Origin of the sequence: Flavobacterium sp., assembly GCF_036405015.1 — a bacterium.
Classification (GTDB): domain Bacteria; phylum Bacteroidota; class Bacteroidia; order Flavobacteriales; family Flavobacteriaceae; genus Flavobacterium.
In genome coordinates this window covers 1-48334 of record NZ_DASWYK010000180.1, presented here as the reverse complement: position 1 = coordinate 48334, position 48334 = coordinate 1, and the positions used below count along the sequence as shown (strand labels likewise).

Sequence of the window (48334 nt, the reverse complement as noted above, 5' to 3'; positions counted from 1 at the left end):
CGAATGGCACAGTAAACGAAGAATATTTTGACATTACAGATAGTGAATATGAAAGTGAAGTCAATCTTTCAGAAAAAATGTTCAAAGCGCTTAAAACGTTAGCGGAATATAATTGTCCTCTGTAAAAAATATTTAACAACTAAAAAATGAAAAAGTTCAAATCCTTTGCCCGTTTAAAAGATGCATGAAAAACAATTAGTAAAAACACAAAACAGGGCAAGTCTTTAAATTAAATTTGGAACATCAAACTTCTTCCCTTAAATATTTCTTATAATAATTCAAAAGGTACGAAGGAAAAAATGCTCCTGCAACAGGCAGATAAATACCAACAAAAGCCTCACTGTAATTAGAGAATTGTTTTTCCAGAATAACTAATAAAAAACAAGCCATCACAGGAAATATGTAATAGGTCTTTTTCTCGTTTTCGCTGTCAAAATAAATGAATATGGACGAAATAAATAATGGAATATAAAGAAATAGATTCATCATAAAAAGCATCGCTATAACTTTACCATCATTTCCTTCTAAATGAAGGCCTGTAAAGCAGAACAACAAAATAAATCCGCATATAAAATCTGAAACCAGAAAAGATCCCCATTTAAAGCTCGAATACAAAAAAAGTCCTAAAAAAACGAAGAAAATAATATATGCTGTCATAATGATTTCAATTTCATTCAAAAAAGCTAATTCAACAAAAAGCCCATTCGAATAGAACCATAAAAATATCCAGCGTTGGTATCAATTCCTGGATCGTTTAATTCTCTTCCGCGGTAAATGAAAGAATATGAAATATTGAAGTTATTGTGTCGGTATTTTAAACCTGCTTCGCCATTAAAACGAAGCGGCTCCAAATCAAAAGTAATCGGACTTGTATCGTTAAACATACTGCCTTCTATTGTGGCATCATAAAACTGATAATTGACACTTGGTGCTATGTAGAAATAAAATTCTCGAATATCTGGCTGCGCATTAACATGTACTGATGCATCGTGCATATTGGAATCGTAAATTGGAAGCAATTTCTTAAATCCGATTCTTGCCATAAATCCAGTTGAAACTCCTGTAAAAATGGTTCCTAAATTGGCTTCCGACTGAAAATGAAGATCTACAAAATCATTGTGTTTTGAAGGAAACATTTTTTTAGAATACATTACATGAGCCTGCACTCCAAAAGCATTATGTAGTTGATTTTCCCAACCGTATACTTTTTTGTATCCAATAATTTTATGAAAACCTACCTGTGTTTCTTCTCCCAAAGCATTTGGTCCCATAAAACCCAACTGAAAATCGGTTTTTAAAACAGATTCACTTTGGTAAAAAAAACTGCGTCCAGCCTCGGCAAAAAGATAAGCAGTAAAAGGGCGGTCATTTACATCGACCGAAGTTTCGTTAATAAATCTCGGATTATAAATATATTGCCCGACACGGAATTCTGTAATTTTCTTATTGATTTTTGGGTTATCATTTTTTGATAAAAACCGATAAAAAATTTCCAATCCGTTGGTATAATACATATCGTTTTTAGACGAAGTGTATAAATCATTATCGGATATAAAACCTATTTCTGAAGTTTTCCCTTGTCCAAAAGTCAACGTTGTGGTTAAAATCAGAAAAGCAAAAAGCGTTTTGTTACTTTTTTTCTTCTTTACCATTGTAATTGATTTTTCCAACATAACGCATCTCGCGAACAATTCGTTCTTTTCTTCTGTTGATATAACTTGACGAACCTGTCGCCTTAAATTTTCTTGGATTTGGTAAAATTGCTGCAATTCCAGCCGCCTGCATTGGCGTTAAACTCGAAGCATCTCTGCGGTACCAGTGTTCTGTGGCTGCATAAGCGCCATAAACTCCGTCGCCCATTTCGATACTATTCAGATAGACTTCCATGATGCGTTCTTTACCCCAGATTAATTCGATTAAAACAGTAAAATAGGCTTCAAGACCTTTACGAAAATAACTTTTTCCTTGCCATAAAAAGACGTTTTTAGCTGTTTGCTGCGAAATGGTACTTCCGCCACGAATTCGGCGTCCGCGCTCATTGCTTTTATAGGCTTTTTGAAGTGCTTTAAAATCAAAACCATTATGCGTAAGAAACGTTCCGTCTTCACTTGCGATTACTGCTTTTTGCAGATTCATGGAAATTTTTTCAATTGGTTCCCAATCGTGATCAAAATAAACTTCTTTTCCTGCCCATTTATTTTCAATAGCACGAATAATCATCAAAGGTGTAAAAGGTACCGGAACATATTTAAAGAATATAACCGACCCGATCGATAATCCGAAAAACCATAAAGCAGCTTTGATAAAAAACCATTTAATTTTTTCTCCTAAAGAACGATTTCCTTTTTTAGAAGCCGTTTTAGGTTTCGGTTTAGTTGCGGTTGGTTTTTTCGGTGCCGGTTTTTTGGGTGCTGCCATTATATTAAATCTGCTAATTCTGTTCCTATTAAACTGCCTATTGCGACTCCCATTCCTCCTAAACGCACTCCACAAAACACGTTTTCAGACAGTTGAGAAACAACAGGATTTTTACTATTTCCGATTCCCATAATGCCACTCCAACGGTGTGCAATCTGAAAATCCTGATTTGGTAAAATTACATTTTTCAGTAAATCTTCCAATTTATTTTGAATAATTTTCGTCTGACCAAATTCAGTTGTCGTTTCACCTTCAAAATCCAGATTTCGTCCTCCACCTAATAAAATTCGATTATTAATATTTCTAAAATAATAATACCCTTTATCTAAATGAAACGTTCCTTTTATATCTAAATTATGAATGGGCTCTGTAATTAATACTTGCGCTCTGGCAGGTTTAACTGCTCCGTTAGTCAAAGTTCCCGCAAAACCGTTGGTTGCAAAAAGCAGTTTTTGGGTTTTAAAACTAAAATCATTCAATACAACTTCAACATGATTTCCTGCATCGGCATAAGAAGTCACGGTTTGCTGGTTTAGAATTAAAATATTTTCTGAAACCGCTTGTCTTAACAATTCCTGCATCATATTTCCAGTATCAATTTGCGCCTCAAACGGATTAAAAATGAGAGAATCCTGAATATTTCCGAATCCAAATCGGTCGGTTTCTTTAGCAAAAACTTCGGTTTTAAAAAGAGGTTTTAAAATTTCATTGATGAAAGGCATTTTCGAAATACATTCATTAAAACCAAACTCGTCTTCCTTCAAAAACAATTCGTATCCGCCGTGAGGTTTAAAATCAATTGCCGAATCTCCGAGTTTTTTTCGCAGCAACTGTAAACCTTTCCAACGTTTTTCAATCAAATTCACTACATCGTCTTCAGAATGTGTTTTTAAATCTTCCATAATTTCAGAAAGACTTCCAAAACAAGCAAAACCAGCGTTTTTGGTACTTGCGCCTTGAGGCAGCATACCGCGTTCTAAAACCAAAATTTTAGCAACTGGAAATCTTTCGCGTAAGCGTAATGCGGCATGAAGTCCAACAATTCCGCTACCTACAACAGTGTAATCAATATTTGAAAACCAGTTTTTTATTTCCCAATAGCTAAGTTCCATTTTCAAAAGTTTTTATAAAAATAAAGAGTTTTTATGAACCATATAAGTAATATAAGTTCATTTAAATTGTTTTTTTAATAACAATTGAAAAGTTAAAATCATGAAGCAATGCTTAATTTCTTAATTGGAAATATTTTTGATGCTTTAATGAACTTATATTACTTATATGGTTTAAGCTTTTTTAACAATTTATTGGAATTTAATTGTTGTATTTTTAGCGCCACAAAAAATAGAATTTTTATTATGAAAAAAGTAGTATTAACAACCTTAATAATGATGAGTTTAAACGCTATCGGACAGAATGTAATGTCGCCGGAATTGTTATGGAAATTAGGAAGAGTAACACCTCTTGGCATTTCTAAAGATGCAAAAAATGTTGTTTTTAAAGTTTCTACACCTTCTGTAGAAGAAAATAAATCGTCTTCAAAATTGTATACGATTCCTGTAACTGGAGGAAATGCAACTGAAATTAAAGACACGAAAGAAATCTTAGCTGATAAAAATATTTCTCCTGACGGAAAATTTATCGTTTATAATGAAGAAGTAAAACTCGACAAAGTTTTAGGAAAAGATTACTATCCAAACCTTGGAAAATCTGATGCACAAATTTATGACGGATTAGATTATCGTCATTGGGATACTTGGAACGAAGGAAAATTCAATCATGTTTTTTATAAAGAAAACAAAAATGGTGCAAAAGGAATTGACATCTTAAAAGGGGAAACTTTCGATTCTCCGCAAAAACCTTTTGGAGGTGATGAAGATTATATTTGGTCACCAGACAGCAAAAGCATTTTTTACGTTTGCAAGAAAAAAGCGGGAACTGCTTATGCAATTTCTACTAACACCGATATTTATGAGTACAATTTAGAAACTCAAAAAACGATCAATAGAACTGAAGGTAATTTAGGTTACGATACGGCTCCACAATTTTCTCCAACAGGAAATTTATCTTGGCTACAAATGAAACGTGACGGTTACGAGTCTGATAAAAATGATATTATTGTTGAGTTTAAAGGAATCAAAACGAACTTAACTGCAAACTGGGACGGAACTGTAGATAATTTTATCTGGAGCAAAGACGGAAAAACCGTTTTCTTTGTGGCTCCAATTGATGGAACAAAACAAATTTTCTCTGTTAATTTTCCTGGTTTAACTAAAATCGCCATCAATGTTCGTCAATTGACAAATGGAGATTTTGACGTAAATGATTTGGTTGGATTTGCTGGTGATGATATTATTGTGACTAGAACTGACATGAACCATGCTGGTGAAATTTTTTCTTTCAACTTGAAGAAAAACACTTGGAAACAACTTTCAAATGTAAATACAGAAACGTACAAATCTTTAACATTAAGCAAAACAGAAAGACGCTACGTTACTACAACTGACGGAAAAAAAATGTTGGTTTGGGTAATTTTACCTCCAAATTTTGATGCTTCTAAAAAGTATCCAACACTTTTATATTGTCAAGGTGGACCACAAAGTGCTTTAACACAATCATACTCTTTCCGTTGGAATTTTTCTTTAATGGCTGCTAAAGGTTACGTAGTGGTTGCTCCAAACCGTCGCGGTATGCCAGGACACGGTGTAGAATGGAACGAAAAAATTAGTAAAGATTGGGGCGGACAAGTAATGGACGATTACCTTTCTGCAATTGATGATGTTGCCAAAGAAAATTATGTTGATAAAACTCGTTTAGGATGTGTTGGTGCTAGTTATGGAGGATATTCTGTATTTTATTTAGCAGGAATTCACAAAAACCGTTTCAAGACTTTTATCGCTCATGATGGCGTTTTCAATACCGTTTCAATGTTAGGAACAACTGAGGAAGTTTTCTTTAACAACTGGGATTTTGGTGGTGCTTACTGGGAAAAAGACAATGCTGTAGCTCAAAAAGCATACACAACTTTTAATCCTGCAACTTTGGTTCAGAACTGGAACAGACCAATTTTGATTTTCCAAGGCGGAAAAGATTTCCGTGTGCCGATTGGACAAGGACAAGAAGCTTTTCAGGCTGCTCAGTTAAGAGGAATCAAAAGTAGATTTGTGTATTTCCCAGAAGAAAATCACTGGGTTTTAAAACCACAAAATGCTCAGGTATGGCAAGGTGAATTTTTCAAATGGTTGAGTGAAACACTTTAATCATAAAAAGCAATAAAACAGCCGTAGATTTTACATAATCTACGGCTGTTTTCGTTTACGAACCTTACAATTATATAACATATTCGGTACTTTTAAATATTCGGAAAACAGTTTTTTTTAGATAAATTGCAGGAGTTTATAGAATACCAAAATTTCCCAAATCCTTTCAGCAAAATATGGAGAGCAAAAAAAGTTACACCGCAATTAAAGTTTTATTTAGCTATGTTGCATTATTAGCTTTGGTTGTTACAGTTGGGTGGTTTTTGTACTCCGAAAATGTGGTCTACAATAAATTGGAAGACAAAATTGCTTTAGAAAAAAATAAAATTCTTAGAGTAAGCAGATTGTATTCTAACGTTTATAAAACAGAAAGTTTAGCCAGACAAACCATCCAAAATAACTCTGAAAAAGATTTTAGAAATTATCTTTCCGAAACCGATTCGCTGAAATGTCGTATCGATACTTTAAAACAAATCGTTACAACCGACTACCAAAAGACGCTTTTGGATAGTGTTACTTATTTCTTGGATGAAAAAACATTAAATATCAAGCAGTTACGAGAAATCAAAAACAAAGCAGATGATGAAACTTCGGTAAATAATGCGATTGATGAAATCACAAAAATGGAGTTCAACCTGAGAAAACTTGAACTTCAGGATTTTACCAAAAACCCAAATCAGCTGGGAAGTTATCAGCGAAGTGTTTTACAGCAATACGTAGATTATTTAAATTCGAATATTCCGGACGACAGTACCAATACGTTGAGTAAAAAAGCATCAGATTCTATTTTAGCTAGTTCTAAAAAACTGTTAAGTTCTGTAAAATTAAAAGCCGAAAAGAAAAAAGAATCTCTAAATTTTGAAGAAAATAAACTGCTTCAAAATGAAATTGCAATTTCGGATCAGCTTCGAAAAATACTTCGAATTATTGAAAGAGAAATCATTAATAATTCCATTAAAAGCAATTCATTAAAAGAAAAATCTTTAAAAAGAGTAAACGAGATCGTAACTGCTTCTGCCGTTATTGGTTTATTGCTGACTGTTTTCTTTTCTATTCTAATTGTTAGCGATTATTCTAAATCGCAAGTCTATAAAAAACAGCTGGAAATTGCCAATTTCAAAACCAAAAATCTACTCAAAAGTCGTGAACAATTGATTTCGACTGTAAGCCACGATTTAAAAACACCTTTGAGTACAATTGTCGGCTATTCTGAACTTTTAGGCAATTCAGATGTTAATACGAAGCAGTCTTATTTTATAAAAAACATTAAAAATTCGTCTGAATATATCACTCAGCTTGTTCAGGATTTATTGGATTTTTCTCAGATTGAAGCAGGAAAAATTACCATTGAAAAAGTGCCGTTTTTATTACCTGAAATTATTGATGATGTTGCCCGAAATATTCAAACCGTTTACAAACAAAAAGACATTGATTTAATTATTAATGTAGATGAAAAGTTTCAAAAACGTATTGTTGGAGATCCTTTCAGATTAAAGCAGATTTTGACCAATATTATCGGAAATGCTTATAAATTTACAGAAGAAGGTTATATCCGAGTGGCTGCCTACGCAAATGATGAAGACTCTTTTATCATCTCTATACAAGACACTGGAATCGGAATTGAAAAAGATAATCAGAAGCTTGTTTTTGAAGAATTCGCCCAAGCAAATGAAAACATAGAAAAAAAATACGGCGGTACAGGTTTGGGATTATCTATCTGTCAAAAGATTATTTCTATTTTGGGAGGAAACTTAAAACTTGAAAGTATTTTTGGAAAAGGAAGTACTTTTACTATTCAGTTGCCACTACTTTTTGATACTAGTCAGCCCACTTTAAATGAAACAAAAAAGACATTCAAAAACACCAAAAAACAAACTTTTATAGTGGTTGATGATGATATCAATCTTTTAAATTTAACAAGTGGCGTTTTAAAACAGGAACAACATCAGGTTTTTTCATTTAATAATCCGACTAAAGCTCTGGAAACAATTCAAAATACTCATTTTGATTTCGTAATTACGGATATTCAAATGCCAGAAATTGATGGTTTTATGTTCTTAGAAAAATTAAAAGAACTTCCGGAAACTATTTTCAAAAATCAACCTGTTATCGCCCTCACCGGACGAACTGATCTGGATCTTTCGGTTTACAAAAATGCAGGATTTACTACGGTTGTTAAGAAACCTTATTCCCCAAAAATATTGCTGGAAACGATTCAGCATATTTTAGATCACGAAGAAATTCCTGTTGTAGAAGCATTAGAAAACACCGATGATAATTCGTCTGAAATTTATTCTTTAGAAACTTTAAAAGATTTTCTGGGACAAGATGATTCTGCTTTAAAAGAAGTTTTAAAATCTTTTGTAGAAACTACTGTCGAGAATTTAGAGATGTTGAAAACTGCTGTAAGCGAGAACAACCACGATGAAATAAAATCTATTTCTCATCGAATTGCTCCTATGTTCAGACAAATTCAAGCCAAAGAAATTGGTGAAATTTTAAAGAAACTAGAAAAAGAAGATTTAAATACTCTTGATATAGAAAGCATTTATAGCGATTTAGAACAAAAAATTATTGTTCTTTTTGAAGCATTAAAACAGGAGATATAATTGTATTGGATTGCTTTCTTTAAAATTAAATCAATATTTCGTCTCGCTGGGACTAAAAAAAAAAGCACTTATAAAAAGTGCTTTATTCTAATTCTATATTGTATTGCTTCAATTTATTATAAAGCGTTTTTCTTGTAATTTTAAGCAGTTTTGCCGCTTCAGATTTATTGTTCTGTGCTTTTGATAAAGCGTGAATAATAGCTTCTTTTTCATTTTCAGATAATGAAAAACTACTGCTTGAAGTTGGTTGTTTCTGAATTTGAAAGAATTCTGCAGGAAGCACATCACTTTCTATAAAATCACCACGAGATAAAAGCGTCGAACGTTTTACACAATTCTGCAATTCACGTAAATTTCCTGGCCAGTTGTAATTTTGAAAAATAGATACTACTTCTGGAGAAAATCCGATAATGTCTTTATTCAGTTGTTCGTTGGCTTTTTCCAGAAAATAATCGGCAAAAACCATCAAATCTTCGTCGCGATCTTTTAAAGATGGAGACTGAATAGAGAATTCATTAATTCTATGGTATAAATCTTCTCTAAAATCGCCGTTTTTTACTGCCTCGCGCAAATCTTCATTTGTAGCTGTAATAATGCGTATATCGACGTTTATTTCTTTATTGCTTCCAACAGGTTTAATTTTTCTTTCCTGAAGCGCTCTCAATAACTGAATTTGGTTTTCGTATGAAAGATTTCCGATTTCATCCAAAAATAAAGTTCCTCCGTTGGCCGCTTCAAAATATCCCATTTTATCGCTAATAGCTCCCGTGAAAGATCCTTTTAAGTGACCAAAGAATTCACTTGCGGCCAATTCTTTTGGAATAGCCCCACAATCGACTGCAATAAAATTATTGTTTTTTCTCTGGCTTTGCTGATGAATGCTCTTAGCAATGATTTCTTTTCCTGTACCACTTTCACCAATAATCAGAACTGACATATCTGTCGGACTTACCAACTGAATATGATCCCATAGTTTTTTTGATGCGACAGAAATTCCTCTTACGAATTCATTTTCTGCAGAATCTGATTTTTTAGCTACTTTTTTCTTTTTTGCAGGAGCTTCTACTTCTTCTGCCTCTTCTATCTTTGGAGCTTGCAATGCATTTGTAATAACCAGCAACACTTCATCAGGATTGAATGGTTTCGAAATATAGTCAGCTGCGCCATTTTTAATCGCTTTTACAGCAGTATTTACATCGGAGTAACCTGTCATTAGGATAACAGGAATCTGAGGGCAAGAATCTTTAAATTCAGACATCAATCCAATACCATCAGAATCAGGCAGACGAAGATCGGTCAAAATCAAATCGAAAGATTCGTTTTTAACAGCCATACGTGCTTCTGCAGCAGAGAAAGCAATCGTTACATCAAACGCTTTTTTCATTAGAAATTTTTCTAATAGTTTACAAAACGCGATGTCATCTTCTATCAATAATATCTTGGGCATTTGTTTTTAGGGAGTTTTTTGCTAAAATAAGACTATTAAAATTGGATTTTCACAAAATTATGTAAAAAAAAAAAGAGATTGCACGTCGCAATCTCTTTTTCACCAAAAACATAAATCTAAATTCACCTAATTATATCTTCAACCAGTTACCATTGACATCTGAGTAAACAGTAGCCTTCTGGTCTCCAACTGATATTTCTAGTTTGTACTCTTTTTTATCGTTTACAAATGCTTTATCCAGTTTTGCTCCCGGATAAGCTGTCTGCAAAGCTGTTTTTACAGCAGCAGGCACAGCATCTACAGTAACTTCTGTATATTCTGACTGAATATTTACAGTAGTTTTAACATCTTCAGAAACAGGCAATACATTGGCATGAATCGACATTGTTCCTAAAAGAATCACTGCTGATAAGATTAATTTTTTCATGATGCTGATTTTTTTTAATTATTTTTTGATGATGTTACCAGAAGCATCCGTAAAAATTGTATACTTCTTGTCTCCACTTGAAATTTCAAGTTTGTACTCATTCTTATCGTTTTTATAAGCTTTTTCAAGCTTAGTATTCGGGAATGATTTTTCAACTGTAGACTTCACTGCTGCCGGAACGGCGTCTGCAGCTACTTCAGTAAACCCATCTTGAATTAGTACTGATTGAGTGATCGAAATCGCCGGAAGAGCTGTAGCATTTACAGATAAACTTCCTAACACAATCGCTGCTGATAAAACTAACTTTTTCATAATATTATGGTTTTAAATTATTTTTTAAGAATGTTACCAGAAGCATCTGTATAAACGATCGATTTTTCACCACGAACGGTTATCTCAATTTTGTACTCCTTTTTTTCATTTACCCATGCTTTTTCAAGCACTACACCAGGATAAGCGTTGTCTAAGCCTTTTTTTACAGCTGCTGGAACTCCGTCTACTTCTTTATATCCATCCTGATCATTAACTGTTTGTACCATTGGATTGGTTACAACAGTGGTTTCTGCGTGCATCGACAAACTGCCTAAAACAATTGCTGCCGATAGAATCAACTTTTTCATAGTAATAGTTTTAAGGGTTATATTTTAAATTATTTTTTAATCCAAGTTCCGTCTGCGTTAGCAAAAAGATTTCCTGTTTTATCTCCAACAGTTACTTCTAACTTGTACTCAGATTTTGTGTTTTTAAATGCTTTAGAAAGCACAGCATCTGGATATGCTTTTTTAAGAGCATCTGTTACTGCTGCTGGAACTTCTTCCAGTTTAATTTCTGTATAATCATCTTGGATAGAGATTGTTTTTACAATAGTGGTTGAAATTGGCGAAGTTGAAGCAAATGATGTTAAACCTCCCAAAACGATTGCGGCTGATAAAAATAAATTTTTCATGATAGTCGTATTTTAATATAGTTAATTTGATCTTAGTATTCTTGATCCGGATTTTCACAAATCTTAGATTAGATTATTTTTGAATCCAGGTTCCATCTGCATTTGCGAAAAGATTTCCAACTTTTTCGCCCACTGTTACATCAAGTTTATACTCTGATTTTTCGTTTTTATATGCTTTTGTAATTACAGCATCTGGATAAGCTTTTTTCAAAGCATCAGTAATTGCTGCTGGTAATTCTTCTAATTTGATTTCAGTATATTCATCTTCAATTGAGATCACTTTTACAATTGTATTTGCAACTGGTGAAGTTGAAGCGAATGAAGTTAAACTTCCTAAAACTAATGCGGCTGATAAAAATAGATTTTTCATAGTGTGTATATTTTAATTGTAATTAATAAATGTTGAAACGGTTAAAGATTATTGTTTAATCCAAGTTCCGTCTGCATTTGCGAAAAGGTTTCCAACTTTGTCACCTACAGTAACGTCAAGTTTGTACTGTGACTTTTCGTTTTTATATGCTTTTGTAATTACTGCCTCAGGATATGCTTTTTTTAAAGCGTCTGTAATTGCGGCTGGCAATTCTTCTAATTTGATTTCAGTGTAATCATCTTCAATTGAAATCACTTTTACAATTGTATTTGTAACTGGTGAAGTTGAAGCGAATGAAGTTAAACTTCCTAAAACTATTGCGGCTGATAAAAATAGATTTTTCATAACGTGTATATTTAAATTAATAGTTGTTTACGCTTTAAGTAATGAAATTATTATGCCGTAAAAGAAAAGAACTGTGCCAAACGCTCTAAAAGCCTATTTTTAAAGGGCTTGTTTAAATATGCCAAAAAATGAAGAATTCAAATAAGTGTGTAAAAGGCAAAAAAGGTGTGTAATAAGTAAACACAAAAAGTGTAACCTTGATGATAAATTTCAAATTGGAAATTCCAATTTTTTGAAATTCCAAATTCCAAACTTCATGTTTAACATCTCACGTTCCAGATTTAAGATTTGGAATTTGGGACTTTTGAATTGGAATTTTAATAATAGGCTTATAAAAAAAAAAAGGCTGTCAAAAAAATTGACAGCCTTTTATAATTATTCCGGAGTATTCATTTTAAATGTATCCATAAATGCAGTTGTATAATCTCCTGCAATATATTTTGGATCATCCATTAATTGTCTGTGGAAAGGTATTGTAGTTTTCACACCTTCGATTACGAACTCATCCAAAGCTCTACGCATTTTGCTGATAGCTTCTTCACGAGATTGCGCAGTTGTAATTAACTTAGCAATCATAGAATCGTAATTTGGCGGAATGCTATATCCTGAGTATACGTGAGTATCTAAACGTACTCCGTGTCCTCCTGGCATATGAAGTGTAGTAATTTTTCCTGGTGAAGGACGAAAATCGTTATAAGGATCTTCAGCATTAATACGAACCTCAATAGCGTGTAATTCAGGAAGGTAGTTTTTACCAGAAATTGGAATTCCAGCAGCTACCATAATTTGCTCACGGATCAAGTCATAATCAATAACTTGTTCTGTAATTGGGTGCTCCACCTGAATACGAGTATTCATTTCCATGAAATAGAAGTTTCTGTGTTTGTCAACCAAAAACTCTACAGTTCCAGCTCCTTCATATTTAATGAACTCAGCAGCTTTTACAGCAGCTTCTCCCATTCTTGCACGAAGTTCGTCTGTCATGAAAGGTGAAGGTGTTTCTTCAGTTAATTTTTGGTGACGACGTTGTACTGAACAATCTCTTTCAGAAAGGTGACATGCTTTTCCGTAAGCATCTCCAACAACCTGAATTTCGATATGACGTGGTTCTTCAATAAGTTTCTCCATGTACATTCCGTCATTTCCAAACGCTGCAGCAGCTTCTTGACGTGCGCTTTCCCAAGCTTTTAAAAGCTCTTCTTCTTTCCAGATAGCACGCATTCCTTTTCCACCACCACCAGCAGTAGCTTTCATCATAACTGGGTAACCAATTTCTTTAGCTACTTTTTGTGCATGTTCGAAAGATTCTAACAATCCATCTGAACCTGGTACACAAGGTACTCCTGCCGCTTTCATTGTAGCTTTTGCAGAAGCTTTATCTCCCATACGGTCGATCATTTCTGGAGCAGCACCGATAAATTTAATTCCGTGCTCTTGACAGATTTTAGAGAATTTAGCATTCTCAGAAAGAAATCCATAACCTGGATGTATTGCATCTGCATTTGTAATTTCTGCAGCGGCAATAATATTTGACATTTTCAAATACGATAAGTTACTCGGAGGAGGACCAATACAAACCGCTTCGTCAGCAAATTTAACATGTAAACTTTCTGCATCGGCTGTAGAGTAAACTGCAACAGTTTTGATTCCCATTTCCTTACATGTACGAATTACACGTAGTGCAATTTCTCCTCTATTCGCAATTAATATTTTTTTAAACATCTTATTTAAATTAAAAATTACAAATTCCAATCTCCAAATTCCAACTCATTGGATTTTGTGATTTCTCTATTGGAATTTTTAAAAATTATGATGGATCAACTAAGAATAAAGGTTGGTCAAATTCTACAGGAGACATATCGTCAACTAGAATTTTTACAATTTTACCAGAAACTTCAGATTCGATTTCGTTGAATAATTTCATAGCTTCAATTACACAAAGAACATCACCTTTAGATACAGTGCTTCCCACTTCAGTGAAAACTGGTTTATCTGGAGATGGTTTTCTATAGAATGTACCAATGATTGGAGATTTTATAGTAATATATTTTGAATCGTTAGCAGCTGGTGCTTCTGGAGTTACATTTACAACTGTTGGAGCTGTAACTTGTGGAACTGTTGCTTGTGGTAAAGCTGCCTGAGCTGGTAATTGCTGTACGTAAGTTGCCTCAGTTACATTTGTTTCTAAAGTTGTTCTGATCGTGATTTTCACATCATCCATTTCTAACTTCACTTCTGCAACGCCCGAATTTGCAACAAATTTGATTAGGTTTTGAATTTCTTTTAAATCCATAATGATTCGTTTTTAGTTTTAATTTATTTCTTATCGTAAGCCCATTTTAAATAGATAGATCCCCAAGTGAATCCACCACCAAAAGCAGCAAAGATAATATTATCTCCTTTTTTAAGCTTATCTTCAAAATCAGCTAATACTAATGGTAAAGTTCCAGAAGTAGTATTACCGTATCTTTCGATGTTTACCAAAACTTTAGAATCGTCCAATTCTAATCTTCCGGCAGTAGCATCAATAATACGTTTATTAGCTTGGTGTGGCACCAACCAGTCAACGTCTTGATTTGTCAAATTATTTCTTTTTAAAATCAATTCGCTGGCATCTGCCATATTGGTAACAGCATATTTGAAAACCGTTTTACCGTCTTGCATAATATTGTGCTGTCTGTTTTTTACAGTGTCTTCTGAAGGCGGAATCAAAGAACCTCCAGCAGGAATTTTAAGAAAGTCGCGTCCTACACCATCACTTCTTAAGTATTCATCCTGCAAACCTAAACCTTCATAATTTGGTTCGAAAAGAACTGCTCCAGCTCCATCTCCAAAAATAATACAAGTTGCTCTGTCTGTATAATCTACAATTGATGACATTTTATCGGCACCAATTAAAAGTACTTTTTTGTAACGTCCTGACTGTACATAAGCAGCAGCTGTTGACATTCCGTATAAGAAACTTGAACATGCAGCCTGCAAATCATATGAGAATGCATTTGTTGCTCCAATTTCTGTTGCAACATAAACTCCTGTAGAAGCCACCATCATATCTGGTGTTGCAGTTGCCATGATAATCATATCAATCTCAAGCGGATCAATATTTGCTTTTGCAATCAAATCCTTTGCTGCTTGTATAGCAAGATACGATGTACCTTTATCAGCATCTTTAAGAATTCTTCTTTCTTTAATTCCTGTTCGAGCGGTAATCCACTCATCATTGGTATCAACCATTGTTTCTAGCACTTGGTTCGAAAGAACGAAGTCAGGAACATAAGCTCCAACAGCGGTAATTGCGGCTGTGATTGTATTCATTATATTCTATTATTTTCCTTTCAAATTAATGATAATTTGAAAAATTTTTAAAAGACTTGAAAATTACAAAAAAAAACGTAACGAATTTGTCTATATTTTCCTAAAAACCGAAAATTATAACCAACAAAAAAAACTCTCACTATGTGAGAGTTCTAGTATAATTTACAAAAACGTATTAAGCAACCGCTTCAGATTTATCGATAACAACTTGCCCTCTGTAGTACATTTTACCTTCATGCCAGTAAGCTCTGTGGTATAAATGCGCCTCACCTGTAATAGGACATGTAGCGATTTGAGCTACAGTAGCTTTATAATGTGTTCTTCTCTTATCTCTTCTTGTTTTCGAGGTCTTTCTCTTAGGATGTGCCATTTTACTATATTATTTATCCGTTAATAGTTTCTTTAATTTTTCCCAACGCGGGTCAATATCTTCTTCTTTGTTACTCTCTTCCTTTTGTTCTTTCACACTTAACTCATTCAGTTTTGTTAAAGCTTCTGTCTGTAGACTTCCATCTTTAACTCCTGGATGAATTCTTTTTTGAGGTACAGAAAGCGCGATCATTTCATAAATATACTGCGCCACATCTATCTCATGTTCCCCATGTGGTAAAATCAATAATTCTTCATTATCATCGTTAAATTCATCTCCAAAGCGAACAATTAACTTCATTTTCCCTTTTATAGGTAAATCGAAATCTTCGCCTGTTAGATCACAAGGCACGTTTACCGTTCCTTTGTGTTTGAATTCTAACTCTAACATCGTACTTTTCTTTTCAAAAAGTAAATTGACTTTAATATCTGAACTTTGAAACTCATCGTACTCAAAATTCTTAAAGAACTCGTTATTTATCTGATACTCAAAATGGTGTTTTCCTAGTTTTAATCCTACGAAAGGAATTAAAAATTCTTTTGTTTTGCTCATTTCAACATCAATTTGAACAATTCAGTTCTAAAACTAGATACCTGAATTGGGGTGCAAAGATATAAAATTATTATAAATCTAATAATCTTATTCACCTTTTTTTGTTTATAACTGTTTTTCTTTTATTTTAAGAGGTTTTTGGCTAATCTCCTCATACTGATTACGCGAGCGAAAAATATCAATCGCAAGATAGACTGCTTCTTTAAACGAATTGTAATCTGCCATGTCTTTTCCAGCAATATCATAAGCTGTACCGTGATCTGGAGAGGTTCTCACCTTATTTAAACCTGCCGAATAATTCACTCCTTTTCCAAAAGACAAGGTTTTAAACGGAATCAATCCTTGATCGTGATACATCGCTACAATAGCATCATATTTTTCATATTGACCGCTTCCAAAAAAACCATCTGCTGGAAATGGACCAAAAACCATGGTTCCAGAATCAAATATTTTTTTCAATGTTGGTTTTAAAACCAAATCGTCTTCCTTTCCAATTACTCCACCATCACCAGCGTGCGGATTTAATCCTAAAACTGCGATTTTTGGTTTTACAATACTAAAATCCTGAACTAACGATTTTCTGATCGTTTCAATTTTTTTAGTAATTAATTCTTCTGTTAAATGTGATGCAACTTCATTTAAAGGCACGTGATCTGTAATCAACCCCACTCTCAAATTATCTTGAACCATCATCATAAGAGCATTTCCTTCTAATTGCTGATCCAAATAGTCTGTATGTCCTGGAAATTTAAAATCTTCAGATTGTATGTTGTATTTATTAATAGGCGCTGTTACCAAAACATCTATTTCACCATCTTTCAATGCTTTTGTTGCTGCTGTAAACGACTTAATCGCGTACTCTCCTATTTTTGGGTCATTTACTCCAAAGTTGATATCAACACCTTCTCTCCAAAGATTTAGAACATTTACTTTTCCTGGAATAATTTGTTCCAATTTATCTACTCCATGAAACTGAACCGTCGAAGTAAAACTTTTTCTAACAAAGGAAAGAATTTTAGCATTTGCAAAAATAACCGGCGTACACAATTCTAACATACGAGAATCTTCGAATGTTTTCAATATAACTTCGCTTCCAATACCGTTTAAATCTCCAACTGAAATTCCAACAATTATATTTTCTGCTTTTTTATTCATGAGCTCAGTTTATTTATTACTAATTTTGATGTGCAAATTTAGTAAAATAAAACCACAATGTTCACAGGAATTATAGAAACACTCGGCAGGATTCACGAAATTCAGAAAGACCAAAACAATCTTCACATAACAGTTGACTCTTCAATAACAAACGAATTAAAAATAGACCAAAGCGTTTCACATAACGGAATCTGCCTTACAGTAGTGGCTATCAAAGATTCTCTTTACACCGTAACCGCAATTGACGAGACCATTTTAAAAACCAATATCGGCGATTGGAAAACTGGCGATATTGTTAATTTAGAAAGAGGAATGAAGCTTGGAGATCGCCTAGACGGACATATTGTTCAGGGCCACGTAGACCAAACCGGAACCTGCATTAAAATTGAAGAAGCAAACGGAAGCTGGAATTATACTTTCGAATATGACAAAAACCTAAACAATATCACAATCGAAAAAGGCTCTATTACAGTAAACGGAGTAAGCCTTACAGTTGTAAATTCTAAAACAAATGAATTTAGCGTTTCGATTATACCTTACACTTTCGAGCACACTAACTTTAAGGATTTCAAAGTTGGAACAAAAATCAACCTTGAATTTGATGTAGTTGGAAAATACATTTCGAGACTTTATTCAATAAACAAATAAAAACTCTCCTATTCGCATAAAAAAAGCTTCAAATTAATTTGAAGCTTTTTTTATTTGTTTCCTATATATTACGACCGCTCCTAAAGCTAAGCCACTTACTAACAACATTATCTTATTTTGATCTATTGGCATATCAGGAGCTCCACCAAAATCAGGACCATCATCAGGATCACCTTCATCAGGATCACCGTCTGCATTAACACTTGCAGCACGAGCATACACATTAGGAGGTGGCGGATTATTATAAGCAGACACAATCGACATGCTAAATAGTATTAATGCAAATGCTAAAAATGGGGCTTTTAGATTTTTCATAAATTCAAACTGTTAACAACAGCAGGCTTATATTTATTTAACAATTTTACTCAATAGAAATTTCGCACAAATACAATTTGACTTGCAAAATCCTGGACAAAAGTATAAGTTTTTTAAAGAAAACCAACTTTTAAAACAAAAAACATACAACAAATTTTAACAGTTTCCTTGCGGAATCCCGTAATCCCTTTTTAGAAAACGTTTTAGAGCGTAAAAACCTCATTTTCATCACTATTGATGAATTTCAAAACATTATAAGAATTTCCTGATTTTAGCAAATTTAAAACTTATTTAAACTCAAATCTCTCTTTGTGAGTTAAATAATTCCTACTAATCAAAATTATTCTTTCATTACAAAAACTGAAACATGACTTTTCAGCGAAACAAAAAAGCCTTTACATTTCTGCAAAGGCTTCTGTTCTAAAAGAAGTGGTCCCACCTGGGCTCGAACCAGGGACCACCTGATTATGAGTCAGGTGCTCTAACCAGCTGAGCTATAGGACCGGTTTAGAGGATGCAATATTACTACTATTTTTCATTCACTCCAAATATTTTAAGACATGATTTGTAATTAATTTCAAAACTTTTTCTGAATTTCAAAAACGAAATTGATTTTCAACATCTTATTCAAAAATAAAAAGGATCTTTTTTTATTTAATTTCCTGACAAAGCTCTACCAAAACACCATTTGTGTTCTTTGGATGTAGAAAAACCACCAATTTATTGTCGGCACCTTTCTTCGGAACTTCATTTATCAAGACAAAACCTTCGTTTTTTAAACGAGTAATTTCCGCTTCAATATCATCCACATCAAATGCAATGTGATGAATTCCTTCTCCTTTTTTTTCTAAAAATTTAGCAATCGGACTTTCTGGATTGGTGGCAACCAAAAGTTCTATTTTATTATTTCCTGTTTGAAAAAAAGAAGTCAAAACACCTTCACTTTCTACCGCTTCCATTTTATAAGACGGAACCCCCAACATTTTCTCGAACAAAATGTTGGCGTCGTCCATATTTTTAACTGCAATTCCGATATGTTCTATTTTATTTACCATTGTTTCATTTTTTTATTGATTCACATAAGTATTAAAATAACCGCATTCTGCAATTACATCCTGATAATATTTGGTATCAGAATAATCTTTTCGCAAGGTTTTAAATGAATTCCAAGCAATAAAATTAACCTTATCATCCTGAATTTCCCAATAGCTGTTTATACCATTGTATTTTTTATTGTAATAATCATTTCGTTCGCATTTCGAGATCAAATACAAACATTTAGCCTTTTGTTCTTTGTTTGAAGCTGCCTCAAATGCTTTCTGATAATACATTTTTGAAAGCGAATTATCTGTAATCATATTTTTCATTGCATTTCTAAACGAATACGGACTAGATCCAAAACCTACAATATTGATTTCATAGAAAGTTCTTCCGTTTCCAAAATGAGAAATATTGTAAAATGCATTTCCTAATAATAGACTATTAGTATACACATCTTCTTTTTGCGCTACTTTATCCTGCATTTCTTTTATAGTAGTCAAGAAATCCATGAAAGTATATTTTCTTTTCTGATAAGCTGCATGTTCACAGTCATGACAGTCTTTTATGTTTCCGTTAAACGGATTCCCTAAAAACTTATAATACTGAACTGAATCTGCCTGCTTCATAAATTCAATTGCTTCCGGAATTTTATTTTTAAACGTAGCCTGAACAGCCTGGAAGTTATTGATGTCTTTTAGTTTTACACTATAAATTCCAGCACCGATTTTCTCAAGATCAGATTTATTCTGTTTTGCCAAAAATGATTTTATATCCAAGAGATTTTTTTCATTATCATAAAAGGCGTTTCCATCATTCCAATAACTGTAACGTGATTCTCCAAATATTTCAGTCATTACCAAATCACCTTTTTCCTTATAAAGTGAAGACAAATAACTTCTGCTCCACGAAGAAGCATTTTGATAACGAAACTCCTGTCCTTTGTAAGTTTTTGGAAGTTCAGTATACAGCCAATTCAAATCTGCAATGATCGTTTTTTCATTTTTATCTGTCAGTTTATCAATTTTACTCAGATTATTTACAAAACGAAGCAGTCTCAATTGAAATCCTGCCAATTCTGTTTTTGGGAGCGTTTTCGCTGCTTTATCAAAACTTTTATCAGCATTTGCGTAATCTCCTTTTAAAGTCTGCAGATACCCCAAAGACAAATCCCATAAATAGGGTCTTTCTGTATTTCCGGCTGCCGAAATTTTCGCAATCAAATCAAATGCACTGTTATCTATTTTCGATTTATTTTCTACTTTATTTTGTGCAACAGTTTGCGATTTCGGTTTCTGATTTTCTCCTGAATTCTCCTGCTGAAAAGAATTATTTATTTTTTGCTCCAATGAATTAACCAATCTTGTTGCCAAATAATTCAAATGCTCGCTTTTAGGGTCTAATTCGTAGATTTTTTCAATAGCCTGTTTTTCGTCTTTAAAATAACCATGAAGCGCCCAAAGTGCCGCTTTTTCATTATTGTTTTTTGCCATTGCTAAAGCTTTCGTCCAGTCTGATTGATTTTTTGGTTGAAAACTATAAGCTGTTACCACACGTAATTCTGGACATTTATCAAAAACCTGAGCATATAGATAATTCGAAACCGCATATTTATGTTGCTTAAAATTAATTCCCGCCACATAAGCCAAAGCACGATAATACAAAGTATTTTTGGCAACCGAACTTTCTGTTTTATTAAAAAGGTCAATTGCTTTTTGTTTGTCATTGCTATAAAAACGAGCTTTCATAGTCAAAAACCAATATCTGTTTTTCAGAAAAGGGTCAGATAATGTGTTGTAAACATTTTCTATAGACTGAATCATTTTGGCATCATTAAAAGTTTTCGCCGCAACAGGCTCATAACTCCAAAAATCTTCTCTAATTGAAACGGTTTCAATTTTTTGTGCCAGATATAAAAACTCAACAAAGTTTTTAATCTTTTCCTCTTTTAAATTGATCTTTTTCCCCCATTTCTGCGAACTTTTATTCTCTTTTTTTGTTTTATAATAAACATGCAGATCGGTGATTTCTTGTTTATTTTTGATCGCATTTTTATCGTCATAATATCTTGCAGCTATATCTCCAATCAAGAAATAATTTACAGTCGTTGTATCAGCTTTTCCTTTAAGATAATCTGCCCAGTCCGATTTTATATTTTCATTGAAACGGGAATTGTGTTGTGTATCAAACCCAATTCCGTAAAAAATTGCTCCCGAAAGAAAAAGAGGCGAATACGATTTGTCTGCAAAAGTTTCTGGTGTAAAATTAGAATTGTAACCAAAAAAGTCCCAATCGTCTCCTCCGGCGCAGGCATAAATAATTCCGTATATCGAAAGTAAAGCAAGGCTAAAACTTAGAAATAACTTGTTCAAAAATATTCTTTTCATAATTGTTTAAATTGAATTCGTCTAAATCGTAAAATATAATTTGATTTGGTTTCTCAGGCAGATTTTCATCCAAATCTTCTGCCATTTCTTTTAAATCTTCTTTTGTAATTTCTTCTATTTTCAACAGATCATTCGCTTCATAAAAAACTCCATTTTTGTAATTGGATTGTTTTGCTCGGAAAAAAATCTCACTTGTTTTTTCAAAATTGGGATCATTCTGTAAATCCTTTCTATTTATTTTAGATCGGAGTCCGATTACTTTATTGTTTCTAATGTGAACTCCCCACGAATAAATCGGCAAAGCAAAATCCAGATGAAGCGGATATTTTTTTAAACTACTCAAATATTTTGCTGCGACTTTTTGATCATAAATAGAATTCAGGGAATCTGGCGCAATAGATCCCATATTGTAATACATTAAAACTCCAGAATCGACATTTGGAATTTTTGTCTTTTTGAAATACTTCACCTGATGCAGTCGAATTGTTGCCGAAAGTTTTTTCTTCGAAAGCTTTTTAAAAACCTCTATAAACTTCAAATAATTCTCTTTACTTTTCAAAGTCCAGTCGCAGTCAATTTGAATCTCCTGACAAGGAATACTATTTTTTGAATTGATTTGTTCTATAAAATCAAAGGTTTTTTGAGCCAATTCATTTACATCAAGATTAGGTAAAAGCATGACTTTGTTTTGAATAAAAACCACAGGAACAATCGAATATTCTTTTGGATTGACTTCAAAACGAACAGGACTTATGGGAATTGGAAACTTATTTTCAGGATGTAATCCGATATCAAAATATCGCACATAAAGTTTCTGAACATGATTTGCGATCAAAGTTTCTTTTTCTTTTTCGGAAAATCTGAATATTGTTTTCCAATAATAAAAGGAGATCGCTGGTTTTTCACTTTTGCTGCAGGAAAGCAATAAAAAGAGAAAAAAAATTGGGAAAAATCGCTTCAACAAAACTTAGAAAATTAAATCTGAACTCAAAAGTAAGAAATTATAGCTTTTTAAAATATCGAAATGATAAAAAATACAGAAGAAATGCAAAAGTTTTAAATCCTAATAAATAGATAAAAAATTTCAATTAAAGTAAATATAATCGTTATTTTGTGCAATCAAATTGAAAAACCGTTATGTTGAAAAACACTTTAAAATACCTTTCATTCATTATTCTAATATCAGTGATCAGCTGCGCCAAAAGAGGTAGTATTACCGGCGGTTTAAAAGATACATTGGCTCCTGTTTTGATTTCTAGTTATCCTGAAAATTATAGTACTAATTTTAAAGGAAATACTATTACGCTAAATTTTGATGAATATATCAAACTGAAAAACACGAATAAACAGTTAATTATTTCGCCTCCGTTTAAAAACGAACCCAATATTACTCCAACTACAGTTAGTAAATTTATAAAGATCGAAATTCGTGATACTTTACAGCCTAACACAACTTACAGCTTAAATTTTGGACAAGCCATTACCGATAATAACGAAGGAAATGCTTTAAATCAGTTTAAATATGTTTTTTCTACTGGCTCATATATTGATTCGCTTAAGCTGAGTGGAAGAATCAAAGATTCATACGAAAAATATGTAGACAACTTTGTCTCCGTGATGCTTTATGAAGTAAATGATAAATTCAAAGATTCTACTATTTACAAGGAGTTTCCTCGTTATATAACGAACACTCTGGACAGTATGAGAACGTTCCAATTTGAAAATTTAAAAGAAGGAAAATATCTTTTGGTAGCCCTGAAAGACAAAGGAAGCAACAATAAATTCAACCCAAAAGATGACAAAATCGGATTTCTAAAACATTATATTACTATTCCGACTGATACTGTTTATGAATTAGAATTGTTTAAAGAAGTTCTGCCTTTCAAAGCTTTTAAACCTATTCAGGCTTCTGGAAACAGATTATTATTACCTTATGAAGGGAAACAAAATTACAAAAATGCCAAACCAAAAATTGTTCTTAAAAACGGGAATGATGTTTTGGAAACAATTGTAACGCAATTTCCTAAAAAAGATTCGCTTCAGGTTTGGTTTAAACCTCTAAAAGCCGATTCATTATCCATGCAAATATCAAAAGACAACTTTGACAAGAAGTTTTCTTTTAAAATTAAAGCCTTAAAAAAAGACACTTTAAATATCAAAGCAGTACAAAATGGTCAGATTAATTTTAGAGAGCGTTTTACCTTAGAAACCGAAACACCATTAGTCAAATTTGATAAATCTAAAATTACATTAATCAACAAAGATTCTACTGCTGTTGAGTATACGACAGAATATGATGAATTTGACCAAAAGTTATACATTGATTTCAAAAAAGAGCCTTCAAACAAATACAGCTTTACTTTCTTACCAGGCGCGTTGACCGATTTTTACGAAAAGACAAACGATACTTTATCTTATAAATTAGTAACCAAAGAACTGGAAGACTATGGAAATCTAGTATTGAATTTACGCAATGTAAAACGTTTTCCAATCATTGTAGAAATTACAAACAAAAAAGGAGACAATGTATTGGCAAGCGAATATTCTGAAGGTGAAACCAAAATTGTATTTAATTTACTGGTTCCCGAAGAATTTACTGTTCGTATCATTTATGATGACAACAAAAACAAAGTTTATGACACTGGAAATTTCTTAAACAAAACCTATTCTGAGGAAGTTTATTATTTCCAAAAAGGCATAGATGTCCGGTCCAACTGGGATGTCGATGAAACTCTTGATTTGAGTATACCGTTTAATCCCGAGGTCGAGAAAAAACAAGACGACAAGAAGAAAAAAGAAGCCGAAAAGAAACGGAAAGCTTTCTAGATTTTAATTTCGAAAGTATCGCGATCACCTAAGAAATTTAATTTTCGTCGTGTTTCTAACATTATATTTTTATCCAATTCAGCCACAAAGACACCTGCTGTTTCTTGTGGCTTTATTATATAATTTCCCCAAAAATCAATTAATTGGGTATGTCCGTTATGCTCAAAATTATTATCGTCAAAACCAATTCTGTTTACTCCCGCAACGTAACTCAAATTTTCTATCGCGCGGGCGTTAAGCAAAGTGTCCCAAGCATTTGTTCGTACTTTTGGCCAATTGGCAACATATAAAAGAAGATCGTAATTTTCGACATTTCGTGCAAAAACAGGAAATCGTAAATCATAGCAAATCTGAAGGCAAATTTTCCAATCTAAATATTCTACAATCACTTTTTGAGTTCCCGGAGTGTAAAATTCATTTTCTCCCGCCAGCGAAAACAAATGCCTTTTGTCATAGTATTGAAAATCTCCTGACGGAAAAACAAAAAACATTCTGTTATAAAATTCCCCATTTTCGGTAATAACAACACTCCCTGTTAGGGCCGCATTTTTTTGTTTTGCTTTTGATTTCATCCATTCAATGGTTTCCCCTTGCATGGTTTCTGCAACATCTGAAGCATTCATGGTAAATCCCGTAGAAAACATTTCTGGAAGAACAATCAAATCGATTTCTGAATCAATTTCGTTGATTTTCGAATCGAAATTTTGACGATTTGCAGAAGCATTTTCCCAAACAAGATCAGACTGGATTAAAGCAATTTTCATTTTATGAATTTTTATATAAAGACAGAAAACAATTTATTGAAGTTAAATCACAACCAAACTTGGAACGGCACTTTTGTACGGTTGCAGTTTTTCATGATTTGGTTCTTCTTCGGTAATTACATAATTCACTTCAGACAAACTGGCAATTTTCATTTTCAAAACGGTATTTAGTTTCTCCGTAATTGTCAAAACCGCTGTTTTTTTCGAAGCCTGAATCATCGCTTTTTTAACCTGAACTGTTTCCCAATCGGAATCAGAATAACCGCCATCAACGTCTAAAGCATTTGTTCCTAAAACCAAAAGATCGGCTTTTATATTGGCCAATTGATGAAAAGCTTCTCCGCTCACACACATCTGACTGTAAGAAGAAATACTTCCGCCAATCATAATCGTTTTGATATTAGGTTTATCTAAAAGCTGAACTGCTGTTAAAGCCGTAATGGTAAAAACAGTTAAATTAAGATCATTTGGAATTAATCGGATGAACTCACGAATTGTAGTTCCGCCATCAACAATTAAAACCATTCCATCATGAAGAAGCCCAACAGCTTTTTGTGCAATAACTTGTTTAGCTTCGACCGCATAAGTCTGGTTTGATGAAGAATAGTGATATCCTTTTGTCATGGCGCCACCTTTCACTTTAATTAAAAGCGAATCAGCGTCCAATTCATTAATATCACGGCGAACAGTATCTTCAGAAACACCAAGTTTAGCCGAAAGAGTTTCAAAACTCACACGTGTGTGCAGGTTGATCTCTTTTAGAATATGATTTTTACGTTCTTCTTTACTGTAATTTAAAACTTCATTTTCAGTACTCATGCCGATTGATTTTTTCTATTTACAAAAATAAACATTTCATTACAAAATTCATCGAAACCAAAAACCGTATTGGCAATAAAAATTTTCAAAAAGTTAGTTTCAAAAACATTTCAATATCTTTAAAACTGTTTTCAATAAAAATCTAAAGTTTTTCTCCCATGAAAAGATTCCTTTTTTTGTTTTTTGTTCTTTCTTTTTTAAATGTAAAAGCACAAAACTCACAGCAAAACAATTCTATTATTCCTGCTCCAAACTGGTATAAATTGACTGGAGACAGCATTCGAATAAATGGAAAAGTTCAGGTTGTTTTTAAAAACAAAAATTATAGTGAAAAGGAATTAAAATCGGCTAAAATTTTAGAATCGGCTTTGAATGTTTCTGCTTCTTCAAAAAAATCAAATCTTAAAATTGAATTTGATTCAAGTAAAAATCTTTCTTCCAAAGAAGGTTATAAAATTGAAATCACTTCAAATAAAATTACAATTATTGGTCAAGAAGAAGGACTTTTTTATGCTGTTCAATCTTTGTTGCAATTGCTGCCAAACAAAATTACTACAGAAATAAAACTTCCTTGTGTAATTATTGAAGATTCACCTCGATATTCTTACCGAGGCTTGCATTTAGACGTCTGCCGTCATTTTTTCTCTGTTGCTGTTATAAAAGATTTTATTGCACAAATGGCTAGTTATAAATTAAACAACTTTCATTGGCATTTAACCGACGATCAAGGCTGGCGAATTGAGATTAAAAAATACCCAAAACTAACCGAAATTGGTTCTAAAAGAAATCAGACTTTAGTCGGAAATAAATTCGAAAGAACACCATTCTTTTTTGACGGAAATCCATACGACGGATTTTATACTCAGGAAGAAATTAAGGAAGTGGTCAAATTTGCAGAAGATCATTATGTGAATGTAATTCCCGAAATCGAAATGCCGGGACATGCTTCGGCGGCGGTTACAGCTTATCCAAATTTGGCTTGTTTTCCAGATAGAAGTTATAAAGTAGTAGAATCTTGGGGCGTTTTTGAAGATGTTTTTTGTGCTGGAAAAGACGAAACTTTTACTTTTTTAGAAGATGTTTTGACGGAAGTTATCGCTTTGTTTCCAAGTAAAAACATTCATGTTGGCGGAGACGAATGTCCAAAAACTAGATGGAAAGTTTGTCCGAATTGTCAAAAACGAATTAAGGATTTAGGCTTAAAAGATGAACATGAATTACAGAGTTATTTCATTAAAAGAATTGAAAAATTCCTAAATACCAACGGAAGACAAATTTTTGGTTGGGATGAAATCCTAGAAGGCGGATTGGCGCCAAACGCAGCGGTTATGTCTTGGAGAGGAGAATCGGGCGGAATTCATGCAGCAAAACTGAAACATACTGTAGTGATGACGCCAGAAGAAACCGTTTATTTTGATTACAACCAAGGTTATTCGCCAAACGAACCGCTCACCGTTGGAAGATTGAGTACTTTAGAAAAAGTCTATCATTATAATCCAACTCCTGTTGACAGTTTATCGGTTGATGAACAAAAATATATTATTGGTGTTCAAGCCAATCTTTGGTCAGAATATTTGACGAATCCTTCGAAATTGAATTATATGCTTTACCCGCGTGTTTTGGCTTTGGCAGAAATTGCTTGGACGGAACCTCAAAACAAAAATTACAATCATTTTATTCAAAATCAATTACCGTATCATTTAGAAAAATTAGAAACTCAAAAGAGATTATATAAAGTTCCAACGCCTTTTGGTGCTGAGGAAACGGCTTTAATTGCATCCAAATATATTTTAGATTTAAAACCAACCATTAAAAACGGAAAAATCCTCTACACCATTGATGGTTATAATCCTGACGAAACGGCAAATTGGTATCAAAATCCTGTCTCGATAAATATTCCTAAAGGTGAATATCGAATTATCAAAACGATTCAAATCAGCGAAAGCGGTAAAAGAAGTTCTATCAATAAAATCATGGTTCGAAATCCCGATTTAAAACCAGCCTTGGTCATTCAACCCAAAAAGAATGGCTTGAAATACGAATATTTTACTGGAAACTTCAATCAAGTACAAGATTTAGAACTTTCAAAACCTGTTGCTACAGGAATTTTAGAAGGTAAAATTGGTGCTGAAAAATGGAAAACGAAATTAGAGCGTTATATCGGTTTAAAATTTAATGGATATATCTTTATTCAAGAAACAGGAAATTATACTTTTTCGACGCTTTCAGACGACGGATCAAAGCTTTTCATAGATAACGAACTTATCGTAAACAATGATGGCATTCATTGGGCAAATGAAGCTTACGGTTCTGTTAAACTAGAAAAAGGATTCCACAAACTCAACATCAGTTATTTTGATTTAACAGGTGGAACGATTTTGAATTGTTTTATACAACAAGAAGGAAAAGAAAAACAAGAAATAAGTGCTTCGCAATTGTTTTACGAATAGAAACAAAAAACGCATCAACCAATGGCTGATGCGTTTTTTCAAATATACTAAATTGTATTCTTATCCTTTTAAGCTCGCTGCTAAATACTCACGGTTCATACGTGCAATATTTTCAAGCGAAATTCCTTTTGGACATTCAATTTCGCAAGCTCCTGTATTTGTACAGTTTCCGAAACCTTCTAAATCCATTTGGTGAACCATGTGTAAAACACGATCTGTCGCTTCAACTTTACCTTGCGGCAATAATGCATATTGAGAAACTTTTGCAGAAACGAATAACATTGCTGAAGAGTTTTTACAAGTTGCAACACAAGCTCCACAACCAATACAAGCAGCAGCATCAAATGATTTGTCTGCATCGTCTTTTGGAACTGGAATAGTATTCGCGTCGATTGTATTTCCTGAAGTGTTAACAGAGATAAATCCTCCTGCGTGTTGAATTCTATCAAAAGAACTTCTGTCAACCACTAAATCTTTAATTACTGGGAAAGCTTTTGCTCTAAATGGCTCGATAAAAATCGTATCACCATCTTTAAACATACGCATGTGCAACTGACAAGTTGTAACACCTCTGTCTGGTCCGTGCGCTTCACCGTTGATGAATAAAGAACACATTCCGCAGATTCCCTCACGACAATCGTGGTCAAATGCTACAGGCTCATCTCCTTTGTTGATTAGATCTTCGTTAAGAACATCTAACATTTCAAGGAAAGACATGTCTGGTTCAATTCCATCAATAGGATATTCTACAATCCCCCCTTTATCTTGTGCGTTTTTTTGACGCCATATTTTTAATGTAAGTTTCATAACCTTTTTCGTTTGAAAGTCATAAAGTCGAAAGTCGAAAGTCGCTTGGCACATTTTGCCTTTTGACTTTAAGACTTTGGGCTTTCGACCAAATTCTTATTTATAACTTCTTTGAACTAATTTAATGTTTTCGTAATTAAGAGGTTCTTTGTGTAATACTGCATCACTTGGTTTTCCTTTGTATTCCCAAGCTGCAACGTATGCAAAGTTATCGTCATCACGAAGTGCTTCTCCTTCTTCTGTTTGGTATTCCTCACGGAAGTGACCTCCACAAGATTCGTTACGGTGTAAAGCATCTTTCGCGAACAATTCTCCTAATTCTAAGAAATCGGCAACACGAGTCGCTTTTTCTAATTCCTGATTAAATTCGTTAGCGTTTCCAGGAACTTTTACATCTTTATAAAACTCTTCACGTAAAGCAGCAATTTCTTCGATAGCTTCAGTTAAACCTTGAGCATTACGAGCCATACCTACTTTATTCCACATAATTTTTCCTAATTTTTTGTGGAAGTAATCTACAGAATGTTTACCGTTATTATTGATAAATTTCTCGATTTGATCTTTTACTGCTTTTTCAGCTTCGATGAATTCTGGTAAATCTGTAGAAATTTCACCCATTTTAATATCTGGAGCTAAATAATCTCCGATAGTATAAGGCAATACGAAATACCCATCAGCTAAACCTTGCATTAAAGCAGAAGCTCCTAGTCTGTTTGCTCCGTGATCAGAGAAGTTAGATTCTCCAATTGAGAAACATCCAGGAATTGTAGTCATCAAGTTATAATCAACCCAAGTTCCACCCATTGTGTAGTGAACCGCTGGATAAATCATCATTGGTGTTGTATAAGGATCTTCATCAACGATTTTGTAATACATCTGGAATAAGTTTCCGTATTTACTTTTCACGATTGCAGCTCCTAATTTAGTTACCAAAGCAGCATCTTTATCGTCTAAACCTTTTACATAAGCATCTTCAGTTCCGTAACGTTTGATTGCCGCAGCGAAATCCAAGTAAACTGCTTCTCCAGTTTTGTTAACTCCAAAACCAGCATCACATCTTTCTTTAGCTGCACGAGACGCAACGTCACGAGGTACTAAGTTACCAAAAGCTGGATATCTTCTTTCTAAGAAATAATCTCTTTCGTCTTCAGATAAATCAGTTGCTTTTTTTCTTCCTTCACGGATTGCTTTTGCATCTTCCAAGTTTTTAGGAACCCAAATACGACCATCATTACGTAAAGATTCAGACATCAAAGTCAATTTAGACTGGTGATCTCCTGAAACAGGAATACATGTTGGGTGAATTTGTGTATAACAAGGATTTGCGAAAAACGCTCCTTTTTTATGAATTTTCCAAGCTGCTGTTGCGTTACTTCCCATAGCATTTGTAGAAAGGAAAAATACGTTTCCGTATCCTCCAGAACCAATTACTACCGCGTGAGCAGAATGTCTTTCAATTTCTCCTGTGATTAAGTTACGAGCGATAATACCTCTCGCTTTTCCGTTCACGATTACTAAATCTAGCATTTCGTGACGGTTGTACATTTTAATTTTTCCACGACCAATCTGACGGTTCATTGCAGAATAAGCTCCTAACAATAATTGTTGTCCCGTTTGTCCTTGTGCGTAGAATGTACGAGAAACCAAAGTTCCTCCAAAAGAACGGTTATCTAATAATCCGCCGTATTCACGAGCCAATGGCACCCCTTGAGCCACACATTGGTCAATGATATTTCCTGAAACCTCAGCCAAACGGTAAACGTTTGCCTCACGAGCACGGTAATCTCCACCTTTTACAGTATCATAAAATAATCTGTAAATAGAGTCACCGTCTCCTTTATAGTTTTTTGCCGCGTTGATACCCCCTTGTGCGGCAATAGAGTGCGCACGACGTGGAGAATCTTGAAAGCAAAATGCTTTTACGTTATATCCTAACTCTGCTAGAGTAGCCGCAGCCGAACCTCCAGCCAAACCTGTACCAACAACGATAATATCTAAATTACGTTTGTTAGCTGGGTTTACTAAATTAATATGATCTTTATAATTTGTCCATTTGTCCGCTATAGGACCATTTGGAATTTTTGAATCTAATGCCATTATAATTGATATTAATTATTGGTTGAAATGATGAAATAAAGCGATAATTACAAAAGCTGCTGGTACTACAACTGCAAACCAGTAACCTACTTTTGATAAAAATCTAGAGTATTTGTTGTGCATCCCTACAGATTGAAGAGAAGATGCAAACCCGTGCCATAAGTGAAATCCTAAAAGGATAAAAGAAATACAGTATAACGCTGTACGAATTGGGTCATGAAATTTGTGAACTAACTCACCATAATATCTTGTAGCATCTGGTGCTGTTCCAGCTATATATTTGTAGCTAACTTCAGGAAACCAGAAATCATAAAAGTGCAATCCTAAGAAAGCCAAAATAACCAATCCAGAAATAATCATATTTCTAGAACTCCAAGAAGCGTTTGCAGCTCCGTTGTATTTAGCGTATGCAATTGGTCGTGCCGCGCTGTTTTGTGCCGTAAGTACAAATCCCATTACGAAGTGGAAAATTACTCCAAATGCCAAAACTGGCTGCATTACATACTGAATCAGCGGATTGTATCCCATAAAGTGAGAAGCTTCGTTGAAAACGTCTTCACTCAAAATAGAAATAAAATTTAAGGAAACATGCAGCGCTAAAAACGTGATTAAGAATATTCCCGAAAGAGCCATAGCTACTTTCTTTAAGATGGAAGCATTCAACTGTGCAGATTGTGCCATAAGTGTTTAAGTAGTTTGTTTTAAAAAATTAGACAAAAATAACTCAATTACAAAAGAACTACAACCATTTCGCTGTTATTTATAATGATTTTAAAATAGCTCGATTCTACGTATTTTTACGTACAAAAAGAAAGCAAATAAAAAATAATTCACTATAGAAAACCTCAAATCATTGCTTTCTAAGCTTTAGAGTAAAAATTCAATTCTAAGTAGATTACCGAAAATTTATGATATTGTTATTTTATTCAAAGTTTTGATTTGTTTTCTTTAAAAGTTTCACTGCACCTAAATTTTGTCTAAGTAAAAAATTGTCATTCCACAACATAGTTTTACCTTTAGCCGCTCAAAAAATAAAGAATGAAAACAGGAATTGATGCTATTTCATTTGATGTAGCAAACATACATTTACCCATAAAAACTTTGGCAATCGCCAGAAATATTGAACCCGAAAAATTAGAAAAAGGTCTTGGATTACTAAAAATGACCTTCCCGGATGTTCACCAAGATGCGGTAGTTTTTGGAGCAAATGCTTTAACCAAACTTATTACCGAAAACAAAATCAACCTCAAAGAAATAAGCAGAATCTATGTTGGTACCGAAAGCGGTGTTGACAGCTCAAAACCAATTGCTTCTTATTTAATCAGTTTGATGGAGCAGAAATTTGGCGAAGATTCACTAGCAGAATGCGACGTTGTTGACTTTACTTTTGCTTGTATCGGTGGTGTTGATGCCATGCAAAACTGTTTGGATTTTGTAAAATTGAATCCAACTAAAAAAGCAATTGTGGTTACTTCTGATTTTGCAAAATACGATTTAAACTCTGGCGGAGAATACACTCAAGGCGCTGGAGCCGTTGCAATGCTGATTACGGCAAACCCAAAAATTATTGCTTTTGATGACAATTGGGCAACAAGTACAAAAGGTGTTTTTGATTTCTTCAAACCATACAGAACGATTTCTAAAGAAGAAATTACTAAAAACACAAACAACGATTCTTGGTTTGACAATTTAGAAGCTGAAATCGAAATTCATAAAGACCAACCGGTTTTTGACGGTCAATATTCGAACCAATGCTATATGGATCGTACGCGCAATGCTTACTTTTCATTCAAGAAATTAAAAAATACGACTGAGACTTTATATAATACTTGGACTAGCATTATTATGCACTTGCCATATTCTTTTCAAGGAAGAAGAATGTTGTCTGAAATTTATGCTTTAGACAGTGCTGAAAAAATCATTGCTGATGATATTGCGCCTGCAGATTACCAGACAAAAATTAAAGAAGTAGCAAAATCTGAAGATTATAAAACATTTGTAACAGAGAAATTACAGCCAGCTGAATTAGCTTCTTCATTAATTGGAAACCTTTATACAGGTTCTATTTTCATGGGATTATTGTCGACTTTGGCTCATTTTTATGACACCAAAAAAGAAGTTGCCGGATCTAAATTTGGTTTCTTAGCTTACGGAAGCGGATCAAAATCCAAAGTTTTTGAAGGAACGATTCAACCAGAATGGCAATCGGCTTTGGCAAATGTGAAGCTTTTTGAAAATTTAGCCGAAAGTGTAGAAATTGATTTCAATACTTATGAAAGTCTTCATAAAAAAGAACAAAAAACAAGTATCAGAACACCTAAAAACGAATGGGTTTTAGACCGAATTGAAAAAGAGATTCCTGTTTTAATTGGAGCTAGATATTATAAATGGGTGGATTAAAAAATTAAATTCCAATTTTTTGAAATTCCAAATTCCAAAATAAAAAAACCGAAGCTGTTGCTTCGGTTTTTTTTTTGTGTTTTATTAAACACCAACATTTTACCCCTAATTAATAAATTTTAGTTGCAAACAAATAATTCTCACCAAAACTCGTATCAAAAAGAATATTCCCCAAAGTAGCACCCGCAAGTCCTGATCCCCAAGTAACATTATACAATGTTGTTGTATTAGTAACCTGTATCACAAATACCCCTGCCAACATATTATAAAAATTGGGATACGTAATATTTCCACTCACAAGAGAAGTCCCTAAAAAACTAAAATTGGGGTTAGTTCGGGAAGTCTTAGATTCGCTTAAAGTCAATTGCAACCAAACATTACCATTTACAGGCATTGATGAACTTTGCACAAGCTCACCATAATAAATTATCCATTTTCCAGGAGTCAAAGTCAGTTGACGTCCCAAATATTGAGCAGGAGTAGTACTAGGAATTGATCTAGTACCAGCCGCTATTGTTACTGCACTCAAAACAAAACCACCTGGAGTACCTGGCATATCTTGCCACGTACCTAGCCCATTAGCATCAGAAGTAAAGACCCTTCCTGAACCTTCCGAGCCATCTTTTATCTGTAAAGCTCCATTTTGTGTTCCATTATTAATTTGCAGCTTTGCCGTAGTTCCACCTGTCATAGATGTCGCTGTATTAATAAGCACTTGCCCTCCCGATGTCACTCTCATCTTTTCCACACCATTCGTTTCAACAGGCAAATCAAAAGCATCGTTTGTACCTATTGCTTTAATAGCGCCATTATTATTCCCATCCTGGATCCATGCGTCTGTAGCAGATGAGACACGAATCCATTTAGAACCATCATTATAATATTCACCTGGAGTTACTACATTAATTCCAGTACCTGCAGTCGCAGTATTCCATACATGCATTCCCGCTACATTAGCCGTCATCGGGGCAAAACTATTTGTAGCCGTCAATGCAACCTTAGGCAACAACAACCCTTTTGCACTTACACCATCTGTTCTGTTTAAATCCAAAACCGCATCTTTATTCGGATTATTTGTTGGCATACCAACCTGTGCGTAAGAACAAGCCAAGCCCAAGCCCCAACAAAGCAGAGCCATTTTTAAATACTTTTTCATTTTTTTGTTTAATTTATTTTGTTTTTCAAATCTTGCAATCTATTGATTACATAAAATTCACCCCAGTGTTTTTCTTACCAAATTCATCACTGTTTCCCTATTTGCTTTCTCCATTATTACATAATCCTTTTTTATACTGTCAGGTTTTATACCGTTTACAGTTCCGTTAATACATTGACGGATATAATATTTCGAAACCTTATATTTTAAAAACAAGGCTTCTAACACCGTAGAATCATAGGATTTGTAATTTTTTGTTTTACTTTTGCCCATTGTTTAATTTGTTTTAAAAATCGAAACAAAGATAGATGATAATTTTCAACATTCAAAAAAAAATTGAAGATAATTTCCTACATAATGAGTAATATTCTCGAAAATATAAAGCAACTAGCTATAAATGAAGGCATCGGCATTACAAAACTAGAACAAACAATAGGCGCAAGCAAAGGCGTTTTGTCAAGAGCAATTGCGAAAAATAGCGACATACAAGCCAAATGGATTTTGAAAATAGTTGAAAATTATCCACAATACAGCTGTGAATGGTTGATAAAAAGCGAAGGACCAATGATTCGAAAAAACAATTTAACTAGCGATTTCAATTCAATTCTTACAGAACAAAGCATCAACTATAAAGAATTAGCCGAAGCCAGAAAAGAGACAATTGAAAGTATGAAGAAGGAAATTCTTCATCTGGAAGAGAAAATTGCGGAAAAATAAGCAACATTCTAAAATATAAATTTTAGCCTAAATACAAAAAAGCCTAAGCAAATTACTTAGGCTTTTTCGTTTATTACCTACACAGTTTGCCATTTCGACGAAGGAGAAATCTCCGTAAGTAGCTCGACAAAGATTGTCGATTTTCTTTGCGAAGATTTCTCCTTCGTCGAAATGACAACTGGTCACAAAAAACCTTTGTCAAAGTTTAAAACTTTGACAAAGGTTAACCATCAAATCGACACGAATGAGAATTTTCTAATTATCAAATTGCCATATTATCTAATTAAAATCAATCCTTCTTATGCTGTTCGGTATAATTTTGATTTCCTTTAATCCTGGTATCTTCAACCTGCATTCCATTTGCCATTCCGAGCATGAAAGCGGTCATGATTAGAATTAATTTTCGTTTTAACCAATGAAGTCGTGGCTTAGATTGCTCTAAACCTTTTTTATGAGTTTGTTTATACATTTTAAAATGATAAATGATTAGACATTATAAATCATCTTATGCCATAAAATAGCATAATGGCTTAGAAAAAAACTTTCTTAAGCTATGTATAAACTTTTCTTGAAGTTAACTGAAGTATTTACTTCATTTATAAAAACCGATTATTTTATAAATGAAATTATATTTTGATGAAGATTTTTATGTAGTTGAAAAACTATTCGAGTTTGAAAACTCAAGTTTTCTTTAATTCTGAAATATGCTAAAAGTATCGGAAATAAAGTTTTTCCAATCTTTTTAACTTGATTAAAATCATAAACTCGAAGATTTTTAAGATCGATTTCTTTTCTCGAAATCACAAAAGAAGACTGATAATATTCTGGAGCATTAGATCGAACATACAAAATACCATCGCCCGTCATTACAACCAAAGCCACAAAAAGGGAAAGCAGGTATTTAAAATGGTTTTTCAAATCTTATTCGGTTTCAAAGTATTTTTTTACAATATTAGTTCTTTGTTTTTGAATTATGACAAATTATTCTTCAATAAATGAAACCATTGCTTGGAGAGTTTCTTTATGTTGTTGTTCTCTGCTAATAGTAGCTTTATCGTCTCCTAACTGAAACCCATAATAAGCAAACTGACAATGATTTGCTCCGTCTATTCGGATAAACTTTGTTGCTTCGGGAAGTTTAGATTTGTTTTTCAAAATAGATCCTTCGTCTGCAACACCATCTTTTGAACCATAAATCTTTAAAACCGGAACCTCAATAGCCGCAAGCGAAATATCTCTTGGATGCGAAGTTCCAATCAATAATAGTTTATCGATTAATTTAGGATTTTCGTAAACGAATTGTGCAGCCATCTTTGCACCCTGCGAATGTCCCGCCAAAATGTAAGTCTTAGAATGATCGTCGAACAGATGCAGTTCTTTTGGCTTATTATATCCTTTTGAAGCAAGTCTCCAAGGCATTTTTATCAAATAGACTTTAATGTTTTTATCTGCCAGTTTTCTACAAAGCGGTACATAAGCCTTTGTTTCTACCATTGCGCCTGGATAAAAAATCAAAACATTACTGAATTGTTTTTGAGGTGTAAAAGAATAATAATCTGCTGTATCTTCTACTTTAATCTCATTATTACTTTGCAAAAAAGATTCGTTTACGCCATCTGATTCATACGAATAAAATAGCCAGATTGTAAACAACAATCCTGTTACAATCCAGATTGTTTTTAAAATTCTTCTCAACTTTCCTCTTTTTCCTTTCATTATTCTTGGTGTTTATTAAAGTTAAAACCTTAAAAATCAACACTCAAATATAACATTTCTAAAAACATTCCAGAAGCTTAATTAAAAATAAACCTTTCTTTAATTGTTTTTCCTATAAAGAAGTAACACTAATCCTAAAGTAAAAACTGTACAACTCACAAGCATCAGAATTCCGTTTTTCAAAGCAAAAAAAGAAAATCCTACAACAACCGAACCCATGATTACCATTAAAGATTTTACAGTTTCTGTTTTTATGAAAGTAAATGCATGAAATACCAAACCAACAAAAAGCAAAGAAGGACCAACGGCTATAAACGGATAAAAAATAAATGGCGAAATAGTGATTTGATGACTTAATGCTTCTTTTGCGATTTCGTTATTTCCGTAGCTTGACATAATAAAATCGATTGTACAAAGACCAATATGTGCAATCACGCCGAAAGTTGTCAAAACAGAAGCCATTTTACTAATTCTGGTTTTAGGAAACACTTCATTAAACGATAGCAAAAAGCAAGCACCAATTAAATTAAACCAGTGCGCAAAATCGATTGATTCGCTAAAACTTGGTAAAAGCTTTGAAAAGAATATATAACTGGTTAGAAAAAATAGCAATCCGATTAAACAATAGTGTTTTGTTTTCATAATTTGTTTTTAAAATTGATGAAGCAAAACTAAAATTGAATCCAATTGGAAGAACTGATTTTATTGACTTTGGTACGAAATGTATCGTTTTAGGTACGGAATTTACAACGCTAACAAAACTTCTTTGTAATTTTTAGAAACGGGAAGTTCGATTTGAGTCAGAACAATGGTATTTGAATTTCTCCAGGATTTAAAATGTGTTGGATTGATTAAATGGGAACGATGAATTTGCATTAAAAACCCAAAATCATCCTGAACTTTTTTGAGCGAAGAACGAATCAACTTTGATTGAAGTTTTTCATTTTCGATGTAAAAAATCTCCACATAATTCTGTGCATTCGAAATACACACTAAATCTGCCTTGTTGATTTTTAAAACATCTAATCTGTTTTCGCCTTTAATGACCAGAATATCTTCTTTTATGGGAATTAATTTTATGAGATAAGTTCTGGCGAGAATAATTACTGGAGTTACAATTAAAGCTACTTTGATAAAAATAATCGTAAAAAACTGTCCAAAACTATAACCTCCGTTTAAAATTGGACTTTTATAATAGGCATAAATACCCATTAAATAAATGAAATAATAAAAGAGAAGACTTGAAAGCTCGAGTTTTAAATTCCACTTTTGAATGCTATCATAAATCTTTTTTTGAAGAAAAGCGAGAATTGCATAACACAAGAAAGCCATTCCGCTAAAACCGATGCTGATTAAAAGCCAAGATTGAAAATTTATAGTTCCATCATCAAAAGGTTTTATGATAAATGCGAATACAAAAAGCCATAAGCTGATGAAACTCGCAATTATTAAATGATGTTTTATGGATGGATTTAGTTTGTTCATTTTTTTTCAATCCCAAAGTTCGCAATGTTTTTGCTCGCAAAGTCGCTAAGACGCAAAGTTTCTATTTGTTGTTTTTTATGGTAAACTTATTATGACTCAAAGTAAAACCCAGATTTTCATAAATCGCCACGTTTTCTATTCTTTTTTTGTTTGTTGTTACTTCTATACTTTTTAAATTATTCTTTTCAGCATATTTTAAAATTTCATCAACTAATTTTCTTCCAACTCCTATTCCACGGTGGTTTTTATCAATAAAAAACTCTTGAATTTCGCCAACTAAACCGCAATGATGAAGCAGATTTTGAGTATGAAAACTAATAAAACCTAAACTTTCGTTTTCATCTTCTGCAATTAAATAAATGTTGTTTGGATTTGAAATATTCGAATTGAATATTTCGCTGAAAACTTCAAAATCAAAAATTTCATTTTCAAGTTCGCATATTGATTTGTAGACGAAATCTAGGTCTTGGCTTTGGATTTTTCTTATGTTGATGTTTGAGTCCATAATTACATGAAGATTGAGAAATCTTTTTAATGGAAAATTTTATCTATCAAGTAAGTAAGCAAATCTCGACGAGGTCTTTTAGATCTTTGTTTTTCTATTTCATTTTGCTTATTCTGTTCAGCAAATTTCTCTCTTTTTATTTGATCTAATCTTTTTATTTCTCGCTCTTTATTTTGTTCATCTATTTTATCTTGCTTAACTCGTTCCTCTTCCTTAATTCTGTTTTCCCATTCAACATTTTGATTGTAAATAGTAGCCACTCTATCCAGACTTTCTAACAGCCAATCAGTAAAAGAAAGCCGTGATTTATTATTTTTAAAATCGAATTCAGGACATACTTCATTATTGGAAGAAAAATCATTAATCCAAATATTACCGTATTCGCTTCCATTAACTACAATAAATGCACTTGTTCCGCAACCGTAACCTGCTATATGAATTTGTCCATTTGAATATCCCTTCATAAAAATCTCATAATCTCCATCATAAGTTATTTCATAAGGATAAGAATCTTTACGGTCGGGATGATAATTGCCAAATACCACTTTAGTTGTTAGTTCAAAAGGAAGTGAAGGATTAAATTCATTTTCTTCATAAAAGAAATCTTTAAAATCAATTTCTTCAACCAAATTCAAACCCCACTTGTTTCTATTTACTATACCATTTGCAATATTCAATAAAAAATATCGATAGTCTTCTGGAATTGTTATATTAAATTTATTCTCAAATGCTGCAATATCTTCTTTCTGCACAACAGGTAAAAACAAGTAATCTACTTCTAAAATTTCTTTAAAATTTTCTATTGAATTTAAAATTTTGCTATGTGGATTATCCATAACTATTTTTCGTTTAAATTATTTAGATCTGCACCAATTATTAATGCAATATACAAATTCCTATTTACTCAAAAACTCTGCGCTAACACTTCGACTTCAATCAAGAAGTCAAAACGAAACTTTGCGCCTTCGCGTCTTCGTGGCAAAAAATAAATAATAAAACTTTAAGAATTCAATTTCACGCGATATATTTAAAATATGTAATTTTGAAATTCGAAGTTCAAAAACGATAGAATTATGAAATATCATCAAATAAACAGTGGTCTTTTTGTAAAAAACCGCAGAAAATTCATGGCAGAAATGAAACCGAATTCAGTTGCCGTGTTCAATTCAAATGACATTTACCCAGTTAGTGCAGACAGTACTTTACCTTTTGCTCAACACAGAGATATTTTTTATCTAAGTGGTGTAGATCAGGAAGAAAGTGTTTTGCTTTTGTTTCCAGATGCTCCTTATGAAAATCAGAGAGAAATGCTTTTCTTGAGAGAAACCAACGATCATATCGCAGTTTGGGAAGGTGAAAAATTGACTAAAGAACGTGCTTTTCAGGTTTCTGGAATTAGAACCGTTTATTGGTTACAAGATTTTCATAAAGTTTTGAACGAAATGATGACGTATGCAGACACCATGTACATCAATACGAATGAACATTACCGCGCTTCTGTAGAAACAGAAACTCGTGAAGCTCGTTTTGTAAAATGGTGGAAAGAGCGTTATCCTGCGCACAATGTGGCAAAAAGTAACCCAATTTTACAAAGACTTCGTTCTGTAAAAGAAAGCGAAGAAATCGATTTGATTCAGCATGCTTGTGATATTACAGAAAAAGGTTTCCGTAGATTATTAGGATTCGTAAAACCAAATGTTACAGAATACGAAATCGAAGCTGAATTGGCACACGAATTCATTCGTAACCGTTCTAAAGGTTTTGCTTATACGCCAATTATCGCCTCTGGAAACAATGCGAATGTTTTACATTATATTGAGAATAATCAACAATGTAAAGACGGTGATTTGATTCTATTAGACGTTGCTGCTGAATATGCTAACTATTCAAGCGATATGACCAGAACAATTCCAGTTTCAGGACGTTTTACAGATCGTCAAAAAGCGGTTTACAATGCTGTTTTGAAAGTGAAAAACGAAGCAACTAAAATGCTTACACCAGGAACACTTTGGAAACAATACCATATTGAAGTTGGTAAAATTATGACTTCTGAATTACTTGGTTTAGGTTTATTAGACAAAGCTGATGTTCAGAACGAAAATCCAGAATGGCCAGCTTACAAAAAGTATTTCATGCACGGAACTTCTCACCACATGGGATTAGACACACACGATTACGGATTGCTTCACGAACCAATGAAACCAAATATGGTTTTTACAGTTGAACCAGGAATTTACATTCCAGCAGAAAAATTCGGAATCCGCTTAGAAGATAATGTTGTGGTTCAGGAAAAAGGAGAACCTTTTAACTTAATGCGCAATATTCCGCTTGAAGTTGATGAAATCGAGACTTTGATGAATGAATAAAAAAACAAAGCCCTTAATATCACTATTAAGGGCTTTTTAAATATTATAAATCAGTTTTTAATTATCCGATTTTTGAAATCTGAACATCCAATTGGAATTTACCGTCAGCTTCGTTTCCGTTGATTAGTTCGAAAAGTTCTAACGCTCTTCTTGCGTTTTTCTCTTCTTCTCTTTGCTCAGCTACATACCACATCATAAAGTCTTCTGTAGCGTAGTCATTTTCTGCTCTACATTTTGCGATAACTTTGTTGATTGCTTGCGTAACTGCAATTTCGTTTTGTAAAGCAATTTCAAATACTTCTCTAAAAGAAGCAAATTCTTGCTGTACTTCAGGAACAGATGGCGTGATTGCAATCCCTCCCATGTCCGTAATGAATTTGAAAATTTTTAGAAAGTGCTCTCTTTCTTCTTCCGCTTGCTTATATAAATACCCTGCAGTATTTGCAAAACCATTTCTATCCAACCATGCTGCCATAGCTAAATATTTGTTTGAAGCATCGCTTTCTAATTTTGCTTGTAAATTCAATATATTTTCTACGCCTTCAGTTAATGACGTGCTTGTTCTCAATAAATCTTTCATAACCTTTAATTTTTATAATGTAAAATTACAAAAACTTAAGGAAGCAGCCCTAATTGTCTGAAAATTTGGATTTAATCTAAGTAAGAATCTAAATAAGCTCTACATTTACAATATTACAAAGCATAGAATGTAAACTGAGCGTAAATTTTGTTCCGTTTAATAATTCTCTTAATTGCACAATTTCGCAGATGGTAAGATTTCTGGAAAAATTTCTTTTGGTAGTTTCAATTAGCTGTGCATCCGACTGATCAGATAAATCATAAAGCATGTTAAGAATGTCGACGTTATTGACCTTTCTCTGAAAAATCAAAAAATCTTGGATTTTATAACTTGACACTGTATCAACAAAATTGATAATGATGCTGTTGGTCAAATCACATTGGTAACTGTATCCTTTTTCGGTTTCAAATAATACTTTGGTGGTCAAATCACTAACTAATGCCATTCTGATAAAATTATTAACGGTGCAAAAATATATAATTTAGAACAATTATACACATAATTAAGACTAATTTAAAATAACAAACTACAATTATATTTTTAAAAATGTGCTAAAAAGACCAAAACACTACTATTTTAAAGCATTGATAGTCTGATTTAAGTTTAGAAATTACCTTAGTAGAAACCGTTTTTTGTTAAAAAGTAAAAGCAGACCTTTCGGTCTGCCCTAACCTAACTACTAACCAAACTCTTTAATATCCATTAGTTCCAAAATCTTTGGCATTTGAAATAGCATCCAAAAATGATCTCGGAATCGGTCTAACTATATGTTTTTCATTAATAAAATTTGCTCCTGCGATTGGATTCGTCTGATCTAAATACGTTTTATTTAATCTTCCTGTACGTTTTAGATCCGTCCATCTTGTATGTTCACCAGATAATTCTCTCGCTCTTTCTTTTAAAATAAAATCAATATTCATATCTCCGCTTGTCACTAACATTTCGTTTTCTCTTGATGTTATGGCGGCTCTTTTTCTCAAAGTATTTACATATCCCAATGCTTTCGTTGGATTATCATTTAAAATAGCGGCTTCTGCTGCAACTAGATAAATTTCTCCCAAACGAATAATCGGAATATCTCCTAACCAATACTGATTACTTTGACAATACAATGCTGCAGAGAATTTTCTCATAGCAGGAAACATATTGATCAAATTTGGATCGTTTGGATACATCGTCGGATCTTTATATTTATTAGTTCCTGGTTCGAAAATATCACTCGGATCAGCAACAAGCACTGGCATTTTACTTTTTACAGCAGGATCGATATTCCAGTTAGGAGTAAAAACAGCTAAACCTTCATCATTATTCATATTGATTTGCTCTTCAATTCTTTGAGAATAAAAATTAACCGCTGGAAGCGCCTGAGCCAAAGTGTTTTTAATCGTATATCCTACTACCGAAGCATCTTTTTTATAAGCAGTAGCCATTGCCTGAGTAATTGTTTTGTTGGCTGCAGCATAAAATTTGAAAGTAAATGTTTCTGCAAAACGCGTATCTGCTGGCGATGGTACTGGAGAAAATATTTCTGTCAACAAATATTTACTTGGTTTTAGCATACGACTGTTGGCTCTTCCGTACAAAATACTGGTTGCTCCAGCTCCCCATTCAGCTCCTCGGGTTGCCAAATCAGGTAAATAATATTGTCTTGTTCTTCCTCTATTAAAACCTTCAGGATTTAATCCTCCTGGATCAATTCCTTGAGTGAATAAGAATTCGGTGTTTTTCTTATTATTGTTACCATCCCAAAGTTTTTTAAATCCAGACGAAGTATTATCACTTAAATAAAGAGCTGTATTATATTTCGCTGCATTATTGATTAATTCTTCAGCAGTATCTAAAGCCAGTTTAGAATACGTTGCAACATCTCCTAATCGTGTTCTTTGCAAATAAACTTTAGCCAATAAACCGTAAGCCGCTTTTTTTGCCACTCTTCCCTGCAAAGTTTGAGTAGTTGGAAGATGTGTACAGGCAAATTTTAAATCTTCAATAATTAAATCGTAAAACTCTTTTTCAGAACTACGCACTGGCGCGTTATCTGCTCCTTCAACAATAGAAGATTTTGTTCTTAAAACCACACCTCCAAATTGCTCAACAAGTATAAAATTGCTAAATGCTCTTAGAAAATAAGCTTCCGCCAATTTAGTGTTCATTTCCTCTGTAGAAGAATATCCTTTTACATCTTTTGAATAATAAATAGCCGTATTGCAAAGATTTATCGTTGCATAAGTTGTACCCCAGATTACTTTAATATTTCCATCGTCAGGATTCAACTGGCTTGTATATTGTGTATAACCGATTCCGCTGGTACTCACGTTTTCCCAAGAATCTGTTCCAGCTTCTGTTGGTGCTATATAATCTACTTTTCCGTGAAGGAAATATAAATTCTCATAACAACTATTAATTAATCCTTCGAATCCTGCTCTTTCACCATAAGATTTATCCAAAGAAATAGTGGTTAAGTTTTTTTCATCTAAACTGCATGATTGAGTCAAACCAACCAGAAAAAACATTAAGATGACTGTTTTTATATTTATATACTTTTTCATACTACTATAATGATAAATTAAGACCAAAAATAACTTGTTTAAATAACGGGAATGAATCTGATCCTCCGTTCTCTGGATCAACGTCTTTCAATAAATGACTTCTGCTAAAAACAAAAGGATTATAAGCTGTCGCATAAAGTCTTAATGAATTCAAACCGCTTTTTTTAAGAAAATCTTCTGGCATAGAATAGCCAATTGTAATATTCTTGACTTTGATATAAGAGGCATCTACAAGCTCTAATGCCGACTGGAATTGCGTATTGAAACTTCCTCCTGGTCTTGGAAAATCGTTTGTTGGATTGTCTTGTGTCCAGTAACTGTAGGTTTCTGGTTGCGCTTCTTTATTCCAATATCCTAATACCTGAGCACGCATCATACCTCCGTATCTTCCGTTTACAAATACGGTGAAATCAAAGTTCTTGTACTTGAATGTATTTTGAAAACCAAAGAAATAATCTGGAACATTGTTTCCAACAATCATTCTATCTTTTGTAGAATAAACATGCACTCCGTTGTCTGATACTCCATTAGCATCAAATTGCTCTACGGTTTGCAGTTTAATATCTCCAGGTTTAGCACCATATAAAGCTGCTTCTGTTTCCTGACCTAATTGCCAGATTCCTATTTTTTTGTAATCATAAAATACGCCTCCCGCAGCTGGAGTTTGTCCAATGAATAAACCTTCAGAAATTAACTGGCTTACACTTAGATTTCCTAAATCAATATTGGTTAGTTTTTCTTTTGCATGCGTGTAAGTGAATGAAGTATTCCATTTAAAGTTTTCTGTCTCAATATTTTTAGTATTGATGGCCAACTCAAAACCTCTGTTTTGCGAAGTAGCAATATTAGAAGTCTTTTTATAAGGTGTTTTCGCATCATAACCTCCTGAACTGGTTGGAAGACGACGATCCCATAAAATACCATCTGTCTCCGTCCAATAGTATTCTGCTACAAGATCTATTCTATTTTTCAACACAGACACATCTAAACCTAAATTCGTATTGGTAGAACGTTCCCATGTCAAATCAGGATTTGAGATATGTTCTGTTGGAACATACATTGGCAATGCCGTTCCGCCACCAAGAGAAAGACTGCTTGTTTTAGTCGAAGTACGAGTCAAACTAGAATACGGATCAATGTTTGCCGATCCTGAAATTCCGTAACCTAGTCTAAGTTTTAAATTATTCAGCCACGAACTTGTTCCCTGCATAAAACTTTCGTCGCTAATACGCCAAGCTACAGATGCAGATGGGAAAGCCGACCATTTATTACCTTCAGCTAAAGGAGAAACTCCATCCCAACGATTGGTTAACTGAAATAAATATCTTCCTTTGAAACTATAATTAAAACGTCCCGCAAATGACATTCTGTTAAACTGACTGTAGGTATTCATTCTTGTGGTAAGATTTTTTACAGCTCCCATGTTATAAAACAAGAAATCATCGTAATCAATACCATTTCCGCCTAAATAGGAACCTTCAGATCTGCTGTCAGCCCACGAAGTAATACCTGTTAAACCAAAATCATGATCTTTGCCTAGTTTAAAATTGTAGTTCAATATGTTTTCCCAAATATAACTGTAGCCTAAAGTTATATTGTAAGTAGCTTCACTTGCAGTTCTTCCTTCTGTCAGCAAATTGTATGAGTTTTTGCTTTGAAAAGTACCTGCTCTATTTCCAGAAAATCTTGTTCCTAAATTGGATCTTAATTTCAAATTTTTAGCAAATTCAATCTCCACATAAGGATTGAATTGTATGTTGTACCCTATAGATTCATTCGCAAAAGCTCCTGGATAATTATTCGCCAAAATGCTAATATTGTTTGGATCTCCTTCTATCGGATATAGATTTACAACTCCGTTTTCATCAAATGGAACTCCTAAAGGATAAACGCTGTATGCTTTGTTAATTCTACTGTTTGTAGAACTTCCTGTATTGTAATTTAAAATCAATTGGAAACCCGTTTTGAATTTATCGCTGAATTTTAAATCAATTCCTCCTCTTGAATTGAATTTATTGATTTTATCATTTTTATAAATTCCTTCTTCACCTACATATCCTAAAGAGAAATAACCTTGTACTTTTTCAGATCCTCCTCTCATAAAAAGATTGTGATTTTGCTGTGTACCAACCTGTAAAGTCTCATCAATCCAGTTTACATATTGTCCATTTTCAATTGCAGCTACAGCCGAGGCATTCAAACCTAAATCGGTTAAACTTGTTGCCTGATAGCCATTGTCTAGATAAAATCGGTCGCGTTTGTAATTCAACCATTTCTCTCCTGTAAGCGGTGCCGGAAAAGAAGAGAAACCATTTAATCCGAAATAGCTGTTAAAATCGATTTGTGTTTTTCCTGCTTTTGCTTTTTTAGTAGTCACAATGATAACTCCATTAGCTCCAGAAGAACCATATATTGCAGTAGACGAAGCATCTTTTAAAACATCAATTGTTTCAATATCATTTGGATTCAAATTATCAATACTCGAAGGAATTCCATCAACAATATATAACGGATCCTGACTAGCTGTCAAAGATCTGTTTCCTCTTAATAAAACTTTTGGAGAAGTTCCCGCTCTTCCTGACGGACGCTGAATATCCAAACCAGAAACCCTCCCTTGAAGCGCTTCCATCGGACTAGCAACAGGACTTAAAACAATATCAGAAGATTTAACTGTTGCCACAGCTCCTGTCAAATCTTTCTTTTTTACTGCTCCATAACCTACAATTACAACTTCATTCAAAGCCGAATTTTGCTCACTTAACATAACACTCAAAGACTTGCTTTGACCAACTGCAACTTCTTTATTTTCAAATCCAATAAAAGAAAAGACCAAAACACTGTTTGAACCGCCTACGCGAATGGTAAACTTTCCATCTAAATCGGTTGAAACTCCATTAGAAGTTCCTTTTTCTATGACATTCGCTCCCGGTATTGGCATATTTTTGGAGTCTGTTACTACTCCTGTAATTTCAATACCTTGCTCCACTATCACCTTAGGAGCAGTAGCTTTTTCCATCAGATTCAGCTTTTGTTTTTTCTTTACTAATAGAATTTGACGATCATTAATACTATAAGAAATATCCGTGTTTTTAAATACTTCATCCAGTATTTCGGCTATTCCTTGTTTTTTAACGTTGATTGTAACCTTTCTGTTTAGGTCGATTACACTGCTTTCAAAAAGAAATCGATATTCCGAAACAGATTCGACTTTATTAAACAGCTTTTCGACCGGAGCATTCTTTATATTTAAGGTCAACTTTGTATTTTGTGAATAGACACCAGCTTGAATTCTCATCAAAGAAAGCATCAATAATAGCGTGGTTAGTTTCATTTTTAGACTAATTTTAGGCAAATAAGGACTAAGCCAATTCCTCTTAATTATATTTTTCATAATTTTGGATTGATTTTAAATGATTTAATTTCGATACGTCGTTTAAAACACAATACTAAATCGGGAAATACTGGTACTATTTTCCGATTTTCTTTTCTTGTATTTCT

Annotated in this window: 46 protein-coding genes and 1 tRNA gene; 8 read left to right on the top strand and 39 right to left on the bottom strand. The window is 33.3% G+C overall.

What is annotated here, in order from left to right:
• Window positions 1-243: 243 nt before the first annotated feature.
• Genes VGE71_RS15315 through VGE71_RS15300 form a run of 4 tightly spaced genes read right to left on the bottom strand, consistent with a single transcriptional unit; the run spans window position 244 to window position 3530 of the window.
• Entirely contained in the window at window positions 244-657 is a 414-nt protein-coding gene (locus VGE71_RS15315) for a hypothetical protein (RefSeq protein ID WP_331139119.1), read from the bottom strand.
• A 26-nt stretch (window positions 658-683) separates the two neighbouring features.
• A complete protein-coding gene (locus tag VGE71_RS15310; protein WP_331139118.1) occupies window positions 684-1652 on the bottom strand; it encodes a lipid A deacylase LpxR family protein in 969 nt (322 codons plus the stop codon).
• Window positions 1630-2418: a monofunctional biosynthetic peptidoglycan transglycosylase gene (gene mtgA, locus VGE71_RS15305; protein ID WP_331139117.1), complete on the bottom strand. Its 789-nt coding sequence runs from the start codon at window positions 2416-2418 to the stop codon at window positions 1630-1632. The genes VGE71_RS15310 and mtgA overlap by 23 nt, the downstream gene beginning before the upstream one ends.
• Complete coding sequence (locus VGE71_RS15300; protein WP_331139116.1) at window positions 2418-3530, bottom strand: FAD-dependent oxidoreductase; 1113 nt, start codon at window positions 3528-3530, stop codon at window positions 2418-2420. Before VGE71_RS15300 ends, mtgA begins: the two co-directional genes overlap by 1 nt.
• Window positions 3531-3773: 243 nt before the next feature.
• On the opposite strand from VGE71_RS15300, the gene VGE71_RS15295 reads away from it, so the two are divergent.
• Both VGE71_RS15295 and VGE71_RS15290 read left to right on the top strand, forming a co-directional pair.
• A complete protein-coding gene (locus VGE71_RS15295; RefSeq protein WP_331139115.1) occupies window positions 3774-5675 on the top strand; it encodes a S9 family peptidase in 1902 nt (633 codons plus the stop codon).
• A gap of 176 nt (window positions 5676-5851) precedes the next feature.
• Window positions 5852-8284 (top strand): hybrid sensor histidine kinase/response regulator, encoded by a 2433-nt coding sequence (locus VGE71_RS15290; RefSeq protein ID WP_331139114.1) that lies wholly within the window; start codon window positions 5852-5854, stop codon window positions 8282-8284.
• Between the two features lie 82 nt (window positions 8285-8366).
• Here the strand turns inward: VGE71_RS15290 and VGE71_RS15285 are convergent, their stop codons facing one another.
• The 13 genes from VGE71_RS15285 to pdxA all read right to left on the bottom strand — a co-directional run bounded on the left by VGE71_RS15285 (window position 8367) and on the right by pdxA (window position 17211).
• Window positions 8367-9731: a sigma-54 dependent transcriptional regulator gene (locus tag VGE71_RS15285; RefSeq protein WP_331139113.1), complete on the bottom strand. Its 1365-nt coding sequence runs from the start codon at window positions 9729-9731 to the stop codon at window positions 8367-8369.
• A 130-nt stretch (window positions 9732-9861) separates the two neighbouring features.
• Window positions 9862-10158 (bottom strand): hypothetical protein, encoded by a 297-nt coding sequence (locus VGE71_RS15280; RefSeq protein ID WP_331139112.1) that lies wholly within the window; start codon window positions 10156-10158, stop codon window positions 9862-9864.
• Window positions 10159-10176: 18 nt separating this feature from the next.
• Window positions 10177-10470, bottom strand: a complete 294-nt coding sequence (locus VGE71_RS15275; RefSeq protein ID WP_331139111.1) for a PepSY-like domain-containing protein — start codon at window positions 10468-10470, stop codon at window positions 10177-10179.
• Between the two features lie 17 nt (window positions 10471-10487).
• Complete coding sequence (locus VGE71_RS15270) at window positions 10488-10778, bottom strand: hypothetical protein (RefSeq protein ID WP_331139110.1); 291 nt, start codon at window positions 10776-10778, stop codon at window positions 10488-10490.
• Between the two features lie 29 nt (window positions 10779-10807).
• On the bottom strand, window positions 10808-11104 hold the full coding sequence (locus tag VGE71_RS15265; protein WP_331139109.1) for a hypothetical protein: 297 nt from the start codon (window positions 11102-11104) through the stop codon (window positions 10808-10810).
• A gap of 73 nt (window positions 11105-11177) precedes the next feature.
• Complete coding sequence (locus tag VGE71_RS15260; protein ID WP_331139108.1) at window positions 11178-11474, bottom strand: hypothetical protein; 297 nt, start codon at window positions 11472-11474, stop codon at window positions 11178-11180.
• Between the two features lie 48 nt (window positions 11475-11522).
• Window positions 11523-11819, bottom strand: coding sequence for a hypothetical protein (locus VGE71_RS15255; protein ID WP_331139107.1), 297 nt, complete (start codon window positions 11817-11819; stop codon window positions 11523-11525).
• Between the two features lie 375 nt (window positions 11820-12194).
• Window positions 12195-13541 (bottom strand): acetyl-CoA carboxylase biotin carboxylase subunit, encoded by a 1347-nt coding sequence (gene accC / locus VGE71_RS15250; RefSeq protein WP_331139106.1) that lies wholly within the window; start codon window positions 13539-13541, stop codon window positions 12195-12197.
• 85 nt (window positions 13542-13626) lie between these two features.
• Window positions 13627-14112 carry an acetyl-CoA carboxylase biotin carboxyl carrier protein gene (gene accB, locus VGE71_RS15245; RefSeq protein WP_331139105.1) on the bottom strand — a complete coding sequence of 162 codons (486 nt, stop codon included), beginning with the start codon at window positions 14110-14112 and terminating at the stop codon, window positions 13627-13629.
• A gap of 23 nt (window positions 14113-14135) precedes the next feature.
• Window positions 14136-15134: a beta-ketoacyl-ACP synthase III gene (locus VGE71_RS15240; protein WP_144217112.1), complete on the bottom strand. Its 999-nt coding sequence runs from the start codon at window positions 15132-15134 to the stop codon at window positions 14136-14138.
• Window positions 15135-15309: 175 nt separating this feature from the next.
• Window positions 15310-15504 carry a 50S ribosomal protein L32 gene (gene rpmF, locus VGE71_RS15235; protein ID WP_008465217.1) on the bottom strand — a complete coding sequence of 65 codons (195 nt, stop codon included), beginning with the start codon at window positions 15502-15504 and terminating at the stop codon, window positions 15310-15312.
• Between the two features lie 9 nt (window positions 15505-15513).
• Window positions 15514-16056, bottom strand: a complete 543-nt coding sequence (locus VGE71_RS15230) for a DUF177 domain-containing protein (RefSeq protein ID WP_331139104.1) — start codon at window positions 16054-16056, stop codon at window positions 15514-15516.
• A 105-nt stretch (window positions 16057-16161) separates the two neighbouring features.
• Window positions 16162-17211: a 4-hydroxythreonine-4-phosphate dehydrogenase PdxA gene (pdxA, locus tag VGE71_RS15225; RefSeq protein ID WP_331139103.1), complete on the bottom strand. Its 1050-nt coding sequence runs from the start codon at window positions 17209-17211 to the stop codon at window positions 16162-16164.
• Between the two features lie 57 nt (window positions 17212-17268).
• Here pdxA and VGE71_RS15220 point away from each other — a divergent pair, with 57 nt between their 5' ends.
• Window positions 17269-17859: a riboflavin synthase gene (locus tag VGE71_RS15220; protein ID WP_331139102.1), complete on the top strand. Its 591-nt coding sequence runs from the start codon at window positions 17269-17271 to the stop codon at window positions 17857-17859.
• A gap of 33 nt (window positions 17860-17892) precedes the next feature.
• Here the strand turns inward: VGE71_RS15220 and VGE71_RS15215 are convergent, their stop codons facing one another.
• From VGE71_RS15215 to VGE71_RS15195, 5 genes are all read right to left on the bottom strand, one after another.
• Window positions 17893-18123, bottom strand: a complete 231-nt coding sequence (locus tag VGE71_RS15215) for a hypothetical protein (RefSeq protein ID WP_331139101.1) — start codon at window positions 18121-18123, stop codon at window positions 17893-17895.
• A gap of 481 nt (window positions 18124-18604) precedes the next feature.
• Window positions 18605-18678 (bottom strand) — tRNA-Ile (locus tag VGE71_RS15210).
• 146 nt (window positions 18679-18824) lie between these two features.
• Complete coding sequence (gene mce, locus VGE71_RS15205) at window positions 18825-19229, bottom strand: methylmalonyl-CoA epimerase (protein ID WP_008465250.1); 405 nt, start codon at window positions 19227-19229, stop codon at window positions 18825-18827.
• Between the two features lie 12 nt (window positions 19230-19241).
• Window positions 19242-21599 (bottom strand): hypothetical protein, encoded by a 2358-nt coding sequence (locus tag VGE71_RS15200; protein ID WP_331139100.1) that lies wholly within the window; start codon window positions 21597-21599, stop codon window positions 19242-19244.
• Window positions 21559-22434 carry a hypothetical protein gene (locus VGE71_RS15195; RefSeq protein ID WP_331139099.1) on the bottom strand — a complete coding sequence of 292 codons (876 nt, stop codon included), beginning with the start codon at window positions 22432-22434 and terminating at the stop codon, window positions 21559-21561. The genes VGE71_RS15200 and VGE71_RS15195 overlap by 41 nt, the downstream gene beginning before the upstream one ends.
• 302 nt (window positions 22435-22736) lie before the next feature.
• Here VGE71_RS15195 and VGE71_RS15190 point away from each other — a divergent pair, with 302 nt between their 5' ends.
• Entirely contained in the window at window positions 22737-24425 is a 1689-nt protein-coding gene (locus VGE71_RS15190) for an Ig-like domain-containing protein (RefSeq protein ID WP_331139098.1), read from the top strand.
• Here the strand turns inward: VGE71_RS15190 and VGE71_RS15185 are convergent.
• A complete protein-coding gene (locus tag VGE71_RS15185; RefSeq protein ID WP_331139097.1) occupies window positions 24422-25189 on the bottom strand; it encodes an amidohydrolase in 768 nt (255 codons plus the stop codon). The genes VGE71_RS15190 and VGE71_RS15185 overlap by 4 nt on opposite strands.
• Window positions 25190-25231: 42 nt before the next feature.
• Window positions 25232-26008, bottom strand: a complete 777-nt coding sequence (locus tag VGE71_RS15180) for a DeoR/GlpR family DNA-binding transcription regulator (RefSeq protein ID WP_144217084.1) — start codon at window positions 26006-26008, stop codon at window positions 25232-25234.
• Window positions 26009-26166: 158 nt separating this feature from the next.
• Here VGE71_RS15180 and VGE71_RS15175 point away from each other — a divergent pair, with 158 nt between their 5' ends.
• A complete protein-coding gene (locus VGE71_RS15175; RefSeq protein ID WP_331139096.1) occupies window positions 26167-28458 on the top strand; it encodes a family 20 glycosylhydrolase in 2292 nt (763 codons plus the stop codon).
• A 60-nt stretch (window positions 28459-28518) separates the two neighbouring features.
• Here VGE71_RS15175 and VGE71_RS15170 read toward each other — a convergent pair whose 3' ends face one another.
• The 3 genes from VGE71_RS15170 to VGE71_RS15160 form a co-directional block, all read right to left on the bottom strand.
• Window positions 28519-29265 (bottom strand): succinate dehydrogenase/fumarate reductase iron-sulfur subunit, encoded by a 747-nt coding sequence (locus VGE71_RS15170; RefSeq protein ID WP_144217078.1) that lies wholly within the window; start codon window positions 29263-29265, stop codon window positions 28519-28521.
• A 96-nt stretch (window positions 29266-29361) separates the two neighbouring features.
• Window positions 29362-31362, bottom strand: coding sequence for a fumarate reductase/succinate dehydrogenase flavoprotein subunit (locus VGE71_RS15165; RefSeq protein WP_331139095.1), 2001 nt, complete (start codon window positions 31360-31362; stop codon window positions 29362-29364).
• Between the two features lie 15 nt (window positions 31363-31377).
• Complete coding sequence (locus VGE71_RS15160) at window positions 31378-32043, bottom strand: succinate dehydrogenase cytochrome b subunit (protein WP_331139094.1); 666 nt, start codon at window positions 32041-32043, stop codon at window positions 31378-31380.
• Window positions 32044-32400: 357 nt separating this feature from the next.
• Between VGE71_RS15160 and VGE71_RS15155 the strand changes: the two genes are divergently transcribed.
• A complete protein-coding gene (locus VGE71_RS15155) occupies window positions 32401-33762 on the top strand; it encodes a hydroxymethylglutaryl-CoA synthase family protein (RefSeq protein ID WP_331139093.1) in 1362 nt (453 codons plus the stop codon).
• Between the two features lie 109 nt (window positions 33763-33871).
• On the opposite strand, the gene VGE71_RS15150 is transcribed toward VGE71_RS15155, so the two are convergent.
• A complete protein-coding gene (locus tag VGE71_RS15150) occupies window positions 33872-34900 on the bottom strand; it encodes a hypothetical protein (RefSeq protein ID WP_331139092.1) in 1029 nt (342 codons plus the stop codon).
• Window positions 34901-35275: 375 nt separating this feature from the next.
• Here VGE71_RS15150 and VGE71_RS15145 point away from each other — a divergent pair, with 375 nt between their 5' ends.
• Complete coding sequence (locus VGE71_RS15145; protein ID WP_331139091.1) at window positions 35276-35635, top strand: hypothetical protein; 360 nt, start codon at window positions 35276-35278, stop codon at window positions 35633-35635.
• A 289-nt stretch (window positions 35636-35924) separates the two neighbouring features.
• On the opposite strand, the gene VGE71_RS15140 is transcribed toward VGE71_RS15145, so the two are convergent.
• The 7 genes from VGE71_RS15140 to VGE71_RS15110 all read right to left on the bottom strand — a co-directional run bounded on the left by VGE71_RS15140 (window position 35925) and on the right by VGE71_RS15110 (window position 40177).
• Window positions 35925-36104, bottom strand: coding sequence for a hypothetical protein (locus VGE71_RS15140; protein ID WP_331139090.1), 180 nt, complete (start codon window positions 36102-36104; stop codon window positions 35925-35927).
• Window positions 36105-36244: 140 nt separating this feature from the next.
• Window positions 36245-36553 carry a hypothetical protein gene (locus tag VGE71_RS15135; protein ID WP_331139089.1) on the bottom strand — a complete coding sequence of 103 codons (309 nt, stop codon included), beginning with the start codon at window positions 36551-36553 and terminating at the stop codon, window positions 36245-36247.
• A gap of 63 nt (window positions 36554-36616) precedes the next feature.
• Entirely contained in the window at window positions 36617-37351 is a 735-nt protein-coding gene (locus VGE71_RS15130; RefSeq protein ID WP_331139088.1) for an alpha/beta hydrolase, read from the bottom strand.
• Window positions 37352-37450: 99 nt separating this feature from the next.
• A complete protein-coding gene (locus tag VGE71_RS15125; RefSeq protein WP_331139087.1) occupies window positions 37451-37993 on the bottom strand; it encodes a hypothetical protein in 543 nt (180 codons plus the stop codon).
• A gap of 102 nt (window positions 37994-38095) precedes the next feature.
• Window positions 38096-38836, bottom strand: coding sequence for a LytTR family DNA-binding domain-containing protein (locus tag VGE71_RS15120; protein WP_331139086.1), 741 nt, complete (start codon window positions 38834-38836; stop codon window positions 38096-38098).
• Window positions 38837-38897: 61 nt separating this feature from the next.
• Entirely contained in the window at window positions 38898-39341 is a 444-nt protein-coding gene (locus tag VGE71_RS15115; RefSeq protein WP_331139085.1) for a GNAT family N-acetyltransferase, read from the bottom strand.
• 26 nt (window positions 39342-39367) lie between these two features.
• The gene (locus tag VGE71_RS15110; RefSeq protein ID WP_331139084.1) at window positions 39368-40177 is read right to left on the bottom strand and encodes an SMI1/KNR4 family protein; all 810 of its coding nucleotides are present in this window, start codon (window positions 40175-40177) and stop codon (window positions 39368-39370) included.
• A gap of 237 nt (window positions 40178-40414) precedes the next feature.
• Between VGE71_RS15110 and VGE71_RS15105 the strand changes: the two genes are divergently transcribed.
• Window positions 40415-41707, top strand: a complete 1293-nt coding sequence (locus VGE71_RS15105) for an aminopeptidase P family protein (RefSeq protein WP_331139083.1) — start codon at window positions 40415-40417, stop codon at window positions 41705-41707.
• A gap of 61 nt (window positions 41708-41768) precedes the next feature.
• Here the strand turns inward: VGE71_RS15105 and VGE71_RS15100 are convergent, their stop codons facing one another.
• The 4 genes from VGE71_RS15100 to VGE71_RS15085 all read right to left on the bottom strand — a co-directional run bounded on the left by VGE71_RS15100 (window position 41769) and on the right by VGE71_RS15085 (window position 48167).
• Window positions 41769-42287: a ferritin gene (locus VGE71_RS15100; RefSeq protein ID WP_331139082.1), complete on the bottom strand. Its 519-nt coding sequence runs from the start codon at window positions 42285-42287 to the stop codon at window positions 41769-41771.
• A gap of 88 nt (window positions 42288-42375) precedes the next feature.
• Window positions 42376-42732, bottom strand: coding sequence for a hypothetical protein (locus tag VGE71_RS15095; protein WP_331139081.1), 357 nt, complete (start codon window positions 42730-42732; stop codon window positions 42376-42378).
• A gap of 247 nt (window positions 42733-42979) precedes the next feature.
• Window positions 42980-44836, bottom strand: coding sequence for a RagB/SusD family nutrient uptake outer membrane protein (locus VGE71_RS15090; protein WP_331139080.1), 1857 nt, complete (start codon window positions 44834-44836; stop codon window positions 42980-42982).
• Between the two features lie 4 nt (window positions 44837-44840).
• A complete protein-coding gene (locus VGE71_RS15085; protein ID WP_331139079.1) occupies window positions 44841-48167 on the bottom strand; it encodes a TonB-dependent receptor in 3327 nt (1108 codons plus the stop codon).
• Between the last annotated feature and the right edge of the window lie 167 nt (window positions 48168-48334).

Excerpts from the sequence above, each read along its gene's own strand:
- VGE71_RS15105 (WP_331139083.1), top strand. The coding sequence starts at position 40,415 with ATGAAATATCATCAAATAAACAGTGGTCTTTTTGTAAAAAACCGCAGA.
- VGE71_RS15145 (WP_331139091.1), top strand. The coding sequence starts at position 35,276 with ATGAGTAATATTCTCGAAAATATAAAGCAACTAGCTATAAATGAAGGC.
- VGE71_RS15300 (WP_331139116.1), bottom strand. The coding sequence starts at position 3,530 with ATGGAACTTAGCTATTGGGAAATAAAAAACTGGTTTTCAAATATTGAT.
- VGE71_RS15280 (WP_331139112.1), bottom strand. The coding sequence starts at position 10,158 with ATGAAAAAATTAATCTTATCAGCAGTGATTCTTTTAGGAACAATGTCG.
- VGE71_RS15095 (WP_331139081.1), bottom strand. The coding sequence starts at position 42,732 with ATGGCATTAGTTAGTGATTTGACCACCAAAGTATTATTTGAAACCGAA.
- VGE71_RS15290 (WP_331139114.1), top strand. The coding sequence starts at position 5,852 with ATGGAGAGCAAAAAAAGTTACACCGCAATTAAAGTTTTATTTAGCTAT.
- VGE71_RS15265 (WP_331139109.1), bottom strand. The coding sequence starts at position 11,104 with ATGAAAAATTTATTTTTATCAGCCGCAATCGTTTTGGGAGGTTTAACA.
- VGE71_RS15130 (WP_331139088.1), bottom strand. The coding sequence starts at position 37,351 with ATGAAAGGAAAAAGAGGAAAGTTGAGAAGAATTTTAAAAACAATCTGG.
- VGE71_RS15170 (WP_144217078.1), bottom strand. The coding sequence starts at position 29,265 with ATGAAACTTACATTAAAAATATGGCGTCAAAAAAACGCACAAGATAAA.
- VGE71_RS15310 (WP_331139118.1), bottom strand. The coding sequence starts at position 1,652 with ATGGTAAAGAAGAAAAAAAGTAACAAAACGCTTTTTGCTTTTCTGATT.
- pdxA (WP_331139103.1), bottom strand. The coding sequence starts at position 17,211 with ATGAATAAAAAAGCAGAAAATATAATTGTTGGAATTTCAGTTGGAGAT.
- VGE71_RS15150 (WP_331139092.1), bottom strand. The coding sequence starts at position 34,900 with ATGGCTCTGCTTTGTTGGGGCTTGGGCTTGGCTTGTTCTTACGCACAG.
- VGE71_RS15240 (WP_144217112.1), bottom strand. The coding sequence starts at position 15,134 with ATGAATACAATCACAGCCGCAATTACCGCTGTTGGAGCTTATGTTCCT.
- VGE71_RS15275 (WP_331139111.1), bottom strand. The coding sequence starts at position 10,470 with ATGAAAAAGTTAGTTTTATCAGCAGCGATTGTGTTAGGAAGTTTATCT.
- VGE71_RS15090 (WP_331139080.1), bottom strand. The coding sequence starts at position 44,836 with ATGAAAAAGTATATAAATATAAAAACAGTCATCTTAATGTTTTTTCTG.
- VGE71_RS15315 (WP_331139119.1), bottom strand. The coding sequence starts at position 657 with ATGACAGCATATATTATTTTCTTCGTTTTTTTAGGACTTTTTTTGTAT.
- VGE71_RS15180 (WP_144217084.1), bottom strand. The coding sequence starts at position 26,008 with ATGAGTACTGAAAATGAAGTTTTAAATTACAGTAAAGAAGAACGTAAA.
- VGE71_RS15200 (WP_331139100.1), bottom strand. The coding sequence starts at position 21,599 with ATGAAAAGAATATTTTTGAACAAGTTATTTCTAAGTTTTAGCCTTGCT.
- VGE71_RS15085 (WP_331139079.1), bottom strand. The coding sequence starts at position 48,167 with ATGAAACTAACCACGCTATTATTGATGCTTTCTTTGATGAGAATTCAA.
- VGE71_RS15120 (WP_331139086.1), bottom strand. The coding sequence starts at position 38,836 with ATGAACAAACTAAATCCATCCATAAAACATCATTTAATAATTGCGAGT.
- VGE71_RS15160 (WP_331139094.1), bottom strand. The coding sequence starts at position 32,043 with ATGGCACAATCTGCACAGTTGAATGCTTCCATCTTAAAGAAAGTAGCT.
- VGE71_RS15220 (WP_331139102.1), top strand. The coding sequence starts at position 17,269 with ATGTTCACAGGAATTATAGAAACACTCGGCAGGATTCACGAAATTCAG.
- accB (WP_331139105.1), bottom strand. The coding sequence starts at position 14,112 with ATGGATTTAAAAGAAATTCAAAACCTAATCAAATTTGTTGCAAATTCG.
- VGE71_RS15270 (WP_331139110.1), bottom strand. The coding sequence starts at position 10,778 with ATGAAAAAGTTGATTCTATCGGCAGCAATTGTTTTAGGCAGTTTGTCG.
- VGE71_RS15190 (WP_331139098.1), top strand. The coding sequence starts at position 22,737 with ATGTTGAAAAACACTTTAAAATACCTTTCATTCATTATTCTAATATCA.
- VGE71_RS15115 (WP_331139085.1), bottom strand. The coding sequence starts at position 39,341 with ATGGACTCAAACATCAACATAAGAAAAATCCAAAGCCAAGACCTAGAT.
- mce (WP_008465250.1), bottom strand. The coding sequence starts at position 19,229 with ATGGTAAATAAAATAGAACATATCGGAATTGCAGTTAAAAATATGGAC.
- VGE71_RS15285 (WP_331139113.1), bottom strand. The coding sequence starts at position 9,731 with ATGCCCAAGATATTATTGATAGAAGATGACATCGCGTTTTGTAAACTA.
- VGE71_RS15155 (WP_331139093.1), top strand. The coding sequence starts at position 32,401 with ATGAAAACAGGAATTGATGCTATTTCATTTGATGTAGCAAACATACAT.
- VGE71_RS15255 (WP_331139107.1), bottom strand. The coding sequence starts at position 11,819 with ATGAAAAATCTATTTTTATCAGCCGCAATAGTTTTAGGAAGTTTAACT.
- VGE71_RS15260 (WP_331139108.1), bottom strand. The coding sequence starts at position 11,474 with ATGAAAAATCTATTTTTATCAGCCGCATTAGTTTTAGGAAGTTTAACT.
- VGE71_RS15140 (WP_331139090.1), bottom strand. The coding sequence starts at position 36,104 with ATGTATAAACAAACTCATAAAAAAGGTTTAGAGCAATCTAAGCCACGA.
- VGE71_RS15175 (WP_331139096.1), top strand. The coding sequence starts at position 26,167 with ATGAAAAGATTCCTTTTTTTGTTTTTTGTTCTTTCTTTTTTAAATGTA.
- VGE71_RS15110 (WP_331139084.1), bottom strand. The coding sequence starts at position 40,177 with ATGGATAATCCACATAGCAAAATTTTAAATTCAATAGAAAATTTTAAA.
- mtgA (WP_331139117.1), bottom strand. The coding sequence starts at position 2,418 with ATGGCAGCACCCAAAAAACCGGCACCGAAAAAACCAACCGCAACTAAA.
- VGE71_RS15125 (WP_331139087.1), bottom strand. The coding sequence starts at position 37,993 with ATGAAAACAAAACACTATTGTTTAATCGGATTGCTATTTTTTCTAACC.
- VGE71_RS15100 (WP_331139082.1), bottom strand. The coding sequence starts at position 42,287 with ATGAAAGATTTATTGAGAACAAGCACGTCATTAACTGAAGGCGTAGAA.
- accC (WP_331139106.1), bottom strand. The coding sequence starts at position 13,541 with ATGTTTAAAAAAATATTAATTGCGAATAGAGGAGAAATTGCACTACGT.
- rpmF (WP_008465217.1), bottom strand. The coding sequence starts at position 15,504 with ATGGCACATCCTAAGAGAAAGACCTCGAAAACAAGAAGAGATAAGAGA.
- VGE71_RS15185 (WP_331139097.1), bottom strand. The coding sequence starts at position 25,189 with ATGAAAATTGCTTTAATCCAGTCTGATCTTGTTTGGGAAAATGCTTCT.
- VGE71_RS15230 (WP_331139104.1), bottom strand. The coding sequence starts at position 16,056 with ATGAGCAAAACAAAAGAATTTTTAATTCCTTTCGTAGGATTAAAACTA.
- VGE71_RS15215 (WP_331139101.1), bottom strand. The coding sequence starts at position 18,123 with ATGTCGATTGTGTCTGCTTATAATAATCCGCCACCTCCTAATGTGTAT.
- VGE71_RS15165 (WP_331139095.1), bottom strand. The coding sequence starts at position 31,362 with ATGGCATTAGATTCAAAAATTCCAAATGGTCCTATAGCGGACAAATGG.
- VGE71_RS15295 (WP_331139115.1), top strand. The coding sequence starts at position 3,774 with ATGAAAAAAGTAGTATTAACAACCTTAATAATGATGAGTTTAAACGCT.